At 59.2% G+C, this 53,687-nt stretch carries 60 protein-coding genes and 2 tRNA genes (1 of these 62 running past the window's edge); 33 read left to right on the top strand and 29 right to left on the bottom strand.

Annotated elements, in window-relative coordinates:
* Both BUE92_RS01390 and BUE92_RS01385 read left to right on the top strand, forming a co-directional pair.
* On the top strand, positions 1-313 hold the 3' portion of the coding sequence (locus BUE92_RS01390) for a hypothetical protein (RefSeq protein ID WP_073521644.1). It extends 86 nt beyond the left edge of the window; only the last 313 of its 399 coding nucleotides appear in the window; its start codon lies off the left edge, out of view; the stop codon is at positions 311-313.
* Entirely contained in the window at positions 310-852 is a 543-nt protein-coding gene (locus tag BUE92_RS01385) for a phosphohydrolase (RefSeq protein ID WP_073521643.1), read from the top strand. Before BUE92_RS01390 ends, BUE92_RS01385 begins: the two co-directional genes overlap by 4 nt.
* A 239-nt stretch (positions 853-1,091) precedes the next feature.
* Here the strand turns inward: BUE92_RS01385 and BUE92_RS28415 are convergent, their stop codons facing one another.
* The gene (locus tag BUE92_RS28415; protein WP_178380670.1) at positions 1,092-1,685 is read right to left on the bottom strand and encodes a hypothetical protein; all 594 of its coding nucleotides are present in this window, start codon (positions 1,683-1,685) and stop codon (positions 1,092-1,094) included.
* Positions 1,686-1,831: 146 nt separating this feature from the next.
* On the opposite strand from BUE92_RS28415, the gene xisR reads away from it, so the two are divergent.
* Together xisR and BUE92_RS01370 are read left to right on the top strand one after the other, a co-directional pair.
* Complete coding sequence (gene xisR / locus BUE92_RS01375; RefSeq protein ID WP_008036021.1) at positions 1,832-2,047, top strand: excisionase family protein; 216 nt, start codon at positions 1,832-1,834, stop codon at positions 2,045-2,047.
* Complete coding sequence (locus tag BUE92_RS01370) at positions 2,044-3,261, top strand: Arm DNA-binding domain-containing protein (RefSeq protein WP_073521642.1); 1,218 nt, start codon at positions 2,044-2,046, stop codon at positions 3,259-3,261. The genes xisR and BUE92_RS01370 overlap by 4 nt, the downstream gene beginning before the upstream one ends.
* Before the next feature lie 111 nt (positions 3,262-3,372).
* On the opposite strand, the gene BUE92_RS01365 is transcribed toward BUE92_RS01370, so the two are convergent.
* The 5 genes from BUE92_RS01365 to dapA form a co-directional block, all read right to left on the bottom strand.
* A tRNA-Ser gene (locus BUE92_RS01365) sits at positions 3,373-3,462 on the bottom strand.
* Positions 3,463-3,545: 83 nt separating this feature from the next.
* Entirely contained in the window at positions 3,546-4,259 is a 714-nt protein-coding gene (gene purC / locus BUE92_RS01360) for a phosphoribosylaminoimidazolesuccinocarboxamide synthase (RefSeq protein WP_073521641.1), read from the bottom strand.
* Positions 4,260-4,286: 27 nt separating this feature from the next.
* Positions 4,287-5,045, bottom strand: a complete 759-nt coding sequence (locus tag BUE92_RS01355; protein ID WP_073521640.1) for an MBL fold metallo-hydrolase — start codon at positions 5,043-5,045, stop codon at positions 4,287-4,289.
* Between the two features lie 4 nt (positions 5,046-5,049).
* On the bottom strand, positions 5,050-6,165 hold the full coding sequence (gene bamC / locus BUE92_RS01350; RefSeq protein ID WP_073521639.1) for an outer membrane protein assembly factor BamC: 1,116 nt from the start codon (positions 6,163-6,165) through the stop codon (positions 5,050-5,052).
* Between the two features lie 17 nt (positions 6,166-6,182).
* On the bottom strand, positions 6,183-7,061 hold the full coding sequence (gene dapA / locus BUE92_RS01345) for a 4-hydroxy-tetrahydrodipicolinate synthase (protein ID WP_073521638.1): 879 nt from the start codon (positions 7,059-7,061) through the stop codon (positions 6,183-6,185).
* A 262-nt stretch (positions 7,062-7,323) separates the two neighbouring features.
* Here dapA and BUE92_RS01340 point away from each other — a divergent pair, with 262 nt between their 5' ends.
* Entirely contained in the window at positions 7,324-7,884 is a 561-nt protein-coding gene (locus BUE92_RS01340; RefSeq protein WP_003189463.1) for a glycine cleavage system protein R, read from the top strand.
* Positions 7,885-7,894: 10 nt separating this feature from the next.
* The gene (locus BUE92_RS01335; protein WP_073521637.1) at positions 7,895-8,368 is read left to right on the top strand and encodes a peroxiredoxin; all 474 of its coding nucleotides are present in this window, start codon (positions 7,895-7,897) and stop codon (positions 8,366-8,368) included.
* A gap of 19 nt (positions 8,369-8,387) precedes the next feature.
* On the opposite strand, the gene BUE92_RS01330 is transcribed toward BUE92_RS01335, so the two are convergent.
* Positions 8,388-8,627, bottom strand: coding sequence for a sulfurtransferase TusA family protein (locus BUE92_RS01330; protein WP_073521636.1), 240 nt, complete (start codon positions 8,625-8,627; stop codon positions 8,388-8,390).
* Between the two features lie 95 nt (positions 8,628-8,722).
* On the opposite strand from BUE92_RS01330, the gene BUE92_RS01325 reads away from it, so the two are divergent.
* On the top strand, positions 8,723-10,156 hold the full coding sequence (locus BUE92_RS01325; protein ID WP_073521635.1) for a M48 family metalloprotease: 1,434 nt from the start codon (positions 8,723-8,725) through the stop codon (positions 10,154-10,156).
* A 68-nt stretch (positions 10,157-10,224) separates the two neighbouring features.
* On the opposite strand, the gene BUE92_RS01320 is transcribed toward BUE92_RS01325, so the two are convergent.
* The 4 genes from BUE92_RS01320 to rpoE all read right to left on the bottom strand — a co-directional run bounded on the left by BUE92_RS01320 (position 10,225) and on the right by rpoE (position 14,073).
* The gene (locus tag BUE92_RS01320) at positions 10,225-11,661 is read right to left on the bottom strand and encodes a DegQ family serine endoprotease (protein ID WP_014717365.1); all 1,437 of its coding nucleotides are present in this window, start codon (positions 11,659-11,661) and stop codon (positions 10,225-10,227) included.
* 234 nt (positions 11,662-11,895) lie between these two features.
* Positions 11,896-12,855, bottom strand: a complete 960-nt coding sequence (locus tag BUE92_RS01315) for a MucB/RseB C-terminal domain-containing protein (protein WP_073521634.1) — start codon at positions 12,853-12,855, stop codon at positions 11,896-11,898.
* A gap of 16 nt (positions 12,856-12,871) precedes the next feature.
* The gene (locus BUE92_RS01310) at positions 12,872-13,459 is read right to left on the bottom strand and encodes a sigma-E factor negative regulatory protein (protein WP_032892984.1); all 588 of its coding nucleotides are present in this window, start codon (positions 13,457-13,459) and stop codon (positions 12,872-12,874) included.
* A gap of 32 nt (positions 13,460-13,491) precedes the next feature.
* Positions 13,492-14,073 carry an RNA polymerase sigma factor RpoE gene (gene rpoE, locus BUE92_RS01305; protein ID WP_003172477.1) on the bottom strand — a complete coding sequence of 194 codons (582 nt, stop codon included), beginning with the start codon at positions 14,071-14,073 and terminating at the stop codon, positions 13,492-13,494.
* A 461-nt stretch (positions 14,074-14,534) separates the two neighbouring features.
* Here rpoE and nadB point away from each other — a divergent pair, with 461 nt between their 5' ends.
* Positions 14,535-16,151: an L-aspartate oxidase gene (gene nadB, locus BUE92_RS01300; RefSeq protein ID WP_073521633.1), complete on the top strand. Its 1,617-nt coding sequence runs from the start codon at positions 14,535-14,537 to the stop codon at positions 16,149-16,151.
* Here nadB and BUE92_RS01295 read toward each other — a convergent pair.
* Together BUE92_RS01295 and BUE92_RS01290 are read right to left on the bottom strand one after the other, a co-directional pair.
* On the bottom strand, positions 16,120-16,566 hold the full coding sequence (locus BUE92_RS01295; protein ID WP_073521632.1) for a protein YgfX: 447 nt from the start codon (positions 16,564-16,566) through the stop codon (positions 16,120-16,122). The genes nadB and BUE92_RS01295 overlap by 32 nt on opposite strands.
* Positions 16,550-16,804 carry an FAD assembly factor SdhE gene (locus tag BUE92_RS01290; RefSeq protein ID WP_003189444.1) on the bottom strand — a complete coding sequence of 85 codons (255 nt, stop codon included), beginning with the start codon at positions 16,802-16,804 and terminating at the stop codon, positions 16,550-16,552. The genes BUE92_RS01295 and BUE92_RS01290 overlap by 17 nt, the downstream gene beginning before the upstream one ends.
* Before the next feature lie 139 nt (positions 16,805-16,943).
* Here BUE92_RS01290 and ygfZ point away from each other — a divergent pair, with 139 nt between their 5' ends.
* Both ygfZ and BUE92_RS01280 read left to right on the top strand, forming a co-directional pair.
* Entirely contained in the window at positions 16,944-17,885 is a 942-nt protein-coding gene (ygfZ, locus tag BUE92_RS01285; RefSeq protein ID WP_073521631.1) for a CAF17-like 4Fe-4S cluster assembly/insertion protein YgfZ, read from the top strand.
* A gap of 36 nt (positions 17,886-17,921) precedes the next feature.
* Positions 17,922-18,743 (top strand): HDOD domain-containing protein, encoded by an 822-nt coding sequence (locus tag BUE92_RS01280; protein ID WP_073521630.1) that lies wholly within the window; start codon positions 17,922-17,924, stop codon positions 18,741-18,743.
* Here BUE92_RS01280 and BUE92_RS01275 read toward each other — a convergent pair whose 3' ends face one another.
* Together BUE92_RS01275 and BUE92_RS01270 are read right to left on the bottom strand one after the other, a co-directional pair.
* Entirely contained in the window at positions 18,744-20,129 is a 1,386-nt protein-coding gene (locus BUE92_RS01275; protein WP_073521629.1) for a sensor histidine kinase, read from the bottom strand. It abuts the gene before it with no gap.
* Entirely contained in the window at positions 20,122-20,793 is a 672-nt protein-coding gene (locus tag BUE92_RS01270; RefSeq protein ID WP_073521628.1) for a response regulator, read from the bottom strand. The genes BUE92_RS01275 and BUE92_RS01270 overlap by 8 nt, the downstream gene beginning before the upstream one ends.
* 236 nt (positions 20,794-21,029) lie before the next feature.
* Here BUE92_RS01270 and BUE92_RS01265 point away from each other — a divergent pair, with 236 nt between their 5' ends.
* The 5 genes from BUE92_RS01265 (at position 21,030) to BUE92_RS01245 (ending at position 26,509) form a co-directional block, all read left to right on the top strand.
* Positions 21,030-22,322 (top strand): OprD family porin, encoded by a 1,293-nt coding sequence (locus BUE92_RS01265; RefSeq protein ID WP_073521627.1) that lies wholly within the window; start codon positions 21,030-21,032, stop codon positions 22,320-22,322.
* 33 nt (positions 22,323-22,355) lie between these two features.
* Complete coding sequence (locus tag BUE92_RS01260; RefSeq protein ID WP_073521626.1) at positions 22,356-23,339, top strand: Bug family tripartite tricarboxylate transporter substrate binding protein; 984 nt, start codon at positions 22,356-22,358, stop codon at positions 23,337-23,339.
* Between the two features lie 147 nt (positions 23,340-23,486).
* Positions 23,487-23,945 (top strand): tripartite tricarboxylate transporter TctB family protein, encoded by a 459-nt coding sequence (locus tag BUE92_RS01255; protein ID WP_073521625.1) that lies wholly within the window; start codon positions 23,487-23,489, stop codon positions 23,943-23,945.
* Between the two features lies 1 nt (position 23,946).
* Entirely contained in the window at positions 23,947-25,461 is a 1,515-nt protein-coding gene (locus tag BUE92_RS01250) for a tripartite tricarboxylate transporter permease (RefSeq protein WP_014717355.1), read from the top strand.
* Complete coding sequence (locus BUE92_RS01245) at positions 25,454-26,509, top strand: AbrB family transcriptional regulator (RefSeq protein WP_073521624.1); 1,056 nt, start codon at positions 25,454-25,456, stop codon at positions 26,507-26,509. Before BUE92_RS01250 ends, BUE92_RS01245 begins: the two co-directional genes overlap by 8 nt.
* A 12-nt stretch (positions 26,510-26,521) precedes the next feature.
* Here BUE92_RS01245 and ung read toward each other — a convergent pair whose 3' ends face one another.
* A complete protein-coding gene (gene ung, locus BUE92_RS01240) occupies positions 26,522-27,214 on the bottom strand; it encodes a uracil-DNA glycosylase (protein ID WP_073521623.1) in 693 nt (230 codons plus the stop codon).
* Between the two features lie 136 nt (positions 27,215-27,350).
* On the opposite strand from ung, the gene BUE92_RS01235 reads away from it, so the two are divergent.
* Positions 27,351-28,463 (top strand): enoyl-CoA hydratase/isomerase family protein, encoded by a 1,113-nt coding sequence (locus tag BUE92_RS01235; RefSeq protein ID WP_073521622.1) that lies wholly within the window; start codon positions 27,351-27,353, stop codon positions 28,461-28,463.
* On the opposite strand, the gene BUE92_RS01230 is transcribed toward BUE92_RS01235, so the two are convergent.
* Together BUE92_RS01230 and BUE92_RS01225 are read right to left on the bottom strand one after the other, a co-directional pair.
* Positions 28,449-28,901, bottom strand: a complete 453-nt coding sequence (locus BUE92_RS01230; RefSeq protein ID WP_073521621.1) for a DUF3757 domain-containing protein — start codon at positions 28,899-28,901, stop codon at positions 28,449-28,451. The genes BUE92_RS01235 and BUE92_RS01230 overlap by 15 nt on opposite strands.
* Before the next feature lie 156 nt (positions 28,902-29,057).
* Positions 29,058-29,417 (bottom strand): hypothetical protein, encoded by a 360-nt coding sequence (locus BUE92_RS01225; protein WP_073521620.1) that lies wholly within the window; start codon positions 29,415-29,417, stop codon positions 29,058-29,060.
* A gap of 243 nt (positions 29,418-29,660) precedes the next feature.
* Between BUE92_RS01225 and BUE92_RS01220 the strand changes: the two genes are divergently transcribed.
* The 8 genes from BUE92_RS01220 to BUE92_RS01185 all read left to right on the top strand — a co-directional run bounded on the left by BUE92_RS01220 (position 29,661) and on the right by BUE92_RS01185 (position 33,858).
* On the top strand, positions 29,661-29,873 hold the full coding sequence (locus BUE92_RS01220; RefSeq protein WP_073521619.1) for a cysteine-rich CWC family protein: 213 nt from the start codon (positions 29,661-29,663) through the stop codon (positions 29,871-29,873).
* A complete protein-coding gene (locus BUE92_RS01215; protein WP_073521618.1) occupies positions 29,863-30,555 on the top strand; it encodes a 16S rRNA pseudouridine(516) synthase in 693 nt (230 codons plus the stop codon). Before BUE92_RS01220 ends, BUE92_RS01215 begins: the two co-directional genes overlap by 11 nt.
* A gap of 304 nt (positions 30,556-30,859) precedes the next feature.
* A complete protein-coding gene (locus BUE92_RS01210) occupies positions 30,860-31,744 on the top strand; it encodes an alpha/beta fold hydrolase (protein ID WP_073521617.1) in 885 nt (294 codons plus the stop codon).
* A gap of 113 nt (positions 31,745-31,857) precedes the next feature.
* A tRNA-Gly gene (locus BUE92_RS01205) sits at positions 31,858-31,931 on the top strand.
* A 295-nt stretch (positions 31,932-32,226) separates the two neighbouring features.
* Positions 32,227-32,409 (top strand): type II toxin-antitoxin system HicA family toxin, encoded by a 183-nt coding sequence (locus tag BUE92_RS01200; protein ID WP_073521616.1) that lies wholly within the window; start codon positions 32,227-32,229, stop codon positions 32,407-32,409.
* A gap of 21 nt (positions 32,410-32,430) precedes the next feature.
* Positions 32,431-32,841: a type II toxin-antitoxin system HicB family antitoxin gene (locus BUE92_RS01195; RefSeq protein ID WP_073521615.1), complete on the top strand. Its 411-nt coding sequence runs from the start codon at positions 32,431-32,433 to the stop codon at positions 32,839-32,841.
* An 85-nt stretch (positions 32,842-32,926) separates the two neighbouring features.
* Positions 32,927-33,259: a hypothetical protein gene (locus BUE92_RS01190; RefSeq protein ID WP_073521614.1), complete on the top strand. Its 333-nt coding sequence runs from the start codon at positions 32,927-32,929 to the stop codon at positions 33,257-33,259.
* Between the two features lie 98 nt (positions 33,260-33,357).
* The gene (locus BUE92_RS01185; RefSeq protein WP_073521613.1) at positions 33,358-33,858 is read left to right on the top strand and encodes a methylated-DNA--[protein]-cysteine S-methyltransferase; all 501 of its coding nucleotides are present in this window, start codon (positions 33,358-33,360) and stop codon (positions 33,856-33,858) included.
* On the opposite strand, the gene BUE92_RS01180 is transcribed toward BUE92_RS01185, so the two are convergent.
* The 5 genes from BUE92_RS01180 to BUE92_RS01160 form a co-directional block, all read right to left on the bottom strand.
* Entirely contained in the window at positions 33,859-34,641 is a 783-nt protein-coding gene (locus BUE92_RS01180) for a GNAT family N-acetyltransferase (protein ID WP_073521612.1), read from the bottom strand.
* 158 nt (positions 34,642-34,799) lie between these two features.
* Entirely contained in the window at positions 34,800-35,327 is a 528-nt protein-coding gene (locus tag BUE92_RS01175) for a DUF4142 domain-containing protein (RefSeq protein ID WP_073521611.1), read from the bottom strand.
* 119 nt (positions 35,328-35,446) lie between these two features.
* Positions 35,447-36,088 carry a LysE family translocator gene (locus BUE92_RS01170; protein ID WP_073521610.1) on the bottom strand — a complete coding sequence of 214 codons (642 nt, stop codon included), beginning with the start codon at positions 36,086-36,088 and terminating at the stop codon, positions 35,447-35,449.
* 46 nt (positions 36,089-36,134) lie between these two features.
* On the bottom strand, positions 36,135-36,551 hold the full coding sequence (fos, locus tag BUE92_RS01165) for a fosfomycin resistance glutathione transferase (protein ID WP_073521609.1): 417 nt from the start codon (positions 36,549-36,551) through the stop codon (positions 36,135-36,137).
* 15 nt (positions 36,552-36,566) lie between these two features.
* The gene (locus tag BUE92_RS01160; protein WP_443192737.1) at positions 36,567-37,484 is read right to left on the bottom strand and encodes a LysR family transcriptional regulator; all 918 of its coding nucleotides are present in this window, start codon (positions 37,482-37,484) and stop codon (positions 36,567-36,569) included.
* 77 nt (positions 37,485-37,561) lie between these two features.
* On the opposite strand from BUE92_RS01160, the gene BUE92_RS01155 reads away from it, so the two are divergent.
* A complete protein-coding gene (locus tag BUE92_RS01155) occupies positions 37,562-38,038 on the top strand; it encodes a DMT family transporter (RefSeq protein ID WP_073521607.1) in 477 nt (158 codons plus the stop codon).
* Here the strand turns inward: BUE92_RS01155 and BUE92_RS01150 are convergent.
* Positions 38,010-38,684: an NAD(P)H-binding protein gene (locus BUE92_RS01150; protein WP_073521606.1), complete on the bottom strand. Its 675-nt coding sequence runs from the start codon at positions 38,682-38,684 to the stop codon at positions 38,010-38,012. The two genes, BUE92_RS01155 and BUE92_RS01150, sit on opposite strands and share 29 nt — an antisense overlap.
* Positions 38,685-39,010: 326 nt before the next feature.
* Here BUE92_RS01150 and BUE92_RS01145 point away from each other — a divergent pair, with 326 nt between their 5' ends.
* Together BUE92_RS01145 and BUE92_RS01140 are read left to right on the top strand one after the other, a co-directional pair.
* Positions 39,011-40,264, top strand: coding sequence for an aminotransferase class I/II-fold pyridoxal phosphate-dependent enzyme (locus BUE92_RS01145; RefSeq protein ID WP_073521605.1), 1,254 nt, complete (start codon positions 39,011-39,013; stop codon positions 40,262-40,264).
* A gap of 105 nt (positions 40,265-40,369) precedes the next feature.
* On the top strand, positions 40,370-41,554 hold the full coding sequence (locus BUE92_RS01140) for an MFS transporter (RefSeq protein WP_073521604.1): 1,185 nt from the start codon (positions 40,370-40,372) through the stop codon (positions 41,552-41,554).
* On the opposite strand, the gene yiaY is transcribed toward BUE92_RS01140, so the two are convergent.
* Positions 41,521-42,669: an L-threonine dehydrogenase gene (yiaY, locus tag BUE92_RS01135; protein WP_032893080.1), complete on the bottom strand. Its 1,149-nt coding sequence runs from the start codon at positions 42,667-42,669 to the stop codon at positions 41,521-41,523. The two genes, BUE92_RS01140 and yiaY, sit on opposite strands and share 34 nt — an antisense overlap.
* A 123-nt stretch (positions 42,670-42,792) precedes the next feature.
* Here yiaY and BUE92_RS01130 point away from each other — a divergent pair, with 123 nt between their 5' ends.
* Positions 42,793-43,809 carry a DUF4917 family protein gene (locus tag BUE92_RS01130; RefSeq protein ID WP_073521603.1) on the top strand — a complete coding sequence of 339 codons (1,017 nt, stop codon included), beginning with the start codon at positions 42,793-42,795 and terminating at the stop codon, positions 43,807-43,809.
* Between the two features lie 122 nt (positions 43,810-43,931).
* Here BUE92_RS01130 and BUE92_RS01125 read toward each other — a convergent pair whose 3' ends face one another.
* A complete protein-coding gene (locus BUE92_RS01125) occupies positions 43,932-44,459 on the bottom strand; it encodes a helix-turn-helix domain-containing protein (RefSeq protein WP_073521602.1) in 528 nt (175 codons plus the stop codon).
* 160 nt (positions 44,460-44,619) lie between these two features.
* Here BUE92_RS01125 and BUE92_RS01120 point away from each other — a divergent pair, with 160 nt between their 5' ends.
* Positions 44,620-45,402 carry an aldolase gene (locus tag BUE92_RS01120; RefSeq protein WP_073521601.1) on the top strand — a complete coding sequence of 261 codons (783 nt, stop codon included), beginning with the start codon at positions 44,620-44,622 and terminating at the stop codon, positions 45,400-45,402.
* Positions 45,403-45,432: 30 nt separating this feature from the next.
* Positions 45,433-46,311, top strand: coding sequence for a dihydrodipicolinate synthase family protein (locus BUE92_RS01115; RefSeq protein ID WP_073521600.1), 879 nt, complete (start codon positions 45,433-45,435; stop codon positions 46,309-46,311).
* A gap of 51 nt (positions 46,312-46,362) precedes the next feature.
* Here the strand turns inward: BUE92_RS01115 and BUE92_RS01110 are convergent, their stop codons facing one another.
* Complete coding sequence (locus tag BUE92_RS01110) at positions 46,363-46,695, bottom strand: YegP family protein (RefSeq protein ID WP_073521599.1); 333 nt, start codon at positions 46,693-46,695, stop codon at positions 46,363-46,365.
* A 168-nt stretch (positions 46,696-46,863) separates the two neighbouring features.
* Between BUE92_RS01110 and BUE92_RS01105 the strand changes: the two genes are divergently transcribed.
* From BUE92_RS01105 to BUE92_RS01095, 3 genes are all read left to right on the top strand, one after another.
* Positions 46,864-47,403 carry an RNA polymerase sigma factor gene (locus tag BUE92_RS01105; protein ID WP_073521598.1) on the top strand — a complete coding sequence of 180 codons (540 nt, stop codon included), beginning with the start codon at positions 46,864-46,866 and terminating at the stop codon, positions 47,401-47,403.
* The gene (locus BUE92_RS01100; RefSeq protein ID WP_073521597.1) at positions 47,400-48,368 is read left to right on the top strand and encodes a FecR family protein; all 969 of its coding nucleotides are present in this window, start codon (positions 47,400-47,402) and stop codon (positions 48,366-48,368) included. Before BUE92_RS01105 ends, BUE92_RS01100 begins: the two co-directional genes overlap by 4 nt.
* Positions 48,369-48,495: 127 nt before the next feature.
* Positions 48,496-51,054 carry a TonB-dependent receptor gene (locus BUE92_RS01095; protein WP_073521596.1) on the top strand — a complete coding sequence of 853 codons (2,559 nt, stop codon included), beginning with the start codon at positions 48,496-48,498 and terminating at the stop codon, positions 51,052-51,054.
* Between the two features lie 514 nt (positions 51,055-51,568).
* On the opposite strand, the gene BUE92_RS01085 is transcribed toward BUE92_RS01095, so the two are convergent.
* Entirely contained in the window at positions 51,569-52,786 is a 1,218-nt protein-coding gene (locus BUE92_RS01085) for a class I SAM-dependent methyltransferase (RefSeq protein WP_073521595.1), read from the bottom strand.
* A 218-nt stretch (positions 52,787-53,004) separates the two neighbouring features.
* Positions 53,005-53,622, bottom strand: coding sequence for a TPM domain-containing protein (locus BUE92_RS01075; protein ID WP_073521593.1), 618 nt, complete (start codon positions 53,620-53,622; stop codon positions 53,005-53,007).
* Positions 53,623-53,687 lie beyond the last annotated feature (65 nt).

Raw genomic sequence — 53,687 nt, 5'->3', positions numbered from 1 at the left:
GGATGGTCTGGCACAGGGCTATGACGAGGGCCACGCAAAAGGGTTCGTTGAAGGGATGGACGAGGGGGAGTCAGCGAGCTCCACCACTCTGGAGCAGATCTCAGAGCGGTGTCGGCGCCTGCAGCTGATATTGGACCATCAGCCACTGGATCGCCTCACCCTATTAGCCATTGCCGAAAAGCTCAAGCTAGCGGCCGACACCTTCCGAGCAGTGAGATCTGACAACCAGGCAACTCAAGCACTTGCCTTACGTGACAAGGCACTGAGCATGGCTGCCCAGCTGGACCCTTTCGAGTTAGGAGACGCAGCATGAACTGGATCCTAACCCATTCAGGCAAACACTTTGACCTGCTCGAACCCGACGCCGACATGATCGACCCACGGGACATCTCGCACGCCCTGGCCCACCTGTGCCGCTTCAACGGGCACACCCGCGAGTTCTACAGCGTGGCCCAGCACAGCTGCATCGTCGCCGAGCTGGTGCCGGAAGAACACAAACTCGCGGCCTTACTTCATGACGCACCCGAGGCGTACCTGGGCGACATGACGCGGCCACTCAAGCAATGGATCAGCGCCTATGAGCACTTCGAGGACTGTATCTGGTGGCGCATCTGTGATCGGTTCGGCATAGCACCAGAACTCCCCGCCTGCGTCCACAAGGCCAACCTGATAGCGCTGGCTACCGAACGCCGCGACCTCATGCCACCCGATCCGGCTATCTGGGATTGTTTGGTCGGTATCGCACCCATGGTTGAAACCATCCGCCCATGGTCTGCCGCAGAAGCCCGCAACACCTACCACCAGCGCCTGATGGACCAAATCGCTACCGAACACCGGAGGAAAGCGGCATGAAGAACCAACAGAACAACACCAGCGCCTTGTCCGCTTTGCTCCGCACTGCAAATAGTGGCGACACGCTAGAAACAAACAGTCTCTGCTGCGCAGCAGCAGGCATTATTGCTCCTCCAAGCGCCACTGCCGAGGCACTTATACCCCAAGAGAAGCTGCGCGGGGCAGCGCTCGCTGATGCAACGCTAAACGCTCAGGAACGCCCGCTCGCGCAGCCTGCTGTGGGGTATAAGCAACTTCAGTCAGTAGCTCGCGAACTCCATGTTTATCAAAACATTCGCAGCAATGCTGATCTTTTGGGAGCTATGGGCAAGTACAGTTGCGCACCTCATCCTGTCCACATTGGGCTCGGAGAGGAGCCGGGCCATAACTGTGGCCTTCTCCAGGGCACCAAGCATAGCCATGAACGGTTCGACCATATCCGGCAGAGGGAGATCAACCGGGTTAACAGCCCTCATAGCCATCAAATGTTCCTCGGCCTCTGTGAGCACCTCAACTCGCTTGGCTATATCGGTCTCATGCAGCGAATCGAAATTTACGAACAGCACGTGGCTGACTTCGGAGGCTCGCCTAGCTATGCCGCAGACGAGTCGAAATATAACTTCATCTCTTTGCCGGCGAGCTCGGGCGGTATCTCTCGCCTGTCTGTTCCCAATATAAAAAGCCGCGCCTACAGCCGCGATCCCTCCGAGAGCCTGAACCCACGCTGCAGCACTCTCCCTAGACCAACCAGTGAGAACCAGCGTGATTACAACTCCAAGACAAAGGGCTCCAGGAGGAGACAGGAGGACTTTGCACACCGAACTGGTGTTGAACTTGATCTCAGTGGACCACATAAATGGCTCCCAGCCACTACACAAAAAAGGAGTTTGATCACTTTCGCCACCGCAGTCCACGAGGATAAATGTCCTGCACATTCTTTCATTAGTCACGGATACCCCTCCCAATTACCCATGTCCTGCAATGGTAGGGAGATCGCCGTATGAGCGCTGCCGAGAAACTCGACTTCCACATCACGCCCGGTGCTTGGTTTCGACAAGACCTGCTTTACCCCGTGTTCGGCCTGAGCACAGAGGCCGTCCGTAAATACCGTACGCGCGGGCTGTGGCTTGAGGGCAAACACTGGCGTTACGACCCTGCCAACGTGATCGTATACAACCGTGCAGCCATAGAGCGCTGGATGGAAGGGAAGCCATGATCGACAAGATGCCGACCGGCGTAGAGATGAACGGTAAACAGTTGCGCATCTGGTTCATCTTCAACGGCCAACGATGCCGTGAGCCACTGGAGGGGATCGCGAAGGTCAACAAGTCAGCTATCGCCTATGCCGACAACAAGCGCCGTACCGTGCTCGCAGAAATCAAAGAGGGTCGCTTCGATTATGCGGCCCACTTCCCTAACTCACCCAGGGCTGCCATGTTCACGGGCACAGGAGGCCCCTCACTGAAGCGTACCGTGAAGGAAGGCATTGACCGATGGTTAGAAGTCCAGCGAGCCCTCAAAGCGTCAAGTACTGTGATCAACTACGTAAGCAAGGCTGGACACGTTGAGAAGAAGTTCGGTAAACGCCGGATCGTCGACATCAGCAAGAGCGATATCGAGTTGTTCCAGGCGCAGTTGCTCAAGCAAGGCTTAGCCCCAAAGACGGTGAATGATATTTTTACCGTGGTCCGAGGGGTTTGGGCTGACGCCTTCGGTGATGGGATCCTGAAAGCTAACGCTCTGGATAGGATCAGTAACATCGGGGCCGACGTAGACCTAGAACACGCCGACCCATTCAGCCGCACAGAGATCGAGGCAATTGGCAGAGCAGATCCCGTTCGGCGAGCTGATACCAGAATGATTGAGTTCAACTGCTGGGCAGGACTTTCTCTATCCGAACTCATTGCACTTGCGGTCGAGGATATCGACCTTGATTTAGGTTTGGTGCACGTGCGCCGGGCTCTAGTGGTAGGCGAGTTCAAGGTGCCCAAAGAAAGATCCAGGGTACGAGTCGTCGAAATGATTGATCCCGCTCTCCAACTGATGCGAGAGATAGTAGCTGACGCTAACAAAAGCCCGATATCAGAAATTGCGGTGATTCAGCGCGACAACATCACATCGAAAAAGATGAAGGTCAGATTTCTTTTCCACAGCTCAACCAGCGGCTTGCTATGGAACAGCAAGACTTTGAGCAACTGGTTCACCGCTCACCTTAAAAAGGCGGAAGTTCGACATAGAGGCGCAAACCAGTGTCGGCATACCTTCGCCAGTCAGATGTTGTCCAGTTACGTACCTGTCGAATGGGTAGCCCGCCAACTCGGTCACGCTGATACAACGATGGTAAGAAAGCACTATGGGAGGTGGATACCGAAGGACACCAAGAGCATGGCGGGTATCGTGTCAAAAATGCTGGGGTTTAGAGCGGACTAGAGCGGTGTACAGGGCAAGGTTTTTGCCCTAAAAATGCCCTAAATAATATGACCGAAACGAAAAAGCCCCTGTAATCTCTAACGATTACAGGGGCTTAGCCTTATTCAATAATGGCGGAGAGATAGGGATTCGAACCCTAGGTACCGGTGAAGGTACAACGGATTTCGAATCCGTCCCATTCGGCCACTCTGGCATCTCTCCAACGGCGCGCATCATAACAGCATGATTGATGGATGCAAAGCGCCGTAGCGATTTTTTTCCGTGCTATCAGATGCTTGCGTCGATTACAGTGGTACACCAAGGCGCTTGGCGACTTCTTCGTAGGCTTCGATCACGTCACCGAGGCCTTGGCGGAAGCGGTCTTTGTCCATCTTCTTCTTGGTGTCCTTGTCCCACAGGCGGCAACCGTCCGGGCTGAATTCGTCGCCCAGGACGATGGAGCCGTCGTGGAATACGCCGAACTCCAGCTTGAAGTCCACCAGCAACAGGCCGGCGTCGTCGAACAGCTTGCTCAGCACGTCGTTGACCTTGAGGGACAGCTCCTTCATGCGCACCAGTTGCTCAGCGGTGCCCCAGCCGAATGCCACGACGTGGGATTCGTTGATGAACGGGTCGCCCTTGGCGTCGTCCTTCAGGAACAGTTCGAAGGTGTAAGGGTTGAGCTTGAGGCCCTCCTCCACACCCAGGCGCTTGACCAGGCTGCCGGCGGCGTAGTTACGCACGACGCACTCGACCGGGATCATGTCGAGCTTCTTGACCAGGCACTCGTTGTCGCCCAGCAGTTTGTCGAATTGGGTCGGGATACCGGCCGCTTCGAGCTTCTGCATGATGAAGGCGTTGAACTTGTTGTTCACCATGCCTTTGCGGTCAAGCTGTTCGATGCGCTTGCCGTCGAACGCCGAGGTGTCGTTGCGAAACAGCAGGATCAGGCGGTTGGCGTCGTCGGTCTTGTACACCGACTTGGCTTTGCCGCGGTAGAGTTCTTCACGTTTTTCCATGATGGGCTCCGCTTTGAGTAAGGTGGGCTAGGCGATGTGTCGCCAGTCGAGCCCTGAATCTTGATCGGCCAGTTGCAGCCAGTCCGGGTCGCACCCGAGGGTGTCGACAAAACATTGCCGGGCAAGCGTCGGCAGGTTGTTCTTGCTGCTGAGGTGAGCCAGGACCAGGTGTTGCAGGTCTTGCCAGCCCAACTCATACACCAGGTACGCCGCCTGGTGATTGTTCAAATGTCCCAGCTCGCCGCCTACCCGCTGCTTGAGAAAGTAAGGGTAATGACCGCGCGCCAGCAGATCCCTGCAGTGATTGGACTCGATCATCAAGGCATCGAGGTCCCGGTAACCCTCCAGCACCTTGGCGCAGTAGGAACCCAGGTCGGTCAGCACGCCAAAACGTCGCTGGCCGTCACTGAATACGTATTGCGTGGGCTCCTGGGCATCATGAGCGACCGCAATGACATTGACGCTCAAGGCGCCGATTTGCAGCTGCTCACCACCGGCCAGGAAGCCTGCCGGCTCTATGGGTTTGCGCATCCCGCGCAGCGTGCCGCGACTCAAGTACACCGGTAAATTGTAGCGCCGAGACAGCAAACCCACGCCATGCACGTGGTCGGCATGTTCGTGGGTTACCAGAATGGCGCTCAACTGCGTGGGGTGAACCCCCAGGCGCAGCAGGCGCCGCTCGGTTTCTCTTAACGAGAAACCACAATCGACCAGCACGTACGTGTCATCGTGGGCGACCAGCGTACCGTTCCCTTGGCTACCGCTGCCGAGAACGGCAAAACGCATCGGATCAGCCCAGGTTGTCTTGAATCACGCCCAACACTTTGCGCGCCGTTTCAGCTGGCGCGACGGTGTTGATGTTCTTCTCGACGGTGACTTGCACGCTTTCGCCCACCTTGCTCAAACGAACCTGGTAACGCTCGGCGCGGGTTTCGACCTCTTCCTTGGTCGGCGCGCTGCCGAACAATTTGCCGAAGAAACCTGGCTCGTCATCCTTCTTCTCGGCCTTTTCAGCCACGTTGATGTAGTACAGGCCCAGGCTGCGGTTGATGTCTTCAACACGCCAAGGGCCCTGCTCCAACGCGCGGCCAACACTGGCCCAGGCGCGATCGAGGTCTTCACCCAGGTTCAGCACGACGTTGCCGCTGCCGTCTTCGGTGAGGCTGACACGGCTAGGGGTGTCGTAATCACGGGCGGCGAGCAGGGAAACGGAACCGCCCTTCTCGGAGATACGGCTCATGCTGGCCAGCATCTCGTCGACCAGCGCAGCATCGACGCCGGTGTTGACCGAGCGTGGCGTGAAATCGACATCTGCCGTGCTACCGGCAGGCCGCTCGGCACTGACTACATAGACTTCGCTGGTATTGCGCTGCACGCCGGGCTCGATGCGCACACGCACACGGGCTTCGCTGTCGGCGGCTACACCGCCCGCCAGCAGGCGCTGGGCCATGTTGGCGGACAGCTCGCGACCTTGCTGCCATGCGGTGGTGAACTCACCGGTCTGCGGGCGTTGCTGGTCGAGGCGAAAACCGTTGTCCTGGAAGAACTGCACCGCCACCGGCCAGACTTCGGCAGGCGGGCGCTGAGCCACGATCCAGCGGTTGTCGCCGCTTTTCTGCAGGCTGTAGTCGCTGGCATCGGCCGCGGCCATAATCGGCTGTGGGCGTGGCACTACGTACTCACCCTTGACCGTGTCGTCGGCGACGTTACGTGGAATCGGCAGCAACGGGTCAAGGCGCTTGGCGACATTGACATCAGGCGGCAGTTGCATCGGTTTGGTTGCTTGCGCTTCCAGGTAATCGCTGCCGCGGTCACGGAAGTAGCCTTCCGGGCCCCATACCCAACCGCAGCCACTGGTGCTGGAGATAATCAAGGCAAGTGCGGAAAGTCCGGCCAATCGCTTCATGCGTAGTGCTTCCTCAATTAAACCAGGACGCCGGACTGGCGCAGGGCCTGTCGCAGCGGTTCGTGACAGGCTTCGCTGAGGCGGGTGAGCGGCAGACGGATACCGTCCGGCATCAGGCCCATCTCAAACAGCGCCCACTTCACGGGAATAGGATTGGATTCGATAAACAGTGTCTTGTTGAGCGGCATCAGCTTTTCGTGGATTGCGCGAGCGGTGGCTGCATCGCCCGCGATGGCGGCGGCACACATATCGCTCATGGCGCGCGGGGCCACGTTGGCGGTCACGGAGATGTTGCCCTTGCCACCCAGCAGGATCAGCTCGACAGCGGTGGCGTCGTCACCGGAGTACACCAGAAAGTCGCTGCTCACGCCGGCCAGGATGTCCTTGGCGCGCTGCAGGTCGCCAGTGGCTTCCTTGATGCCGATGATGTTCGGCACGGTGGACAGGCGGATCACGGTCTCGGCCTTCATGTCGCACGCGGTGCGACCCGGTACGTTGTAGAGGATCTGCGGGATCTGCACGGCTTCGGCGATGGTTTTGAAGTGCTGGTACAAGCCTTCCTGGGTCGGCTTGTTGTAGTACGGGGTTACCAGCAGGCAAGCGTCGGCGCCAGCCTTCTTGGCGTTCTTGGTCAGCTCGATCGCTTCACGCGTCGAGTTGGCGCCCGTACCGGCGATCACGGCAATGCGGCCCGCAACGCGCTTGACCACGAACTCGATCACCTGGATGTGCTCTTCCACATCGAGGGTGGCCGATTCACCTGTGGTGCCGACCGCCACAATGGCGTTGGTGCCCTCTTGCAGGTGGAAGTCCACCAGTTTGCCCAGGCTGTCCCAGTCGAGACGACCTTGTGCATCCATGGGTGTGACCAGTGCCACCATACTGCCCGCAATCATGCAACCGCTCCTGCCGGAAAAAGAGAGCCGTAATGGTACTGGCGCCAAGATGCTTGTACAAGCGAAGTACCGCGTGAGGATGCGTTCTGGCGCAACTAAACGTCGGGCAATGCCATCATCGGGCCAAAGCACCGCCCGAAGCCGGCTGATCACGCAATGAAAACGCCACCTCCTAGCCCTTGGCGACGCTTTTCGCTACCCTTGATCCTTTGATCGATACAGCCCACACGGTATCGACCGCTCATCGCTTTAGGAAGGCTGCATGTCCACCCCCACAGTTCGCGAACAATTCCTTGTTATCAGTGCCCTCGGCGCCAACCCCATGGAGCTGACCAACGTCCTGTGCCGCGCCAGCCATGAGAACCGCTGCGCCGTCGTGACCTCCCGCCTGACCCGCCACGGCGAGTGCAGTGCGCTGGTCCTGCAGATTTCTGGCTCCTGGGATGCCTTGGCGCGCCTGGAAACAGGCCTGCCTGGCCTGGCCAAGAAGCATGACTTCACCGTCAACGTGGTACGTAGCGCCGCCCTGGAAAACCGCCCCCAGGCCTTGCCGTACGTAGCTTACGTCAGCTCGGCCTACCGCTCGGATATCGTCAATGAGCTGTGCCAGTTCTTTATCGACCACAACGTCGAGCTGGAAAACCTGACCTGTGACACCTACCAGGCGCCACAAACCGGCGGCACCATGCTCAATGCCACCTTTACCGTGACCTTGCCGGCCGGCGTACAGATCAGTTGGCTGCGCGACCAGTTCCTGGACTTCGCCGATGCCCTGAACCTCGACGCCTTGATCGAGCCATGGCGCCCACAGAACCCAATGTAAGGAAACACCCATGCCGGTAGCCATCGATAAACCCGTGGCCGACTTCGAGGCCCACGCCACCAGCGGCCAGACCTTCAGCCTCGCGGCCCTCAAGGGCAAGCAAGTGGTGATCTACTTTTACCCCAAGGACAGCACCCCAGGCTGCACCACCGAAGGCCAAGGCTTTCGTGACCAGTACGCCGCATTCAAGGCCGCCAATACCGAAGTGTTCGGCGTGTCGCGTGACAGCGTGAAGTCTCACGAGAACTTCAAAGCCAAGCAGGCATTTCCCTTCGAGCTGATCAGCGATAAGGACGAGGCGGTCTGCCAGCTGTTTGATGTGATCAAGTTGAAGAAGCTGTATGGCAAGGAATACCTGGGCGTGGATCGCAGCACCTTCCTGATCGACAGCCAAGGCGTACTGCGTCAGGAATGGCGCGGCGTGAAAGTGCCGGGGCATGTTGATGCCGTGTTGGCGGCAGCGCAGGCGCTGAATAAGGCCTGATGCTGCGTCGATAAGGCCATCAGGCCTTGCGCAACCAATAACGGTACACACCCTCGCTGTCTTCTTCATGCAGCAGCTTGTGGCCGGCCAGCTTGGCAAAGGTGCGAAAATCACGCTGGGAGCCGGCGTCGGTGGCAGTCACCTTGAGCACAGCACCACTGGCCATTTTATTGAGCGCAAGCTTGGCCTTGAGCAACGGCAAAGGGCAGTTAAGACCGCTGGCGTCGAGTTCGGCGTCACAGGCTACAACGTCGGTCATGGTGTTACTCCAGGCAAACATTCGGGCCGCTTAGAATATCTGGTCCCAAGCTCAGTGTCCGGCTACAGTAAGCTCTTTGTCGAAAGGCTTTGTGCATGACTTTTTTGCGCCCTACCCTGCTGACGCTGGCCTGCCTGCTGGCCTCCCCGGCCTTCGCTGACGACCTGCCGTCACTTGGTGACGCCAGTTCTGCCATTGTCTCGCCACAACAGGAATACCAACTGGGCCGCGCATGGCTGGCTTATTTGCGCGGCCAGGTCTCGCAACTCAATGACCCGCAACTCAAGGATTACGTCGAAACCAGCGTGTACAAGCTGGTAGAGACCAGCCAGGTCAATGACCGGCGCCTGGAATTCATCCTGATCAACAGCTCACAGCTCAACGCCTTTGCGGCACCGGGCGGGATCGTCGGGGTCAACGGCGGCCTGTTTCTCAATGCACAGACCGAAGGCGAATACGCGTCGGTACTGGCCCACGAACTGGCGCACTTGTCCCAGCGTCACTTCGCCCGAGGCGTGGAAGCGCAATCACGCATGCAACTGCCGATGATGGCCGCCCTGCTTGGCGGCATTATCGCCGCCGCTGCGGGTGCCGGCGATGCCGGTATCGCCGCGATTGCCGGCTCACAAGCCGCCGCGATCCAGGAGCAGCGCCGCTTCTCCCGCCAGAACGAACAAGAGGCCGACCGCATCGGCATCCTCAACCTGGAGAAAGCCGGCTACGACCCGCGCTCCATGCCCACCATGTTCGAACGCCTGATGCGTCAATACCGCTTCGATGCCAAGCCGCCGGAGTTCCTGCTGACTCACCCGGTGACCGAATCGCGTATCGCCGACACCCGCAACCGCGCTGAACAAGCCAAACCTGGCGGCAAGGAAGACAGCCTGCGCTATCAACTGATTCGCGCACGGGTGCAGCTCAAGTACGAAGACACACCAGGTCTGGCCGCCAAGCGCTTCCAGGCACAGCTGGATGAAAACCCTAAAAATGACGTGGCGCGTTATGGCCTGGCCATCGCCCAGATCAAGGGCACTCAACTCAAGGAAGCGCGGGAAAGCCTGGCGCCGCTGTTGGCCAAGGCACCCAACGACATCACCTATAACCTGGCCCAAATCGAACTGGACATCACCAGCAACCGCATGCCGGATGCGCAGCAACGTACCGACCGCATGCTCACCCAGTACCCCAGCAACTATCCGCTGAACCAGGTGCGAGTAGACCTGCTGCTTAAACAGAACCGTACCGCCGATGCAGAAAAGGCGCTGGATGGGCTGCTCAAGTCGCGGCCGGACGATCCGGACGTGTGGTATCAGGTTGCTGAAACCCGCGGTTTGTCCGGCAACATTATTGGCCTGCATCAGGCTCGCGCCGAATATTTCGCATTGGTGGGGGATTTCCAGCAAGCCATCCAGCAGCTGGACTTTGCCAAGCGGCGTGCTGGCAATAACTTCCCGCTGTCCTCGCGCATCGACGCCCGTCAGCGTGAGCTGATCGAACAGGAGCGCTTGGTAAAAGGCATGATGAGCTAGACCCGCCGCCCACAAAAAAGCCCCGCTACCGTTAACCGGCAGCGGGGCTTTTTTATGGGGCTAGCGGATTACTCAGCCAGCTTGAAGGTGATGAAGCTGGCACGGCCTTGACGCAGGACGCGCATCGACACCGAGCGATTCTTCGGCAACGCCTTGGCGATGTCGGCGAATTCCTTGGTGGTATCGATTGCCTGGTTGTTCAAGTGGGTGATCACGTCACCCGGTTGCAGGCCGATCAAGGCGGCTGGGCCGTCCTGAACTTCCTTGATCACGACACCGCTTTGCAGGTCGAAGGTTTTCTTCTGCTCGGCGGTCAGTTCAACCACGGCGATACCCAGGCGGTTACTGCTGCGCTCGGCACCTGGCTTGGCGTTGCCCAGGGCATCCAGGGTGGCGCCTTCTTCCGGGATTGCCCCTACGGTCAGTTCGACGTTCTGGCGCTTGCCGTCACGAATCACTTCCAGCTTGGCTTTGCCGCCAGCCTTGAGCGCACCGACCAAATGAGGCAGGTCCGCCGACATGATGATCGGCTGGCCGTTCATGCTCAGGATCACATCGCCCACTTTCAGGCCGCCTTTGGCCGCAGGGCCATTGTCCTGAATCTGCGCAACCAGGGCACCGGCCGGCTTGTCGAGACCGAAGGATTCAGCCAGGTCCTTGTTCACTTCCTGAATTACCACGCCCAACCAGCCGCGGCTGACCTTGCCGCCGCTTTTGAGCTGATTGGAGACGTCCATGGCCACATCGATCGGGATCGCGAAGGACACGCCCATGAAGCCACCGGAGCGGGTGTAGATCTGCGAGTTGATCCCCACCACTTCGCCGGCCAGGTTGAACAGCGGGCCACCGGAGTTGCCCGGGTTGATCGGCACGTCGGTCTGGATGAACGGCACGTAGTTTTCGTTTGGCAGGCTGCGACCGATGGCGCTGACGATGCCTTGGGTAACGGTGTGGTCAAAGCCGAACGGCGAACCGATCGCTACCACCCACTGGCCGGCCTTCAGGTCCTGGGACTTGCCCAGTTTAAGCACCGGCAAGTCCTTGCCATCGATTTTGAGCAAAGCCACGTCGGAACGTGGATCGGTACCAATCAGCTTGGCCTTGAGTTCACTGCGGTCGGCCAGGCGTACGAGAATCTCGTCGGCATCGGCAATCACGTGATTGTTGGTGAGGATGTAGCCGTCAGGCGAAATGATGAAGCCGGAGCCCAGGGACTGGGCTTCGCGCTGGCCACCGCCGCCACGGGGTGAGCGAGGTTGCGGCATCCCGCGTTCGAAGAACTCGCGCAACATGGGCGGCAAGCCTTCCAGGTCGGGCATCTGCTGGTTCGAGACTTTGCGATCCGGCAGCTTCTGCGTGGTACTGATGTTCACCACGGCAGGCGAGGCCTGCTCCACCAGTTGGGTGAAGTCAGGCAGCTCGACCGCCTGCGCAGGTAAGGCCTGGCCCAGCACCAGCACTGTGGCGACTATGGATAAGTAAGACTTCAAACGTGGTATCGACATACAGCTCCCGTTACGACGAGCAGGGTTAAGCGACAGGGTTCAATAAACGCCGGATACTGCGACCGGCATTTTTGTTCCGCGAACAAACAAGGCCAGAGCCATCAAACCCTGACCTATAAAAAACATGGGAAGTTTTTGCAAGTGAAAATGCTGATCCAGAGATTTCATACACCCAGCACCCAACGACATTCGGGCTCAGATTGAAAGAACAGGATGAACATAAGATTAACAATCTCAGGGCTTGGCGGCGGCCTTTTCACCACGCACCGACAACGCGATGCGCTCAGCAGTGCCAATGGGAATTTCGCCCACAACGGTGACCATCATTTCGCCATCTACCGTATTCAAACGCCGCGAGATTGCCACGGTCGGCCCAAGCTGAGCACGGGTTTCATTCACATCGGCGCCATTGGCTGACTCAAGAAACACCGAAAAACGTGCGAGCCCATCGTCATACATCAGGCTGTCGACGGTAGATTTCGTTTGGGGATCTTTGCGCGTAGCGCTGCTGATCTGTTGGAAACCAGGCGGTAGCCAGTCCAGATGCCACCTTTGCGTGGCAGACATGTCAGGTGCTTTAGCGGCGGAGGTTGTTACCGGCGAACAGTCGCTGCTGGGCTGCAAGTCCTGGTCAGAAGGAGTGGCCGAAGTACCCAGGCGGGTGAACTGAAAACGCTCCAACAACTGCCCCTGGTCATTTAGTAGCAAGGACTTGAGCGGCAGCGCAGTTTCACGGTCCAGGTGTAATTCAAACCCATAACGGTAGGGGTCACGCGGGCTGATCGACACAATCACCGCATGACGACCGGCCACGCGGGATTTGCCAATGACGGCCAGATCATAGAATGAAGTGAGTTTTTTTGGATCAAGAATACGCGAGGGTGCCTCAGGCGAATGACCGAGACCGGTAACCAACGTGCCGCTGACACATTGTGCCCGACCATCAACCCTGACCGCTTCCTGGGCGGAGCCGTCAAGCTGCAACAACCGTTCACGGACATGACCATCCTGGACGCGGTGCCAGATGTCATGGGTAGAAAAACTGCCGTTACGTTCGTAGACAAACGTACCTTCAAAGCTTTGCTGCTGCTCTGCACGCCCAAGTCGAGTCAGCCAATCTTGGGCTTCATCGGCATGGGCGGATAGTGCAAACCAACTACTGAGCAAAAGCGCAAGGAGCGGTATGGCGCGCATAGGGCTCCTTAGCGAATCAGCGGTTTTCCTGGCTTGCTGCACGAGCGTATGGCAGAGCGCTTTCAGTGCCTTTGGCGGCCGATTCCTGCGCATGTTGACGCAAGTAGCCTGGAAGGCGCTGATCCTGCCAGCCGGATTGCCCCTGAAGTACACCATTGGCCATCGGGCCGGTGGTATCGGTGCTTTCCTTGTAGCCAGCCAGCACGGCCGGGCCTTTGACTTGCGGACCGGCCATGACCGGTTGCTGAGTCTGTTGGGCCAGCTCGTTGCCTGCGATCTCGTCCTGGTTGTACAGGCGAACACCTGCCAATACAGCAACGGTCACCGAAGCGGCCACTGCCAGACGACCCAGGCTGCGCCATGGACCACGCGAGGCTTTTGCCGGAACGGCTTCATCAGCCAGTGCAGCAGAAACGGCCGCAGCAATATCCAGACGAGGGATTAGGAGATCCTTGTGCATCACCGCCCGAGCGACTTGGTAACGAGACCAGGTATCACGGGTTTGGGCGTCATCAAATGCGTTGAGCACTCGACGAAGTTCCAGTTCATCCGCTTCGTTATCCATCACTGCGGACAGCGATTCCTGCAGGGCATCACGACTCATGGCGGTTCCTCTCTTGGCTGTCGCCGCTGTCTTTAGTTTTCCTGCAACAAGGGTTGCAAGGCTTTGTCGATGGCTTCTCGGGCCCGGAAAATCCGTGACCTCACAGTCCCCACCGGACATTGCATGACGCTCGCAATGTCTTCGTAACTCAGACCATCGAATTCACGTAAAGTTAACGCCGTACGCAAATCTTCTGGCAGTTGCTGAATAGTGCGATGGACAGTGCCTTCGATCTCGTCGCGCAGCAACGCACGCTCCGGCGACTCGAGATCTTTGAGGCCGTGATCACCATCGTAGAATTCAGCATCTTCTGAACTGACATCACTGTCTGGTGGGCGGCGGCCGCGAGACACCAGATAGTTCTTCGCCGTGTTGATGGCGATGCGGTACAACCACGTATAAAACGCACTGTCACCGCGGAAATTTCCAAGTGCACGGTAAGCCTTGATAAAGGCTTCCTGTGCAACGTCCTGCGCTTCATGGGTGTCGTGCACAAACCGCACGATCAACCCGAGAATTTTGTGCTGGTATTTCAGCACTAGCAGATCAAATGCTCGCTTATCACCGCGCTGTACGCGCTCGACCAGCTGCTGATCCTCTTCCTGGGTTAGCATGAACACTCCTCGTTGTACTTGAAGGAGGCTTGCATAACTAAACGATCAGGCTTGCAAACATAGACTCGGGCTTTTCGCAAAAGTTCTCCCCCTTCAAGCAAGTTTCCGGCATGCACTGATTTGGCACACACGAAAAACGCAGCACGGTCGGTGCCGGCTGCGCGAATAATCTTGTCGCCGGTTTCGTGACGCGTCCAATGCTCCCGACGGGCCAATAAACTCAACGTTTTCCCAGCTTTCGGGCAACCTGCTATTGAGTCGGGGCTTATGCAAAAAGTTCCCGTCCCACCAACCGGCCGTTCCCCAAAGCTGCGCAGCATAATCTCACAATGCCACGAAGGCGTGGCTATTGTGCCGCTCCACCCCTCTATATACTAGTGGCCCGTGTGACCCTTTGATTCGCCGATCCAGGCGTCCTGTTTGCGCCCCCCCTTTGGATCGCTTTTTGCGGAATCCGTCAAATGAGCCAACAGTTTCAACACGATGTCCTCGTAATCGGCAGCGGCGCCGCCGGCTTGAGCCTGGCCCTGACCCTGCCCAGCCATTTGCGTATCGCGGTTTTGAGCAAAGGCGACCTGGCCAACGGCTCGACCTTCTGGGCCCAAGGCGGCGTTGCTGCGGTGCTGGACGACACAGACACCGTGCAATCCCACGTCGAAGACACCCTCAACGCCGGCGGTGGCCTGTGCAACGAAGACGCCGTGCGCTTCACCGTCGAGCACAGCCGGGAAGCCATCCAATGGTTGATCGACCAAGGCGTGCCCTTCACCCGTGATGAACATGCCGGCAGCGACGACGGTGGCTTTGAGTTCCACCTGACCCGCGAAGGCGGCCACAGCCATCGCCGAATCATTCACGCCGCCGATGCCACCGGAGCCGCGATTTTCAAGACCCTGCTCGACCAGGCCCGCCAACGCCCCAACATCCAATTGCTGGAGCAGCGCGTCGCCGTCGACCTGATCACCGAAAAACGCCTGGGCCTGCCGGGCGAACGCTGCCTGGGCGCCTACGTACTCAACCGCACCAGCGGTGAAGTCGATACCTATGGCGCACGCTTCACCATTCTCGCCTCGGGCGGCGCCGCCAAGGTCTACCTTTATACCAGCAACCCCGACGGTGCCTGCGGCGACGGCATTGCGATGGCCTGGCGCTCGGGCTGCCGGGTCGCCAACCTGGAGTTCAACCAATTCCACCCCACCTGCCTGTACCACCCACAGGCCAAGAGCTTCCTGATCACCGAAGCCCTGCGCGGCGAAGGTGCGCATTTGAAGCTGCCCAATGGCGAACGCTTCATGCAGCGCTTCGACCCGCGCGCCGAGCTGGCACCACGCGATATCGTCGCCCGCGCCATCGACCACGAAATGAAGCGCCTGGGTATCGACTGCGTGTACCTGGACATCAGCCACAAGCCCGAAGCCTTCATCAAGACCCATTTCCCAACCGTCTACGAACGCTGCCTGACCTTCAATATCGACATCACCAAGGGCCCGATCCCAGTGGTGCCGGCCGCGCATTACACCTGCGGGGGCGTAATGGTCGACCAGCATGGCCGCACCGACGTGCCGGGCCTGTATGCCATCGGCGAAACCAGCTTCACCGGCCTGCACGGCGCCAACCGCATGGCCAGCAATTCACTGCTCGAATGCTTCGTGTATGCGCGCTCGGCGGCAGCGGACATTCTTGAGCAACTGCCGTGTATCCCGGTACCAGCCGCCCTGCCCCGCTGGGACGCGAGCCAGGTCACCGATTCGGACGAGGATGTGATCATCGCCCACAACTGGGACGAGCTGCGGCGTTTCATGTGGGACTATGTGGGCATCGTGCGCACCAACAAGCGCCTGCAACGGGCGCAACATCGGGTGCGCTTGTTGCTGGATGAGATCGACGAGTTCTACAGCAACTATAAGGTCAGCCGCGACCTGATCGAATTGCGCAACCTGGCCCAAGTGGCCGAGCTGATGATCCGGTCGGCCATGGAGCGCAAGGAAAGCCGCGGCCTGCATTACACCCTCGACTACCCACAGATGCTGCCCGAAGCCCGGGACACTATCCTGGTGCCAACCACCTACGGCGGCTGAACTTCAGGCGCACCCGCAGGCGCCGGTGCACATCGGCGGCCTGCGCATCCTTGGGCACGCAGATTGAGCGCACTCGCCGCTCACCCTGCACCCGGTAACGCAACACCACGATCAGCGGCAACGCCAGGCTGTCGGGCCGCAGTTGCACAGGATGCCAGCCGCGCGCGGCGCTCCATAATTGCCAGCCATCGTCGTCACGGCGCAGGCCAAGAATCGACGAACGGTGAGTGAGCAGGATTTGCCGCGGTAATACCCAGGCACAATGAGCCAGGCATAAAGGGATGCCAAGGCTTGAGTAAGGCAGGTCAAGAGCCATCAGGCTGCCCAGCGCGACCATCTGGGCAAGCATGTAGGCCACCAGCAACAGCCGTGAGGCCTGCCAGCGGCATTCGAAACGATTACTTGGGCTGGACACGATCCAGGATCATCCGAACCATGCGCTGCAGCTCCGGGTCTTCGGATTCGGCTCGCTCCATGAACCAGCCAAACATGTCCTGGTCTTCGCACTCGAGCAACCTGACGTAGAGGTCGCGGTCCACCTGATTGAGCGTCGCGTACACCTCTTTGGTGAAAGGCACCAGCAACACATCCAGCTCCAGCATGCCGCGACGGCTGTGCCAGTAGAGGCGATTGATTTCTACATCTTCGACCATGGAGCCCTCCTAAAATAGAGCGCAAGTATACAGCCCGGACGCCCCCGGAACAGTCGGCTTTGGTCGCCCGAGACGAAACTATGCATTTGCCGGACGCCCCTCTATGATGCACCCATGACTTTTTGACCTGCGATGACCCATGGCTGACTCCGCTTTTTTCTGCTCCCTGTCCCACGAAGGCGTTCTCGCCGTCCGCGGCTCTGATGCTGCCAAGTTCCTGCAGGGCCAACTGACCTGCAACCTCAATTACCTGAGTGAAACCCAGGCCAGCCTGGGCGCGCGCTGCACGCAAAAAGGCCGTATGCAGTCCAGCTTCCGGATCCTGCTGCAGGGTGATGGTGTACTCCTGGCCATGGCCACCGAGTTGCTTGAACCGCAACTGGCGGACTTGAAGAAGTACGCGGTGTTCTCCAAATCCAAGCTCACCGACGAAAGTGCTGCCTGGGCGCGCTTCGGCCTGGCGAACGCAGACGCGGCCCTGAGCGCCCTGGGCCTCGCGCTGCCGGTCGAGACCGATAGCGTGGCACGCAACGAGGCGTTGATTGCCGTCCGCGTTTCCCCGGGCCGTGCCGAACTCTGGGTACCTGCCGAACACGCCGACGCCGTGCGCAGCCAATTGGCCGCGCACTTGCAACAAGCTGAATTGAATGCCTGGCTGCTTGGCCAGATCCGTGCTGGTATCGGCCAGGTGATGCCGCAGACGCGCGAGCTGTTCATCCCGCAGATGCTCAACCTGCAGGCCGTGGGTGGCGTCAGCTTCAAGAAAGGCTGCTACACCGGCCAGGAAATCGTCGCGCGCATGCAGTACCTGGGCAAACTCAAGCGGCGCCTGTATCGCCTGAGCCTTGAGGCCGACGAACTTCCCGAGCCAGGCACGCCGCTGTTTTCACCGAGCCATAACAGCGCGATCGGCGAAGTGGTCATCGCGGCAAAAGCTGACCAGTCGATTGAACTTCTCGCCGTGCTGCAAGCCGAAGCTGCCGACAGTGGCGACGTGCGCTTGGGAACCCTGGAGGGGCCGGGCTTGCACCTGCTTGACCTACCCTACCAACTGGACCGTGATCGCGAGATCCAGCGTTAATCGCCGTACTTTTTTGCAGCACCCTAGAGAGCATGAATGAACAAGCTGGCGGAAAAAGTCCAACAAGCGTTGGTAACGGCCATCGACAACGATGACCTGGTTCTGCCGACATTGCCGGAGGTGGCCCTGAAAATTCGCCAGGCCGCCGAAGACCCGGACATCAGCATCAGCGACCTGAGCAAAGTGATCAGTCGTGACACGGCCCTGTCGGCGCGCCTGATCAAAGTGGTCAACAGCCCGTTGCTACGGGCCAGCCAGGAAGTCACCGACCTGCACACCGCCATCACCCGGCTCGGCACCAACTACAGCAGCAACCTGGCTATCGGCTTGGTGATGGAGCAGATCTTTCACGCCCGCTCCGGGGTGGTCGAACAGAAAATGCGCGACGTGTGGCGTCGCAGCCTGGAAGTGGCGGGCGTGAGCTATGCCTTGTGCCGTCGCCGCAGCCAGCTCAAGCCGGACCAGGCGGCCCTGGGTGGCTTGGTGCATCAGATCGGCGTGCTGCCGATCCTCACGTATGCCGAGGATCACTATGAGCTGCTGGCCGACCCCGTCAGCCTCAACCACGTCATCGACAGCATCCACCCGGTGCTGGGGGACAAGCTGCTGCGGGTCTGGGACTTCCCCGAGATGCTGGTGAACGTGCCGGGCCAATACCTGGACCTGACACGCGACTCTGCAAGCCTGGACTACGTCGACCTGGTGCAGGTCGCCGCGCTGTACTGCCACCGCGGTACCGGTCATCCCTTGGGGACCACGCCGATCGCCACATTGCCGGCCCTCACGAAGTTGCGCATAGACCTGCACAGCGATGCCGTGCGCAGCGAACTGGACGAAGCGCGTTCGATGTTTTACTGATCAACCCGCGATAAAGCTCACGCGTACCTTAAGCCCCGCCAGCTCGCCATCATGCAGGCTGATCTGTGCCAGGTGCGCACGGCAAATCTCCCCGACAATCGCCAGCCCCAAGCCCGATCCCATGCCATGCTGGCTGCGTCGATAAAAGCGCTCGAACACCCGGTCCCGCTCATCCAGCGGGATACCGGGGCCGTCATCCTCCACCTCTAGCACCGCCGGGGCCGTCACTCGCAGAATCACATTGCCGCCGGGCGGGGTATGGGCCAAGGCGTTATCCACCAGGTTACTCAGCAGCTCATTCAACAGCGTTGGTTCGCCGCGCAGCCATACCGGCTCGTCGGCCTCCAGCGCCAGGGCTACGCCCCGCGCGTGGGCCAGCGGCGCCATGGCCATACCGAGCTCACGGGCCAATTGGCTTAAATCGAGCAGTTGCGCACCGCCTTCGGCAATGGCCCGAGCACCATTTTCGATGCGGGCCAGGGACAACAATTGATTCGCCAGGTGCGTCAGGCGGTCGGTGCCCTGGGCAGCCGTTTCCAGGGTGCTGCGCCAGGTGGCCGGTTCTTCGGCACGCAGGCCCAGTTCCAGCCTGGCCTTGAGCGCCGCCAGGGGTGTGCGCAGCTCGTGGGCAGCGTCGGCAATAAACTGCGCCTGGCGCTCGAACTGCCCGCGCAGACGTTCGGTGAAATGGTTGAGAGAGCGCACCAGTGGGCCGAACTCATCCTGAACTTCCACCAATGGCAGAGGCCGCAGGTCATCAGGCTGGCGCTCTTCCACCGCCGTACGCAGGCGTTCCAGCGGGCGCAGTGCGGCGCTTACCGCGAACCACACCAGCAATAACGCACCGATGGCGAGCATGCCCAGGCGCAACAGCGTGTCGGCCATAAGGCTACGGGCCATGGCCACCCTTGCTTCTTCCGTTTCCGCGACACGAATTTCGGCCATGCCATTCATGTTCGGCTCCGAGACAGCCTTGAGCAGGCTCACCACGCGTACATGCTGGCCCAGGTACATGGCGTTGTAAAACCGTGCCAAGGCCGGGTAATCGTCGGTGCGGGGCGTGCCAGGCGGCGGGCCGGGCAGGTTTTCGTAACCGGAAATCAGCTTCTGGTCAATATCATTGACCTGGTAATAAATACGCCCGGCACTGTCGTAGGCAAACGTGTCCAGGGCCACATAGGGCACGTTGGCGCTGAGGGTGCCGTCCACCTGGGTCAAGCCGGCGGCAATGGTGCGCGCCGAGGCCAGCAGCGTGCGGTCATAGGCGGTGTCGGCGGCTTCGCGACCGTTCCAATAGGCGCTCATGCCGCTGGCGAGCATCAACAACACCAGCAACAGCGCCAGGTTGCACAGTAAGCGCCAGCGCAGACTGCTGGGTTTATGCATCACGGGCTTCCAGCAAATAGCCAAGGCCGCGGAAGGTGACGATGGCGATGGGCTGGCCATCGAGCTTCTTGCGCAGGCGATGTACGTAGATTTCGATAGCGTCGGGGCTGGCCTCCTCGTCCAGGCCGAAAACCTGGGAAGCCAATTGTTCCTTGCTCATCACGCGGCCCGGCCGGGCAATCAAGGCTTCGAGCACCGCTTGTTCTCGGGACGTCAAGGTCATCAGTTCGCCTGCGACCGTGAAGCGCCGGGTATCGAGGTCGTACACCAACACACCGCAGGCCTGCTGGCGCTCGCCGCCCAACACGCTGCGCCGCAACAGCGCCTTGACCCGTGCTTCGAGTTCCGTGAGTTCAAACGGTTTGGCCAGGTAGTCATCGGCGCCCAGGTTCAGGCCGTGCACGCGATCTTTTACATCACTGCGCGCGGTCAGCATCAGCACTGGCAGGTTTTTTCCACGCGCTCGCAAACGCGCGAGCACCTCGAAACCATCCAGGCGCGGCAACCCTACGTCCAGGATCACCGCGGCGTATTCCTCGCTGCTCAAGGCCAGGTCCGCCGCCACGCCGTCATGCAACACATCAACGGTCAAACCCATGCTCTTGAGCGCTTGGGCGACACTTTCGGCGAGCTGCAGATGGTCTTCAACCAGAAGGACACGCATGGATTTCTACCTCGTTCAGGGGTGGTCGGCGCCACGCTTTGCCCGGCAGTTTACAGCCGCAACCTGGCCTGTGAAGCCCGAAAACATTGAAAGGCGATTGAAAGGTTAGTGAAAGCTTCGCCCTTTAGCATCCAACCTACGGTGGTCTATGCCCGCCGAGCTATCTGATCCGTAGCGACCGAAAAACGCCTCGATGCGTTTTCGTCAAAATAAGAACAATAACGGAGTACACCACGATGCTGTCGACACAGCCACAGGCTTGCCCGCCTGTTCGCTCTTCCCGCCTGACCCACACCGCCCTCGCCAGTGCCGCCGCCCTTGCCGGCTTTTCGCCGCTCAGCCAGGCTGCCTTCTTCGAAGACAGCAGCGCGACCCTGGAAACCCGCAACATGTACTTCAACCGCGACTTTCGCGACGGTACCAGTGCGCAGCAATCCAAGCGCGACGAATGGGCCCAGGGCTTCATGCTCAACGTGCAATCGGGCTACACCGACGGCACCGTCGGCTTTGGCGTGGATGCGTTGGGCATGCTCGGGGTCAAGCTCGACTCCAGCCCCGACCGCACCGGCACCGGCCTGCTGCCGACTCACGATGACGGGCGCGCCGCCAACGAGTACTCCAAGCTGGGCCTGACCGGCAAAGTGAAAATCTCGGCGACTGAGCTTAAGATCGGCTCGCTGATCCCCGAACTGCCGATCCTCAAGCCCAACGACGGGCGCATCCTGCCACAGACTTTCAACGGTGGCTTGATCACCTCCAAGGAATTCAAGAACCTGGTGTTCACCGGTGGCCGCCTGGACAAAGCCAAGGACCGTGACGACACCAACTACGAAGACATCGCGCTCAATAACAAGAACAGCCGCTTCCTCAGCGGTGCCACCGGCAAGCACTTCAACTTCGGTGGCGTCGACTACAAGTTCGCCGACAAGATCACCGGCAGCTACCACTTCGCCCAACTCGACGACGTCTACCGCCAGCACTTCCTAGGCATGGTCGCATCACGCCCGATGGGCCCTGGCACCTTCGCCGCCGACCTGCGACTGGCAATCAGCGATGACACCGGCTCGGCCCACGGCGGCAATATCGACAACAAGTCCCTCAACGGCCTGTTCAGCTATGCCCTAAATGGCCATAAGCTCAGCGCCGGCTACCAGCACATGTCCGGTGACAGCGCCTTCCCGTATGTGGATGGCAGCGACCCGTACCTGGTCAACTTCGTGCAGATCAACGATTTTGCCGGCGCCGAAGAACGCTCCTGGCAGGCACGTTACGACTACGATTTCGCCAAGCTGGGCATTCCTGGCTTGAGTTTCATGAGCCGTTACCTCTCGGGTGACAACATCAAGCTCAAGAACGGCGAGACCGGCAAGGAGTGGGAACGCAACAGCGAGATCAAGTACGTGGTGCAAAGCGGTACGTTCAAAGATGTGGCTGTGCGCCTGCGTAACGCCACCTATCGTTCCAACTACTCGGCCCGTGATGCGGATGAAATGCGCTTGCTGGTCAGCTATAGCGTCGCACTTTGGTAGTACCCCCTCATAACAAAAACGATGGAGATCGCCATGACCCCTTCACTGCGTAAATTTGCCCTCACCGCCGGCTGCATGCTGTTCGCCGGCCAACTGCTGGCTGCCGACGAACCCAAGCGTCCGGAATGCATCGCCCCGGCCTCCCCTGGCGGCGGTTTTGACCTGACCTGCAAACTGGCGCAAAGCGCGCTGGTGAACCAAAAGCTGCTGACCAAGCCGATGCGTGTGACCTACATGCCAGGCGGCGTGGGCGCGGTAGCCTACAACGCGGTCGTCGCCCAGCGCCCTGCGGATGCCGGCACGTTGGTCGCCTGGTCGAGCGGTTCGCTGCTGAACCTGGCCCAGGGCAAGTTCGGCCGTTTTGATGAAAGCGCCGTGCGCTGGTTGGCGGCAGTGGGCACCAGCTATGGCGCCATCGCGGTGAAAAGCGACTCGCCCTACAAGACCCTCGATGACCTGGTAAAAGCCCTGAAGAAAGACCCGGGCAGCGTGGTGATCGGCTCCGGCGGCACCGTCGGCAGCCAGGACTGGATGCAAACCGCGCTGATCGCCAAGGCCGCCGGGATCAACCCGCGCGAGCTGCGTTACGTGGCTCTTGAGGGGGGCGGTGAAATCGCCACGGCCCTGCTGGGCGGTCATATCCAGGTAGGCAGTACCGACATCTCCGACTCCATGCCGCATATCCAGAGCGGCGATATGCGCCTGCTGGCGGTGTTCTCCGAGAAGCGCCTGGATGAGCCGGAAATGAAGGATATTCCGACCGCCAAAGAGCAAGGCTACGACATCGTCTGGCCGGTGGTGCGTGGCTTCTACCTGGGGCCAAAAGTCAGCGATGCCGACTACGCCTGGTGGAAAGACGCCTTCGACAAACTGCTGGCTTCCGAGGAGTTCGCCAAGCTGCGTGACCAGCGCGAGCTGTTCCCGTTCGCCATGACGGGCCAGGAGCTGGACACCTACGTGAAGAAACAAGTGGCTGACTACAAAGTGCTGGCCAAAGAGTTCGGCCTGATCCAGTAATCGCCCCTCTTTTGTGTAATGCCCCTGTAGGAGCGAGCTTGCTCGCGAAGAACCCAAGGACATCCACGTGCGTCCAGAGAGCACGCGTTATCGTTGACGTTTTTCGCGAGCAAGCTCGCTCCTACAAGAGGGGCCTTGGAGTTTTCTATGCTCTTACAACGCATTTTCGCTGCCGTGCTATTGCTTGCCTGTATCGGCCTGGCACTGATGGCCTGGCCGTATCAGGCGGCCTTTTCCTACGAACCCGTAGGGCCGAGAGCCTTCCCCCTGCTGTTGCTCGGGCTGATGGGCCTGGCGCTCATCTACATGATGATTCGCCCGCAGGCGACCAAACACACCGACGATGAACCCGCGCTGGATCAACCCGCGTTGATCAAGATCGGCATCTGTGTGGCCCTGCTGCTGGTGTTTGCCGGCACATTCGAATCCTTGGGTTTCATTCTCAGCAGCATGCTGATCGGTATTCCGATGGCACGGCTGTACGGCGGCCGCTGGTTCCCCAGCGTGGTGATCATCACCTTGATGAGCGTCGGTCTTTATCTGCTGTTCGATAAAACCATGGACGTACCGTTGCCCCTCGGCCTGCTCGACGTTCTGGAGAACTGATATGGATACTTTTGGCTATTTGGGCCAGGGTTTCGGCGTTGCGCTGAGCCCCTATAACCTGGTGACCGCGTTGTGCGGCACCCTGATTGGCACCGTGGTCGGCCTGTTACCGGGCCTGGGCCCGATCAACGGCGTGGCACTGTTGATCCCCATCGCCTTCGCCCTGGGCTTGCCGCCAGAATCGGCGCTGATCCTGCTGGCAGCCGTGTACCTGGGCTGCGAATACGGCGGCCGCATCAGTTCGATTCTGCTGAACATCCCGGGCGAAGCGTCCACCGTGATGACCACCCTCGACGGCTACCCGATGGCCCGCAAAGGCCTGGCTGGCGTGGCGCTGTCGTTGTCGGCGTGGAGTTCGTTCATCGGCGCGTTTATCGCTACCTGCGGCATGGTGCTGTTCGCTCCGCTGCTGGCCAAGTGGGCGATTGCTTTCGGCCCGGCGGAATATTTCGTCCTGATGGTGTTTGCGATTGTCTGCCTGGGCGGCATGGCCGGTGACAAACCGTTGAAGACCTTTGTCGCGGCGCTGATCGGCTTGTTCCTGTCGTGTGTGGGCATCGACGCCAACAGCGGTGTGTACCGCTTTACCGGCGACAATATTCACCTGACCGACGGTATCCAGTTCGTGGTTCTGGTGCTCGGCCTGTTCTCTATCAGTGAGATTCTCTTGCTGCTGGAAAAAACCCACCGTGGCCAGGAAGCGGTGAAAGCCACAGGGCGCATGATGTTCAACGTCAAGGAAGCCTTGTCGGTGCTCACCGTGAATCTTCGTTGCGGCGTGTCGGGCTTTATCATAGGCGTATTGCCGGGCGCTGGTGCGACCATGGCCTCGGCCGTTGCCTACATGACCGAGAAACGCATCGCAGGCGCCAGCGGCAAATTTGGTCAGGGCGACATGCGCGGCCTGGCCGCCCCTGAAACCGCGATCGGCGCGTCGGTCTGCGGCGCCATGGTACCGATGCTGACTCTCGGCGTTCCTGGCTCGGGCACCACGGCGGTGATGATCGGCGCCCTGTCGCTGTACAACATCACCCCCGGCCCATTGCTGTTCCAACAGCAACCGGACATTGTCTGGGGCCTGATCGCCTCGTTGTTCATCGCCAACATCATGCTGGTCGTGCTCAACATCCCGATGATCCGTATCTTCACCCGTATCCTCGCCGTGCCGAACTGGGCGCTGGTGCCGGTGATCGCCATCATCACCGCGATTGGCGTGTACGCCGTGCATGCCACCACCTTCGATCTGTTCCTGATGATCGCCATCGGCATCTTCGGCTACATCCTGCGCAAGCTGGACTTCCCGCTGTCGCCGCTGCTGCTGGGCTTTATCCTCGGCGGTTTGATGGAGCAGAACCTGCGCCGTGCGCTGTCGATCTCCAACGGTGCGCTGGAAATCCTGTGGTCGAGCCCGATCACCTTCGGCGTCTGGGTGCTGACCGCAATCATGCTGCTTGTACCGCTGCTGCGTATCTGGCGTAAACGCGTGCAACAGCGTCGTGCCCTGGCCGATGTCTGAGGTCACCTTTAAACATTGGTGGGGAACACCGCTGGTCGGCCTGGCCGGCGGTTACCTGGCCAGCCTGGTCGGCTGGCCGTTGCCGTACATGGTCGGCTCGTTGCTGGCGATCATCCTGGTGCGCTGCCTGACGCCCTGGCAATTGGCGGAGATTCCCGGCGGGCGCAAATGCGGCCAATGGGTGGTGGGCATCGGCATTGGCCTGCACTTCACCCCACTGGTGATCGAGCAGGTGATGAGCCACTTCGGCCTGATCTTCTTCGGTGCACTGGTCACCAGCTTGTCGAGCGTGGTCGGCGTGTGGTTGATGCGCCGCAGCGGGGAAGACCGCGCCACGGCGTTTTTCTCCAGCATGCCGGGCGGTTCCGGGGAGATGGTCAACCTCGGCGCCCGCAATGGCGCAATACTTAGCCGAGTGGCGGCAGGGCAAAGCCTGCGTGTGCTGGTGGTGGTGCTGTGTGTGCCGGCGATCTTCAAGTATTTGCTCGGAGGCGGCGCGCCGCAGTTCCATCCGGCGCCGGTGGACTGGGCCTGGCTGGCCCTGCTGTTTCCGGTGGGTGCGCTGGTTGCCTGGGGCTGGCAACGCTTGCGCCAACCCAACCCTTGGCTGTTCGGGCCATTGCTGGTGAGTGCGATCGCCAGTGTGACCTGGGATTTACACATTGGCCTGCCCGACGGCGGCAGCCAGATCGGCCAATGGTTGATCGGCAGCGGTTTGGGCTGCCACTTCAATCGGCAGTTCTTCCGTCGCGCGCCCTCATTCATGGGCCGCACCTTGATTGGCACGGCATTGACCATGCTGCTGGCGACGTTAGCGGCGGTGGGCTTGAGCGCCCTCACTCACCTCGATCTGCGATCACTGACCCTGGGCATGATGCCAGGCGGTATCGCTGAGATGAGCCTGACAGCTGAAACCCTGCAGCTGTCGGTGCCCTTGGTGACGGCGATGCAGGTGATGCGCTTGTTGTTCGTGCTGTTCTTGGCCGAGCCTTTGTTTCGGCACTGGAACCGTCAGCCCGACCCCCCTCTAAAACCTCCCACATGTTGAATGTGCCAGGCCTCAGACCGGTGGCAAACGCCACTCGATGGGGGCCTCGCCATTCTGCTCGAGAAACTTGTTGGCCCGGCTGAAATGCCCGCAGCCCAGAAACCCGCGATACGCCGACAACGGCGACGGATGCACCGAGGTCAGCACCAGATGCTTGGTGGCGTCGATGAGCTTCTGCTTGCTTTGAGCATGGGCGCCCCACAGCAGGAACACCAGGTGCGGCTGATGCTCGCTGACTACCTCGATAATCCGATCGGTAAAGAACTGCCAACCCTTGCCCGCATGGGCGTTGGCGTTGGCGCGCTCCACGGTCATGGTGGTGTTGAGCATCAGCACGCCCTGGTCGGCCCAGCTTTGCAGGTAGCCGTGGTTGGGGATGTCGATGTTCAGGTCGCGCTTGAGCTCTTTATAGATATTGACCAGCGACGGCGGCGCTGGCACGCCCGGTTGCACCGAGAAGCACAGGCCGTGGGCCTGGCCCGGGCCGTGGTAGGGGTCCTGCCCGAGGATCACCACCTTGACCTTGTCCAGCGGTGTTGAATTGAGTGCGTTGAAAATCAATGGGCCGGGCGGGTAGATCTCTTTGCCAGCGGCATGCTCCTGGCACAGAAACTCGCGCAATTGCGCCATGTAAGGCTTCTCGAACTCCTCACGCAGAGCGTGCTTCCAGCTGGGTTCGAGTTTGATACGGTCGCCATCGGTCATAGTTGAATTGTCTTGTAAAAAAGAATGAGGCGAACCCTAGGAAAGCCGACCCCGCTTGTCAATTGATCTGACACAGCACCGGCACTTTCTCACGAAGGGATCATACTCATCCTTCACCTTCTCGATTGAGGTCACGATGAACCTGCATTTCGAAGAACTGACCGGCAGTGGCGGCGCTCGCATCGGTATCGCCAGCCTGGACGCGCCAAAGTCCCTTAACGCCCTCTCCCTGCCAATGATTCTGGCCCTGGATGAGCGCATGGAGGCCTGGGCCAAAGATCCGCAGATCGTCTGCGTGCTGCTACGCGGTAACGGCCCCAAAGCCTTTTGCGCCGGTGGCGAAGTTCGCAGCCTGGCCCATGCTTGCCGTGAACAGCCCGGCGAAGTTCCGGCCCTGGCCGCTGAGTTTTTTGCTGCCGAATATCGTCTTGACTACCGCCTGCACACCTACCCAAAGCCGTTGATCTGCTGGGGCCACGGTTATGTGTTGGGCGGTGGCATGGGCCTGTTGCAAAGCGCCGCCGTGCGTATCGTTACGCCAAGCAGTCGTTTGGCCATGCCCGAGATCAGCATTGGCTTGTACCCGGATGTGGGTGCCAGTTGGTTCTTGTCCCGCTTGCCAGGCAAGCTCGGCCTGTTCCTGGGCCTCACCGGCGCCCATATCAACGGTCGCGACGCGCTGGACTTGGGCCTGGCCGACCGTTTCCTGCGTGATGACCAGCAAGATGATCTGATCGATGGCCTGCTGCAGCTGAACTGGCAGGAACAGAGCGCGATGCAACTCAACAGCTTGCTCAAGGCCCTGGCGCAGGAGGCAATCAGCGATCAGCCCGAAGCGCAATGGCTACCGCGCCGCGCACAGATCGACGAATGGCTGGATGTAGGAGATGTGCGGTGTGCCTGGCGAGCCTTGAGCCTGCTGCGCGACCACAACGACCCGCTATTGAGCCGGGCCGGCAAAACCCTCAGTGAGGGCTGCCCACTGACGGCGCACCTTGTGTGGGAACAGCTCCAGCGTGCCCGTCACCTCTCATTGGCCCAGGTGTTCGAGATGGAATACACCCTGAGCCTCAACTGCTGCCGTCATCCGGAATTCGCCGAAGGGGTTCGGGCGCGCCTGATCGACAAAGACCAGACGCCTCATTGGCACTGGCCGGATATCAATGCACTCCCGGAAGCGGTGGTGCGGGCGCATTTTGACAAGGCCTGGGAAGGTAGGAACCCTCTGGCAGACTTATCTGACTACTGACAGGTCTGTACGCTTGTCGTTGACCTTGAAGGCGCAATTGTCCGGTTGGCTGTCCTTGCAGGTGTACACCGGCAATTTGAACGCATCGGGCTGCAGCTCCCAATACAAGGTGCCGGTCAACGACATGTTGATAACCTCATTACCCCTGTTTGGCCTCAACATTACCACCCCATTCCTACTGGTGCGGTAGATGCATTTGTCCATGTAGCCGCTTCCTCTCTCCTCGCCTTCGCCCGGCACAAAGACTGCGCCAATGAACCCGTCGATAACGCCACGAGACGCAACCCTCGGGCTTTGCCAGCGCAGGCCATTGTCGTTGACACGATAATGGCCGTCGGCATACGCGACCTGCGACGGATAAGGACAGCCTTGCTCCGCTCTTGCCGATGCAATGAAGCAGCTCATCAGCAGAAGCAGGCCTATTGATTGTTTGAACATAGGGGTTCCATCTGCTCAGTCTCACCACGCAAAAGCACGAGGCTTTACGTTAGTGAAGTACAGCTAGCGCCTCAAAGATAGCTGTTAAATCTGACAGTACGGACATACGGTACCCATAAAAAACGGCGCATGATGCGCCGCTTGTTTTTCAAGATATTAACGGTGACCGCCGCGGCCACCTCCATGGTCAGAACCACGTCCACGCCCGCCATTGCCCCAGCGGTCGCCCCAGCCCTGGTTTGAATAGGGTCGGTAACCGGCTCGTGGGTAATAGCGAGGTGCCGGTTGGTAGTAGCGCGGCGCCGAATAGTAACGGGGCTGTGGCGCATAGTAACGAGGCGCTGGCGCGTAATAGCTGCGCCCGGAAGGGTAATAACGCGGGCCGCCGTAGTAATAGGCTGGCGCCGGTGCGGTGTAGACCTCGGAGCGATAGTAGGTAGCGCCTCCATCGTAATAGGGCACGCAGGCTGAAAGGGTCAGGCCGAGCAAAGCGATAAGCAGCAGTCGTCGATACATGGCGGCCTCCTGGACCGCGGAAGAGCTCCTCCAGCGACGCTGGCGAGCGGCATTCAGCCTTCACTGAATGACGAAACATCTGACATCAAAAACCGAATCTGGTGCGTTCGCGACACAAGTGGAAACATCTGTTTCAGACGAAGTGAAAGCCCGCCAAAACGCCATGATGATGGAATGCCGTGCAGCCGCGCTGTATCGTGCAACAACTAACGCGCCCTACCCGATTCCCTTCTGAACCGACCCATGACCACACCGACCCTTTGCCCCGCCTGTGGTGCCCGCAACGACTGCTCCCTGGCCGATCCGCGCACTGCCGATCAAGCCTGCTGGTGCTACAGCATCATCATCGACCCGGCGGTGCTTGAAGCCCTGCCGGATGAGTTGCGTAATAAAGCCTGCCTGTGCCCACGCTGCGCGCAAGTGGACGAACAGTTGCGTAACCGCCATGCGCGTTGATCGTTTCCTCAGCAACCTGCCACAGTTCAATCGCAAGCAAGTGCGCCTGCTGCTGGTGGAACGCCGGGTGACCGTAGAGGGGGTTGCAATCAGCGATCCGCACCATGACGTACGTGAATTCAGCCAGGTCTGCGTTGACGGTGAAATCCTGCAAGCGGGCAAGCCGGCGCGCTATTTCATGCTGCACAAACCCCAGGGTTGCGTCAGCGCCACGTCGGACCCGCAACACTCCACGGTCCTGGACCTGCTGGACGAACCGGACAAAGCCGACCTGCATATCGCCGGGCGCCTGGATTTCAACACCACCGGCCTCATGCTGATCACCAACGACGGCCAATGGTCGCGGCGCCTCACGCAACCGCAGACCAAGTTGCCCAAGGTGTACCACGTGCAAACCGAGCAGGACATCGGCCCGCAGTACGCGGTGACGTTCGCGACAGGCGTGTATTTCGCTTTCGAAGATCTCACCACCCAACCTGCCGAACTTGAACGGCTGGGTCCCAGGACAGCGCGGTTGAGCATCATCGAAGGCCGGTATCACCAGGTCAAACGCATGTTCGGTCATTTTGATAACAAGGTGATCGGCCTGCACCGCGAGCGAATGGGGCCTTTAGTGCTCGATGCGTCGCTTGCGCCGGGTCAGTATCGGCCACTGACTGACGAAGAGATCTTAAAAGTCTGACGACCGTTCAGCCGATGATGGCAAAAAACCAGCCGCTCGCCTTGCGACATGTGTTCCGTATTGCTTGAATCAGGGCTTCGGCCAGATAATGACTGATGAGTCGCCTATAACCTCCAAGAAACACCTTGCCTCGCCCACGCTTGATCCACGGGCCTTCCCGGCAAACCGCCCGTCATAACAACACCCACCGGCCAGCCGTCATCGGACCGACATGGGCCCTCATTTTCCAGGCGTATGCCTACCTGTCATAAAGCTCGTGCAGAGTGATCTGCGCGCACTACCCGCTTGCCAGGAGTCTTACGACATGAGGCCAGAAATCGCTGTGCTGGATATACAGGGTCAGTATCGGGTGTACACGGAGTTCTATCGCGCGGACGCGGCGGCAAAGACCATCGTCCTGGTCAACGGCTCCATGGCGACCACGGCGTCCTTCGCTCAAACCGTGAAAAGCCTGTACCCGCAGTTCAATGTGGTGTTGTACGACCAGCCCTACGCTGGCCGTTCCAAAATCCATAACCGTCATGAGCAGATGCTGACCAAGGAAGTCGAAGGCCAGATCCTCCTGGAACTGCTCGACCACTTCGCCGCTGAACACGTGCTGTCCTTCTCCTGGGGCGGTGCCGCCACGTTGGTTGCCCTCGCACAGCGCCCCCGTCGGGTAGAAAAAGCCGTGATCAGCTCATTCTCGCCGGTGATCAATGCGCCCATGCGTGACTACCTCGAACGCGGCGTCGACTACTTGGGCAACCTCGACCGCGACCGCGTCGGCCATCTGGTCAACAGCACCATCGGCAAGCACCTGCCTTCGCTGTTCAAACGCTTCAACTACCGCCATGTCAGCAGCCTGGCCGCACACGAATACGGGCAGATGCACTTTCACATCAGCCACGTGCTCAACAGCGACCGGCAGTGCTACCTCAAGGCAGCCAGGCAGATCGATATTCCGGTGCTGTTCTTGAACGGCGAGTGGGACGAATACACCAGTGCAGACGACGCCAAGCTGTTTGGCCAGCATGTGGCCAAGAGCAGCTTCAGCACCATCCAGGCCACGGGGCACTTCCTGGACATGGAACATAAAGCGGCGTGCCGAGATAGCCGTGAGGCCGTGGTGGGCTTCTTGAAAGGGCAGCGGCCCGTCAGCCAGTTGCGGTATAGCCAGGGCCAGGCGCAGCATGCATGGGCGCTTTGAAATCAGGCCTGACACTGTGGCGAGCAAGCTCTGTCGCCACACGCAACTCTCACATTTTTCAAAGAAAAACTTCAAATCCAGCCGAACATCTGGTACAAAGTCAGCCGCTCTGAGCGGGTATAGTTTAGTGGCAAAACGAAAGCTTCCCAAGCTTTAGTTGAGGGTTCGATTCCCTCTACCCGCTCCACTCAGATTTTCACTTGCGTCAGGAGGGCTCTGGCGTAAGATGCACAAAAAACCGGTCCTTGGTGACCGGTTTTTTTATGCCTTGAATTTGGTCTTCAGCGTGCATCTGCTGCCCGGAGCCAAGCCTGAGAACGTGAAGTACTTCGTAATACCTCCAAGCGGCGCCATTTATGCGCGCCCATACACTTCATTCAACACCTATAGAAATCTCGGACATCGACCGCTGGTAGGTAGAGTGTTGATAATTTTATAACAGTGGTTATAGTCACCACCAACACACACCACAAGGAGGTGATGTGGATAGCCGGTATTTGATAGGACACATCGTTGCAGACGGTTGGTATCTGGTGCGCATCCGAGGTAGCCATCATCACTTCAAGCACCCGACAAAGCCGGGGCTCGTGACGAGCCCTCACCCCAAAAAGGACCTGCTGGATAAAACCGCCAAAAGTATTTTGAAACAGGCTCTGCTGAGCTAACCGTCCCTGGAGGGCAAGAACATGCTTTACCCCATCGCAATCTCAACGGGCGACGCGGACCACGCCTGGGGCGTGGAAGTCCCGGATATTCCTGGCTGTTATTCGGCCGGTGATGACCTGGACGATGCCATGGCCATGGCCCGCGAAGCCATCGAAGGGCACTTCGAGATCCTGGCAGAAGATGGCGCGCCGATCCCCACCGCGCAGAAAGTCACCGTACACGCCGCCAACCCTCAGTACGCCGGTTGCACGTGGGCTGTGGTGGACATCGACGTGACCAAGTATTTGGGCAAGGCCCAGAAGCTCAATATCACCCTGCCCGGCTATCTGCTCAATCGCATTGATGAATATGTGCTGAATCATCCGCAGGAAAAAAGCCGCTCGGGGTTTCTGGCGTCCGCAGCGCTCAAGGTATTACAACAGGAGCGGTAGCTACGCCTAAGCAAAGTCTTGCGGCAAGGACGGCAACACATCGCGATAATGTCGCCTCATCGCGCCAAAGATCGGAAGCACGGCAATGCGGGATACCCAACACTCCACACCCCCAACCATCCTGCGCCAAGTAGCCGGCTGGGTGCTGGTTTTGCCACTGCTGGCCTCGTTTGTAAGGCTACCCTTTCCTCTTGGCTTGCTCTTGGGTACGGGCGTGATTGTCGCGTCGGCTTACGGGGTGAAACTAGCCTGGCGTCATGCGACCCGACGCGTGGCTGTATTTGCTTTGATTATCACCCTGCTCAATATCATTTCTGCGTTCGTGCTAAGTACGGTATCAGTGCTGAAGGCGCTCTACATTATCGTCTGGCTCTACGGGTACTCTTATTATTCCAACTGGGTTTACTGGAACTTCTAGGCAGGCGAGGAATTTGACCGCAAGAAACGTAGTTTCCAAACCCATTGATGGGTCTACAGTGACGTCGTACCCATCCACGTCCCTCAAGGAGCCTGCCCATGACTTACCATTACAAGCTCATGCCTTCGCCTGTCGGTGAACTCACACTGGTGGCGCGCGATGGCAAACTCAGCGCCATTCTCTGGGAAGTGGAACGCGCCAATCGCGTACGCCTGGGTGAATTGATCGAGGCCAACGACAGCCCGGTGCTGCAAGAAACCGAACGCCAACTGAAGGAATACTTTGCCGGAACGCGTAACCAGTTCGAACTGGCACTGGACTTCACCGGCACCGACTTCCAGAAGCAGGTCTGGCAGGCACTGCTGACCATTCCCTTCGGTGAAACCCGCAGCTACAGCCAGATCGCCCAGCAAATCGGCAAACCCAAAGCCGTACGTGCCGTCGGTGCCGCGAATGGGCGCAATCCGATCTCTATCATTGCGCCGTGTCACCGGGTGGTGGGGGCTTCGGGCGGGCTGACCGGGTTCGCCGGAGGGCTTGAAGCCAAGCAGTATCTATTAACCCTTGAGGATCGCAGCCAGGCAAAAATGGCTTTTTGATTACCGGTGTGCAAGCGCTCCGCGAGTGAACGCCTGATACTCGAACAAACGCGCAAAGCCCAACTGTTGATACAGCGAGATGGCCTCCGCCGTTGCCTCGAGAAAACATCGGTGAGCCCCCAGGCTCGAGGCGTGAAGCAGGGCAGCTTGAATCAGGCAAGTGGCATAGCCTCTTCCACGAAAGCCCTTGAGCGTGCCGACATCATTCAGACGGGCCTCGCCTTCACACAGTGACAACGTCAACGAACAGCTCACCCGCCCCTCAGCGGACAAGGTGAAGTGGTAAAGGGCCTCACCAGCATCAAGCGCCCTCTGGTGCCGTGCCTGATAGCTCACAACGACCTCGGGAAGCATCGAATACGCGCTGCCAACGGGTCCCGCCCATTCGTTCAAATCCCGCGTCAGGCAGATCTGTAGAGCCTCCTCGCTCATCCTTGGAATAAAACGCGACAGCTCGAGAACCATCGCGGTTGTCTGCTCGGCAGGCTGGAAACCGAGTCCGGAGAGCTCCACGCGTAGCTCATCGACCTTTTCCTCATGAACCACAATGCGTATTGCAAGGACGGAACCATGAATCAAGCCCAACGGTGCAGCTATAGCTTCGCCCAATGGAGCGCTGCCCACGCGAATAAATAACAAGTCATACAGGCCAGTACATACGTCAACGAAATAAGCGTTGATAGCGGCGCTATAACGACGATGCAGGCCGCAGGTGGCAGAGAAATAGTGATCTTCAGTCAGGTGATAAAGTGTGCGCAGGTCGCAGGTGGCATATGCGGTCATTGGGGGCTATCCAGGTAAAAACCCAGTCTTGCGCTCGCCGCCTTGAGATACCGTAGGCTTGCTCCTAAAAGCACGGCAGAAAAACCCACAGCCCTGTTCATATGAAAAACGGCGGTTGGATCCTCTCCAACCGCCGTTTTTCATATCAGGCAGCGGCCTCAACCGTCGCCTTGATGGCCCTTGCCGTAGGTCGACGCCAAGGCCCGGGCTTTCTGCAGGCGCTCTTCTAGCTTGGGCAGCGTCTCATCCACCAGTGCCTTTATCTCTGGCACATCCGACGCCGCGCCTTCTTTCTGGAACAGGGCGATGGCGTCTTCGTTTTCCTTGACCTGCTGCGCGGTATAGGCAGCGTCAAACGAATCGCCGTCCTTGAGTTCAGGCATCAGGGTTTCGGCTTTATCAACGATCTTCTCCCGTGGAGCCACAGGCAAATCAAGCTTCTTGGCGATCGCCGCCAAGTGCTGGTTGGCCAGGGTGCGCTCGTTGATGACCTCGATGGTGTAGTCCTTGATTTCCTTGGACGAGGTCTTGGCGTGGGCCATGCGACTGGTTTCGATATCGGCCATGCCTTTGGCCGAAGCCTGCTCGATGAATTCTGCAGGCGACTGGGCGAAAGCATTGCTGGCGCCGAGGCCCAGCAGCATCGCGAAACTGGCGGTGCGTAACCGGATAGCCATGCGGCTCATGATGGGTTCCTCCAGGGCAAAAATAGGCGCGGGAGCATACACCCCGCCCTGAATTCGAATTTTCAGGGCGGTAAAGGTTTAGAAAAAACTTACCTGTGCGACGAACGGTCGTCGTCGCCTCAGGCCGGTTTGCTGCCGAACAGGCCCGGCAATGCATGCGCCAGGGCATTGAGGGCGAAGCCGATAAACATCACGCCGCAAAGCCTGGTGATGAGGATTTCATGGCGTTGATACAGCGTGCGCACCCGTTGGGCACCGACCACGCCGATCAGAATCGCGTAGGCCAGCAAGCCACCGATAAAGCTCAGCAGAATCAACGTCGGCAGCATCGACCAGGTCAACAACTCGGCCCGGCTGGACAACAACGCGGTGAACGTCGCAACGGCAACCGGATAGGCCTTGGGGTTGGTCAAGCCAAACAGAATACCGTGCCAGAACGGATGCCGCGCCGCGCCCTGAGGGGCATCGCTGTTGCGGCGTTGAGTACGGATCGCACGCCAGCCGAGCCAGAATAAATACATTCCACTGAGTACACCGAGTACGTCAAACGCACTGCTGCCGACTTCCCGCGCACCGACGATGGCAATCAGCGCCGTGCTGCACCACACCACATCGCCGAGCAAATGACCGCACAAGAATCCTGCCCCGGCACGCCGGCCACGGGCCGCACCGATGCCGAATACGGCCAGGACACCGGGGCCAGGGGTAATGCCGTAGATAAAACCCGAAGCCAGCACGGCGAACAGCAAGGATGGGGTCATGGTAGACGCTCCGACAGACGCTTGAAGGTGAACGATTCTGCATGTTTCAGCGCGATGGGTAAAACTTCATTCCAGCATAGGGCTTGGTACGACAGGCTTGCAGCCGCGAGGCCAGATCGCCGACATGCACCTCCAGCTTATGGCCGTCGGGATCGAGAAAATAAAACGATGCACCTTCGCTGCGGTTGTCTCGCCACTCCTGTACGCCGGCGGCGCGCAGACGTTCGACCAAGGCAGTGAAATCAGCAGCATCGACAGTGAAGGCATAGTGGGTGTAATCCACCGCAGGAGCAGTCGAGCGCAATGGGTCCAGCGACAGGCACAGCCAGAGCCCAGGCAGTGAGAGGTAGGCACCGTTGTCCCAGGTTGCCTCGAGCTGCAGGTGCAGCAGGTCGTGATAGAAACTGACGCTGCGCGGCACATCGGTGGTGGCCAGGGTCAGGTGGTTGAAACCGCTGAGCATGTAGGTGTTCTCCCGTTATCGCTGGTCTGCGGACAATACACCCAGCACCCTGCCAATCAACCACTGCAACCCTGCATCCCCACCCCGCCGCGTATGCCAGGCCAGCTCAAAGGCAAACGAAGGAATATGAAACGGCGGTGGCACGGCCAGCAGTTGCCCAAGGTCGATATTGAGTAAACCCCGGGACGACACCGTCAGAATCAGGTCCGTCCCCTGAATCAACTGCGGCGCCACGCCCCAGTGCGGCAGGCTGATAGCCACATGGCGGCGTTCACGAATGGCCGTCAGTGCCCGTTCGATTTCCGGCGTGCCGCTGCCGCGCATCTCCAGCAGTACATGGGGGCGCGACAGGTAGGTCGGCAGGTCCAGCGCCCCGCTGGGCGCAAGGCTGTTGCGGTCGACCAGGCAGGTGTAATGCTCTTCGAACAGCGGCGTAGTACGCAGTTCGGCCGGCATGTCGGGAAATACGCCCGCAGCCAGGTCGAGGTCGCCATTGAGCACCCCCTCGACCATGCCTTCGCGACTGGCCTGGATAATCTGCAAGTCGATGCCAGGCGCTTCCTGGCGTAGGACGCGGACCAGGCCGGGTAGAAATATCGCCGCGCTGTAGTCCGACATTGCCACGCGAAAGCGGCGCTTGGCCGAAGTGGGGTCAAAACGATTCGGCGCCAATAATGCCTGCACCTGGGCCAAAGCTTCGGCTAAGGGTGCCGCCAACTCCAGGGCGCGCGCGGTTGGCACTAACGTACCGCCCTGACGCACCAGCAGCGGGTCGCCCAGCATATCGCGCAGCCGCGCCAACGCATGGCTGACCGCCGGCTGGCTCAGGTGCAGGCGCTCGGCGGCGCGGGTGACGTGTTGCTCGCTGAGCAAAGCGTCGAGGATCACCAGCAGGTTAAGGTCGATGCGGCGCAGATCATTCATCGGCTGCATGTTCGGCATAAGAATTTGGAATTTAAATTTGCGCGACGAATAACCTAGAGTCCAGCAAAATATCTGGGAGCGTCGACATGACAGTGTTGCATTGGGTGGGTTTATTAGCGCTGGCAGTGTTCGCCGGTGCGGTGGTGCCGTTTCAAAGTGGGATCAATGCCAACCTCGGCCGTGGGCTCGGCCATCCCTTGTGGGCCACCTTGGCGTCTTTGCTGGTGAGCATCATCGTGCTGCTGCCGGTGATTGTGGCGCTGCGTTTACCCCTGCCGAGCATAGCCTTTATCAGCAAGGCACCGTTGTGGATGTGGGCCGGCGGTGCCTTTGGCGTGTGTTTTATTTCATTGGCGCTGATGCTGCTGCCCAAACTCGGCGCATCGGGCTTTATTGCGCTGGCCATGGCCGGGCAGATTCTCGCGTCGCTGCTGCTGGACCATTTCGGCCTGTTCGGCCTGGTGGAACGCCAGCTGACAACCTCCCGCGTACTGGGCGCGTTACTGCTGATCGGTGGCGTGGCGTTGATTCAGTTCAGCGGCGCTCAGCCGCCAGGCGATTGATCTGGGCCTGCTCAACCACAGGCTGCGGCGCGCCTTGACTAACCGCCTGCAACATCGCACGGCCGACGGTCTCGGTGCTCACCACCCAATCCGGTTTAAGTCGCCGCACAAACGAAAGCACCGGCCCAAGCACGCTATAGAAGGATTGGTACAACGCGGTCTTCGAACGCACACCGTGTAACGGCTGGATGATCCCCGGACGAAACAGATACACCGCCTTGAACGGCAAGCGCAGCAAGGCATTTTCGGTCTTGCCCTTGACCCGCGCCCACATCGACTTGCCGGCTTCGGAACTGTCCGTGCCAGCGCCGGACACATAGATAAAGGTCATCTGCGGATTGAGCCGCGCCAGGGTACTGGCCGCCACGAGGGTCAGGTCATAGGTGAGGTGGGTATAGCGCGCCTCCTTCATGCCCGCCGACGAAACCCCCAGGCAGAAGAAACACGCATCAAAACCTTGCAGCAGGTTTTCCAGGGGTTGGAAATCCAGCATGTCGTTGTGCAATACCTGATGCAACTTGCCGTGTTCCTGGGTCAAGGACGTGCGGCCGACGGCCACCACTTCCTGCACATCGGCCGCCAGCAGGCACTCGCGCAGCACACCCTGGCCCACCATGCCGGTGGCGCCGAATAACAGAACTCTCATCAAATATTCCTTCATCCCACTGACTTGGCGAGTCGATAGACGAGCCTCTTGAAGGCTACCGGCACATCCGCCCTGCACGCCGGCACCTTACTCACTTCACTGACGCACAGCCCCATTAAATCGCATGATATCCCCCTTCAGGTCCATTGACACACCAGGACATTGTAGGCATCTATTCGAATGACATTACTGCGCCACCCTAAAAAGTAGGAATGTGCCTACGCGAAATACTCCATCCGGACTATCGTGCATGGGAATCGTCTGACTTATCGAATCAAAATTTTCCCGATAGTGTTTTCCAGCCCCCCCCAAAGGACGCTAGAAAAATGGAAAATTCAATACACACACACAAATTCTCAAATTACAAAAAACTCATAGCATTGGCCGAACCGGACTGGCACTCGGCAAAGAGCGGGAGAATATGCGAACTCAATGTCACCGTCAAAAACAATAATTACCTGACAGATCAATATGGGCGTGACCTCCATCACTTCTGCACAACCTCATATCTTGGACTCGATCACCATCCAACCATAATAGAAGGTGCGATGCAGGGAATAAGGGAGGCCAAAACCCTGCGAATCGCAAATTCAAAGAACCGTTGCAAACTGGAAATACTCGAACGATACGAGCTAGAACTATCGGACCACTTTAACTCCATATGTTTAAGCACATTGTCTTGCAGTGCTGCTAGCTCTGGACTGCTCCCTCTGCTCGCGAGCGGAGCCTTTACTAGTAATTGCCCGCCTACGATGGTATTCGACAAGCACTCGCATTACTCGATGAATCACATTAAAGCATCCTGCGCTGATGAGACTGAAGTAGTGACCGCCCCCCATAACGATCTCTCTTTCATTGAAGATTTATGCAAAACCCGCAAATGCGTCGCGTATATAGCTGACGGCATATACAGCATGGGCGGCGTTGCGGATGTTGACGACTTACTTTACTTAAAAGCTCGTTACGGGCTATTTCTCTATATGGACGACTCGCATGCGCTGTCGGCATTCGGAGAAGGAGGACGTGGTTACATCCGGCCATTTATGCACACGCAAGACGATCAGACCTTAATAGTCACGTCCTTAGGAAAGTCTTTCGGTGCTAGCGGCGGGTTGATCATGTTTGGCAGCGAACGACAAAAAAGTTTGATGTACCGCTACGGTGGCCCAAGCAACTGGTCGCAAAGTCTGAACTCAGCAGCTATTGGAGCTGGGCTGGCCTCGCTAAAAATACACCAGTCTGAAGAGCTATACGAGCTTCAAGAAAAGCTTCAATTCAACATCAAACTATTTGACCAGCTAATACATACAGAGCAGCACGGCACACAGACGGCCATACGCTTAATTAACTGTGGAGAAGCTGAAAAAGCGAATGAGCTCGCCATCCGACTTTCGGACGCTGTTTTTTTTACATCTGCTGTATTTTTCCCGGTAGTGCCAAAAGGAAAAGCAGCCGTACGCATAACGCTTCGAGCAGATATGAGTCCTACAACGATAAAATCATTTTGCTCTCAGCTAACCCAACTAATCACACTCTCAAAGACCAGCCTCAGCTTGAACTCCCAGTCAGAAGCTACCTAATGGGGCCGTTCATTAATGGCCACGATTACTGAAACGGATTAAAAACTGTGTAAACGATACCGAGCTAGCAGTTTCTTCCTTACTTAGGATATAGGACGACTTGTATTGAAAAGCCATATCGCTCTCCCCCTCGCCTGTAGCGCGGCCTTTCTCGCTCAAGCCGGTATCAGCAGCTATCTGCCCGCAGTCCCAGCAATCGCGCAAGCTTTAGCCGTCGAAAAGCATGTCGCTCTGGCTCTAGCGGTGTACCTGGTGGGCATGGCATTGCCAATGCTGCTGTGGGGTAGCCTGGCTGAGCGATTTGGCAGAAAACCGGTGTTACTTGCAGCCCTAGCGGTGTATGCCCTGGCGAGTGCGACGATTCCATCAGCGTTCAACATTGAGTCATTTCTAGCCTTACGCCTGCTTCAGGGCTTTGGGGCTGGCGGGATGTCCGTCATGGCGCGTGTATTGATGCGCGACAACTTCAGCGGTGCACTGTTGGCCAAGGGGCTGTCGTGGCTGGGAATGACCTTCGTGGTCGCCCTTGGTATCGGCCAATTCGTGGGTTCGTTATTGCAAATGGTGTTCGGCTGGAAGGCGATTTTCTATACGTTGGCAATCGGGGCTGTCGCATTGATAGGGGTGTTGCAAGGGGTGGTATTGGCGACGCAAGCAAAGGCTAGCTCCTCGGTCCGCGCTTGGCGTGTCTACAACGCGATTGCGCGACATCCTCCCTTTCTGCACGCCGCACTGGCCGGCGGTTTGGGCTATGGGGTGATCATTGCATTCAATACCTGCGCACCGTTGATTTTTCAGGGAAGTTTTCAGTGGAGCGCAATGGAATACGGCTGGCTGGGTTGGCCGATCAGTGGGGCTTACCTGGCAGGTGCGTTGATAGTCAATCGCTTCGTTACACGCACAGGTCGTTTGAGGATGATGCGTGCAGGCGTTGCACTGATACTGCTCGGTACGGCGACCATGTTGCTTGGCAGCGTGCTTGCCAGTGGGCTCGCAGTGCTGCTGTGGTTGCCCTATTGCCTGGCGGTGCTGGGGCAGTCGATCAGTTACCCTATCAGTTTGTCTCTCGCCAATGATGAGGCTCCCACCAGCGGCTCCTACGCCATGGCCCTCAGCGGTTTTGTGCATCAATGGATGGCAGCCATGATCGGCGGTGCGGCAAGCCTACTGTTGAGCCAGCAGGCGTGGCCGCTGGCGGTGCTGTGTGTGGCGTTGGCGGGCGGCACATGCGTATGCCTTGCCCGCTGCAGCTCGGATCAAAAAGCGCTACGAAAGATCTCCTCAATCTGACGCTGGTCCGCCCGCCGTGGGTTGGTCAGCCCGCAGGCATCTTTCAACGCATTGCTGGCCAGCAAAGGAATGTCCTGCAACTTAGCGCCAAGCTCACGCAAACCAGCAGGAATTTCCACGTCCTGGGACAACCGACGAATCGCCGCGATGGCAGCCTGCGCGCCCTCTTCTACGGTGATGCCCTTGATATCCGCGCCAAGGGCACGGCCCACATCGCTCAGGCGTTTGGCGCAGACACTGGCATTGAAGCTTTGTACATGGGGCAACAGCACCGCGTTGCACACGCCGTGGGGCAGGTCGTACAAGCCACCCAATTGGTGGGCCATGGCATGCACGAAACCCAGGGACGCGTTGTTAAAGGCCATGCCAGCGAGGAACTGCGCATAGGCCATGTTTTCCCGTGCGGCCTTGTCAGTGCCGTCGCGGACCGCCAGGCGCAGATTGGCGCTGATCAACTCGATGGCCTTGATCGCGCAGGCGTCGGTGATCGGTGTCGCGGCAGTGGACACGTAGGCTTCGATGGCATGGGTCAGCGCATCCATGCCCGTGGCGGCGGTGAGTCCCTTGGGCATGCCGACCATCAGGGCCGGGTCGTTGACCGACAGCAACGGCGTGACATTGCGATCGACGATGGCCATTTTTACGTGGCGGCTTTCGTCGGTGATGATGCAAAAACGCGTCATCTCGCTGGCCGTGCCAGCCGTGGTGTTGATGGCCACCAGCGGCAGTTGCGGCTTGCTCGATTGGTCGACGCCTTCATAGTCGCCGATGCGCCCGCCGTTGGTGGCGCACAGGGCGATGCCCTTGGCGCAGTCATGGGGCGAACCGCCGCCCAGGGACACGACGAAATCGCAGGCGCTCTGTTGCAGTAACGCCAGGCCTTTTTCGACGTTTTCCACGCTGGGGTTGGGCTTGGCGCCGTCGTAGATCACCGAGTCGATATCCTGCATCGCCAGCTTCTCGGCGATCATGCCGGCCACACCGGCTTTGGCCAGGCCGACGTCGGTCACGATCAACGCCTTGCCAAAGCCGTAGTTGCGGATGGCGGTCATCGCTTCGTCGAGGCAATCGATGCCCATGATGTTGACGGCGGGGATGAAGAACGTGCTGCTCATGATCAATCCTCAAAGGCTTTATGCCGATAGAATCAACCTGTACCGCGTGGCGCATCTTGATCAGGATCAATGCCGGCTCGTGATAAAGTCAGCCCCCAGCCGATTTCGAGTAGACCCGCCGCAATGAAGGATTTCCAGGATATTGACGCCCACCTTGAAGACTGGAGCGACCTGCGCGCTGCCGTCGACTTCAGCGCGATTCTGATCGGTAACGGCGCCAGCCGCACGATCTGGGAAGACTTTGCCTACGACTCGCTGTTCGAAAACGCCCGTACCGTCGAAGAAAAACCCCTGAGTCCATCCGAACTCAGCGTATTCGACGCCTTGCAAACCCGCAGTTTCGAGCAAGCCTTGGGCGCCTTGAAAACCACCAGCCGGGTCAACAAGGCCCTGGCGGTCAGCTCGGCGGCGCCGCGTAACCGTTACTACGCGATCAAGGAAGCGCTGATCAACACCATCCATGCCGTGCACATTCCCTGGCGCCTGGTGCAGCCGTCGACGCTGGCGACGATCCACGCGGAGCTGGCCACCTACGCCACCGTCTTCACCAGTAACTACGACTTGCTCAACTACTGGGCGACCCTGCACGCACCGGGCATCGACGACCTGTTTCGCAGCGCCGACTCACGCTTCGACCTGCGCAATACGCGCACCGACATCACCCGCATCCTGTACCTGCACGGCGGCCTGCATCTGGTGCGCAACCTTGACGGCACGGCGCGTAAATTGCCGTCCACCGACAGCACCCTGCTCAGCAGTTTTGCCATTAACAACACGATCAAAACCCTCGACGATGTGCCGCTGTTTGTCAGTGAAGGCAAGGTGGAGGAGAAACTCAAAAGTATCCGCAGTTCGGATTATCTGTCGTTCTGTTATGAACAGCTGTTGAGCCATGAAGGCGCGCTGTGCATCTTCGGCCATGACTTGGGGCCGCAGGATAAACACCTGGTAGATGCTATCGGCCAGGCCAGCATCAGCACCCTGGCGATCTCGGTGTCGGGGCGCAGTGATGGGTTTATTCGTCAGCAGAAGCGGCGGTATCTGGAGTTGTTCGAGGGCTCTGCTGTGGAACTGAGGTTCTTTACAGCGCGTACACACCCACTGGGCAATCCGGCATTATCCGTCCCTGTGGAACGCTGAGCAAAATGTAGGAGCTGGCTTGCCTGCGATAGCGGTGGGTCAGTGACAGATTGGGCACATATAAACCGCTATCGCAGGCAAGCCAGCTCCCACATTGACTGCATTTCAATGAATGAAAGGGATCACTCCTCAGCGCTGTGCACCACCACTAGCAACTGCGCCTGCACCTCTCCCACCGAGCGAAGCCGGTGGGGTTTCTGTGCGTTGAAATGCAACGCGTCGCCGCGCTCCAGCAGCACGCGCTCGTTCATGAAATCCACCTCCACCTGGCCTTCATGCACGAACAAAAACTCCTCCCCCAGGTGCTCCTTGAAGGTCTTGTCGGTGAATTCCGCCGGCGGGTAGATGATGAACGGCAACAGGCTGCGCTCACTGACTTGATGGGCCAGCACCGCATAACCCGGCGAGGTGTCGGGCCGCTCGTGGCTGCGCACCAGGCTGTAGCTGTCGAGGCGGACGTTGTCCTCGCTGAAGAGTTCTTCGACCTTCACGTTCAACGCCTTGGCCAGTTTCAACGCCGCGGCGATGGAGGGCGTATTGAGCCCGCGCTCGACTTTCGACAGGTAACTCTTGGTCATCCCGGATTTTTCGGCCAGGGCCTCCAGAGTCACGCCAAGTTTTTTTCTTAATATTTTCAAGCGGATAGACATGTGCTGCGGTTAATCCATGCAGAAAGCGATGAGACAGGCTTGCCAATGACACAAAGTGTCATATAGCATCTTTAGTGTCATTTGCATTCACCCAACAACCTTGCGAGCAGCGGGCGACCAGCAAATCCGACGTCCATTGAACCACCCAAAGGACACCGATATGGCCAAGACATTAGCACTCCCAAAAGACCAACTGGTCAAGCAAGCACTGAGCCAGATGCAAAACAGCCTGGCAGATAATACGTGGACCGACCGCCAAAAGCTGGCGCTGACCTGCCGAATCCTGTTCGAGTACGGCCACGACTCCGGCCTGGCCGGGCAGATCACCGCACGTGGGCCGACGCCAGGCACCTACTACACCCAGCAACTGGGCCTGGGTTTTGATGAAATTACCGCCAGCAACCTGCTGCTGGTCAACGAAGACCTGGAGGTACTGGAAGGCCATGGCATTCCCAACCCGGCCAACCGTTTTCACACCTGGGTGTACCGCGGCCGACCGGATGTAAACTGCATCATCCACACACACCCCACGCACATTGCCGCGCTGTCGATGCTGGAAGTGCCATTGCAGGTGTCGCACATGGACCTTTGCCCGCTGTACGAAGACTGCGCGTTCCTGGAGGCCTGGCCCGGCGTGCCGGTGGGCAATGAAGAAGGGGAAATCATCACCACGGCCTTGGGCGACAAGCGCGCCATCCTGCTCTCGCACCACGGGCAGTTGTCCACCGGGGCCAGCATCGAAGAAGCCTGCGTGATTGCGCAGTTGATCGAGCGGGCTGCCAAGTTGCAGTTGCTGGCAATGTCTGCAGGTACCGTCAAACCGATCCTGCCGGAGCTGGGGCGCGAGGCCCACGACTGGATCTCCAAGCCCAAGCGCCACGGCGCCGCGTTCAACTACTACGCCCGGCAAAACCTGCGCAAGCACGCCGATTGCCTGAACTGATTGCCCCCCTTTTCGACCGGAGTTTTTCCCATGTCCAACCCAACCATTCACGGCATCATCGGCTACACCATCACGCCCTTCAGCGCCGACGGCCAGCGCGTTGACCTCGACGCCCTCGGGCGCTCCATCGACCGCTTGATCAACAGCGGCGTCCACGCCATTGCGCCCTTGGGCAGCACGGGCGAAGGCGCTTACCTGAGCGATGCCGAGTGGGATGAAGTCAGTGCCTACAGCATCAAGAAAGTCGCCAAGCGCGTGCCGACCATTGTCAGCGTGTCCGACCTGACCACCGCCAAGGCCGTGCGCCGCGCCCGCTACGCCGAAGAGCACGGCGCCGATGTGGTCATGGTGTTGCCGGCCTCGTACTGGAAACTCAGTGAAGCGGAAATCCTCGCCCATTACGCCGCGATCGGCGACAGCATCGGCGTGCCGATCATGCTCTACAACAACCCGGCCACCAGCGGTACCGACATGTCGGTGGAGCTGATCCTGCGCATCCTCAAGCAGGTCGAGAACGTGACCATGGTCAAGGAGAGCACTGGCGACATCCAGCGCATGCACCAGTTGAAACTGCAGAGTGACGTGCCGTTCTACAACGGCTGCAACCCGCTGGCGCTGGAAGCCTTCGCGGCTGGCGCCAAAGGCTGGTGCACTGCGGCGCCGAACCTGATCCCGCAACTGAACCTGAGCTTGTATCAGGCCGTGCTGGCCGATGATTTGAACAAGGCGCGGGAGCTGTTCTACCGACAGTTGCCATTGCTGCAGTTCATCCTCAAAGGCGGGTTGCCGGCGACGATCAAGGCCGGGTTGCGCTTGACCGGATTGGAAGTGGGTAATCCGCGGTTGCCGGTGTTCCCGTTGGGTGAGACGGGCATCGGACAGCTCAAAACACTGCTGTCATCGGTGTGAAAAAACGCCCCGGTTCTCGCGAGCCGGGGCGCAGGTCTTCTTGTACTGCTGTCAGGTCTTGTCCTTGATAGTGACACTGGACCCATTGGTCTTGACGCTGGCAATGCCATTGTCCCGTGCTGCTGTGGAGGTGTACTGCTCGCTGCTGCCGATCACTTGATGATTGGCCGCCTTGAGGTTGAAGAACGGTTGGCCATTGCTGGCCACTTTTTTCTCATAACGCTCATCATGTGGGCTGTTGGCCTGCACCGAAGCAATGCCGGTTTCAGCAGCACTGCGGGTGGTGTAAAGCTCGCTGGTCAATATGGTTTCTGCGTTCGCCGCTTTAAGCGCAAAACGAAACTGCCCGTTACTGCTTTTACTCAACTCATACCATCCAGCCATGACTTTCTCCTTTGAGTGGGATTTCGCTCCCAAACTTGTAGGATTAAAGGTCATGCCTCAGTTTTTTCCAGCCAAACGGCAGGGATCTATTTAGCTGGAGACAGATGACAATAATTCTCGATATCATTCACGACTTTTCCAAGTCGTGCTTCGTCAAGAAGGATATCCATGTCTCGTCCCCAGCCCGACCCGTCGTCGGCCGATGCCTGTCGCGGGTTCTATGCAGATATTCTGTATTTCCTGCGTAAACGCACGGATAACGCCAGCGACGCGGCGGACATGGCCCAGGATGTGTTTACCCAATGGCTGGGCTACCGCGACCGCGCCAAGGTCGAGCAGCCCCGGGCGTTTCTGTTCCAGATGGCGCGCAATCTGCTGCGCGATCACTGGCGCAAACAGAAAGTACGGCAAACCGTCCACCCTGATCACACCGAAATGGATGCCGAGCCGGTCACTGACGAGCACAACGACCCCATGGCCGCCGCCCTTCGCCTGCAACGCCTGGAACAGTTGAAAGAAGTCCTCGCCGAACTCTCGCCGCGCCGACGAGAAGCCCTTATGCTGCACCGCTTCGAAGGCTTGAGCCAGGCGCAGATAGCAACGCGCATGGGCATCTCCACCAGCATGGTGGAAAAGCACATTGCCTTTGCCCTGCTGCACTGCAAGCGCCGCCTTCAACCCGCCCCCGGCACGGAGCAGCCAGAATGAACCGCCCGAGCGACACAGACGCGCTGGACAGCGAAGCGAGCGATTGCATCGACGCCCAAGCCGCCAGTTGGTTTGCACGCAACCGCAACGAAGTAAGCCGCGTCGACCGCAAAGCCTTTGCCGCCTGGCAGGCGGTGCCTGCGCATGCGCGCGCCTATGCCGAATTCGAACAGCTGTGGGCCGACCTCGCCCAATTGCAACAACTGAACAAACCGCTGGCACTGCCCAAGCGCAAGCCCAGTCTCTGGCGCCCTGCCCTGGCGGTGGCCGCTGCTCTGCTCTGCGCCGTGCTGGCGACCTCTATCGGCGCACCGCGCGAGCTGTATCACAGCCAGGTTGCCACCCAAGCCAAGGGCATGCGCACGTTGAATTTGCCGGATGGCAGTACCTTGTATGTGAATGCCAACACCCATATCCGCGTGGACTTCAGCGCCCATCTACGGGTGCTGCACCTGGACAAAGGTCAGCTGTACATCGAAGTGGCCGCCGACAAGGAACGCCCCCTCTACGTGCAAGCCGGCGAGTCGAGCGTACGGGTGGTGGGCACTGCTTTCGATGTGCGCCGTGGGCAGCAGCAATTGGTGGTCAGCGTTGCCCATGGCCAGGTCGCTTTCGCGCCAAATGGCGAAAGCCCCGTCACCCTGCTCGGCGCCCAGCAACGGGCCTCATACAACTACGCCAAAGGCACCGTGCAGCCGCAAAGCCTCAGCGCCGAAGAGGTCGCCGATTGGCGCAGCGGGCATTTGTCGTTTCGCAATCGAGAGCTGGCCAGCCTGATCGACGAACTGAGCCTCTACCGTCCACAGACGCCGTTGCAGGTCAGCAAGGCCGTCGCGCACCTCAAGGTGTCGGGCAACCTTGATGTGAGCGACCCGGACGCCCTGCTCAACGCCTTGCCCGCGCTGTTGCCAGTGAAAACCGTGCTCTCGGCGGATGGCATCATGAGAATCGAGCCGAGTAAATAAACGGCAAAAACCGCACATGAGAATATTTTGCATTCGCATGTGTGGTTTTTTTTGCCTGCCCCGTCTTCCTCCTGTCTGTGTTTGATACGCACACCTTTTTGGCTATTTAGCCGCTCCGGGGGATTTCATGTTTCGCGCGCCTTGCCACGCTTCGCACCTGTTTCTTCGACCGACACTCGTGGCTACGTGCCTGGCCTTGAGCCTCAGCGCCGAAGCCGAGTCGTTCAAGCTGCACCTGCCGGCCCAGTCGCTGGCCACGTCCCTGAGCCAGGTGGCCCAGCAGGCGAAAATCCAGCTGCTGTTCGATGAAACCCTGCTCAAGAACGTGCAGGCCCCGGCGCTTGACGGTGACTACACCCCGGAAGTGGCCATTCGCTCCCTGCTCAAAAACGGTGAACTCATCCTGCTCAAGGTCGGCAGTACCTACGTGGTGCGCCCCGATGAGGGCAAAACCACCACCGGTGGCGCGATCCAGTTGGACACCTTGAGCGTGATCGGCACCGGCAACGAGGTGAACGCCAGCACCGTCAACCGCTCCACCCTGACCCAGGCCGATATCGACCGCTACCAGTCCAATAACATCCCCAGCCTGTTGCAGACCTTGCCCGGTGTCAGCCAGGGCGGCTCGCTGAAACCCGGTGGCCAGACCATCAACATCCGCGGGTTCGGCGATGCCGAAGACGTACCGCTGACCGTCGACGGCGCCACCAAGACGGGCTTTGAGCGTTACCAGCAAGGCACGGTGTTTATCGAGCCCGAGTTGATCAAGCGCATCGAAGTGGAAAAAGGCCCCAACTCGCCGTTCACCGGTAATGGCGGCTTCGGCGGCACGGTCAACATGGTCACCAAGGACGCCCCGGACCTGCTCAAGGACGGCCGTAACAGCGGTGCAATGCTCAAATATGGCTACTCCAGCAACGACCATGAGCAGGTCTACAGCAGTGCCGTTTACGGCCGTACCGACGATGGCCGTTTCGATGCGCTGGCCTACCTGACCCAACGCGACGGCGGCGATATGAAAGTGGCCGCCAAGTTGCCCAACGACAACAATGAGTACCCGATCAACCCCCAGCGCCTGCCCAACAGCGCACAGGATGTGGACGGCAAGCTGTTCAAGGTCAACGCGCATTTTACCGATGAGCACAGCGTCGGGCTGTCGTACTCGCGCTCCCACAGCAATCGCTGGACCCCGTTTTCCGCCGCCAGCTACCCCACACCGCCGACCCAGTTCAACATCGACCGCTACGGCTACGAAGGCGCGTTGAAGCGTTTTCTCGCCCACCGTGACACGGTGGACACCACCTGGTCGGGCAAGTATGAATACCAACCCTTGGACAACCCGTTGGTGGACTTGAGCATCAAGTACTCCCAGTCCAACACCGAGCAGACCGATGAGCGTGACGCCACGGCGTTTTTCCAGTTGGCCACCGGCGGGCGCAAGATGGACACCGCCTACACCGACAAGCTCCTGGATATCCGTAACGTCAGCCTGTTTGACACCGGCCCCTTGCAGCATGCCGTGACGGTCGGCGGGCAAGTGCGCAAGCACACCCGCGAAACCGAAATGTGGATGCCCGGCGCCACCTACAACACGCCGCGCTACAACTACGGGCACTTCCAGCCGGGCTTCATGCCCCACGGCAAAGTCGATACCAACAGCTTCTTTATCCAGGACGCGGTGACGTTGGGCGACGTGACGATCACGCCGTCGCTGCGCTACGACCATGTGCGCAACCGCGGCGAAGGCAACGATGCGCCCTACTACAACAACCCCAACCCGGCAGTGGGTCACGACTACAGCGACCGCACCTACACTGGCTGGTCACCACGCCTGGCGCTGTTCTGGACCGTGACGCCGAATGTGGGGCTGTTCGCCAACTGGAGCCAGACCTGGCGCGCCCCGGTGATCGACGAACAATACGAAGTGCAGGGCGTGGGCAGTCGCACCGCCACCAGCGTCGACCTGGACCCGGAGCGCATCACCTCGATCACCCTTGGCAACATCACCAGCTTCGACAACCTGATCGCCCAGGACGACAACCTGCAACTGCGCACCACCCTGTTCCACAACAAAGTCGAAGACGAGATCTTCAAGGCCACCGGCGTGGGCTGCCAGAACCAGGCTGTCAATGGCGGCAGCATCGCTTCAGCTTGCCCGCCAGGGCCGATGTCCAACTACCGCAATATCGGCAGCCTGACCATCAAGGGTGTGGAACTCGAATCGGTCTACAACTCCACCTACCTGTTTGGCTCGGTGTCGTTCGCCTATGCCAAGGGCCAGCACCAAGGCGCCTACACCAATCCCTGGGGCCCGGACGTAGCCGCGCGGGATATTCCGCCGACCAAATGGGTGCTGGTACTGGGTACCCACATCCCGGCCTGGGATGCCCAGGTGGGCTGGATGGGCCAATTCATCGGCGCCACCGACCGCCTGCCCAGCGACAAATACTCTGGCGGCCCGGGCTCCAGCATCGGCGATGTGTTCTACGACCAGTACGGCAACAAGCGCTACAACACCCAGGGCCTGTTCGCCAAATGGGCACCGCAGCAGGCATACCTCAAAGGCACCGAGGTGAACTTCACGGTGGACAACCTGTTCAACAAAAACTTCCGCCCAGCCTTGAGCGGTGACCGGGCGTACACCAAAGGGCGTGATGCGAAGATCAGCGTGACGCGGTTCTTCTAACCACGCACGTATTCCAACTGTGGGAGCTTGCCTGCGATAGCCATAGGTATCTACACAACTGCGCAGTTCGCCGCAGCCACCGGTAACCACGATGCGAAGCGAGCCGCTCTTGATCTTGATCTGCTTGTGATCTTGATCTCAGGCGCCCCGTTAAACCACGCTGGCCGGAATTCGACAGGGATTTGGGGGGTAAACCGGCAGGGATGCCGGTTTAGCCGCCCCGCGCCATGGATGGCGCGTGGCGGCGGCCCCCCAAATCACTGGCGGATTTCGGGCACACCGAGCCTAAGCGAGGTGCCGAGTGGTGGGGCGAGGACCTTTTGGTTACTTTTGGGTCCTTCCAAAAGTGACCCGCTGTAAAAGCGGAACCCTAAGTGGCCGTTACCGCAGGAATGGATATGTACACAATCCAACTGTGTTGACTGTCAGGCCGCTATCGCGGGGCGTCAGGTAGATATGCGCGGGCCGCCGGGGCCATCACGGGAGCAAGCTCCCACAGGGAACCGCGCCCATTTCAGGCCAGGTAGCCATCCCCGCGCAACAGGGTTTCCAGGCAGTGTTCGGTGATGTGATAGAACGCCTTGAGCTCCTGGATTTTTGCCAATAGCTGCGCGTTGTCCACAGGCTCGGCACGTTTGACCGCCAGGATCATCTTGTTCTTGTTGGTGTGTTCCAGCGAGATGAACTCGAACACCTTGGTCTCATAGCCACAGGCTTCAAGGAACAATGCGCGCAGGCTGTCGGTGACCATTTCCGCCTGCTGGCCCAGGTGCAGGCCGTATTGCAGCATCGGCTTGAGCAACGCCGGGCTCTGGATCTGCAGCCGGATCTGTTTGTGGCAGCAAGGCGAGCACATGATGATCGACGCACCGGAACGGATGCCGGTGTGGATCGCGTAGTCGGTGGCGATGTCGCAGGCGTGCAAGGCAATCATCACGTCCAGCTCACTGGGCGCCACGCTGCGCACATCGCCGCATTTGAACACCAGCCCCGGGTGCTCCAGGCGTGCGGCGGCGCTGTTGCAGAGGGTGACCATGTCTTCACGCAACTCGACACCGGTGACCTCGCCCTCGGCCTTGAGGGTATTGCGCAGGTAATCGTGAATGGCGAAGGTCAGGTAGCCCTTGCCCGAGCCGAAATCGGCGACACGCACCGGGCGGTCGAGCTGCAACGGCGACGACGTCAACGCATGGCTGAACACTTCGATGAACTTGTTGATCTGCTTCCACTTGCGCGACATCGAGGGGATCAGCGCCTGCTTGGCGTCGGTCACGCCCAGGTCGGCGAGGAACGGCCGGCTCAGGTCGAGGAAGCGATTTTTTTCACGGTTATGCTCGGCCGACGGCGCTTCGCGCAGTTGCTGCGGTTTGCTTTTGAACAGCGAACTTTTGTTCTTCTTGCTGTATTCCAACTGGGCTTCGTCGGTCAGCGCCAGCAAATGCGCGTTCTTGAACGAGCTGGGCAACAGCTCGCCGATCGCCGCCACGCCGTCGGCCAAAGGGAAGTTCTTGGTGATGTCGCGGGTCTTGTAGCGATAGACGAACGACAGGCAAGGCTGCTCCTTGACCACCACCGGCTTGATGATCAGCCGCTGCAGCTCGGCTTCCTCACCGACGTACTTGGCCAGCACCAGCTTGATAAAAGCGTTCTGGGCCAAGCTTGCGCTCAACAGTTCGATGAACTGGGCATGATGATCCGGCGCAGGGCGGGCAGGTTGAGCGGTGACGGACATGAACAAAAACGCCTCGGGTAAAGAATGCCGGGCATTTTAGGCGGGATGGGGGCTCAGGGCACGGGGTTATTTGATCAACGGTCAATCAACCCGGAGCTGGCTTGCCCTGTGTAGGAGCGAGCTTGCTCGCGAAAAACGTCAACGATAACGCGGGTTTCCTGAATGAACGCGGCGCCTGAGAGTTTTTCGCGAGCAAGCTCGCTCCTACAAAAAAGCAGTTATTCGAGTACGACCAGGCGATTGGGCAGTTCGTTGCGGGCTTGGGTAACGGGCACATGCACCTTGAGCAACTCGCCACAGGCTTCAACGCAGGCGATGAACCCGGCCAGCGTCTGCCCCTGTTTAACTTGCTGGGTAAACGCCTGGACAATGGCATCCCAATTGCTGTCATCCAGGCGCTTGGAAATCCCGTCATCCACCAGGATCTCCACATAACGCTCGGCCTCGCTGACAAAAATCAGCACCCCGGTGCTGCCCACTGTGTGGTGCAGGTTCTGCTCCAGGAACTGCCGCCGCGCCAGGTTGGAGGCACGCCAGTGGCGTACCGAACGCGGGATCAGCCGGGTGGTGACCTTGGGCAAGCGAAACACCAGGCACAACACAATGAACGTCGCCCACTGCGCCACCAGCAAGGTGTACATAGTCAGGTACCCCGACAGGTAATGCACCACGCCCGGCACCACCAACGCGATCAAGCTCGCCCACAGCAACGGAATATAGGCGTAGTCGTCGGCGCGCGCCGCCAGCACGGTGACCAGCTCCGCGTCGGTGGTTTTCTCGACCCGGGCGATCGCTTCGGCGACTTGGCGCTGCTCGTGTTCAGTCAGTAATGCCATGGTTGTAGATGCTCTATTCTCGTTATTGTCATTACCAACTGCCCGAAGCCCCGCCACCGCCAAAA

The sequence above is a fragment of the Pseudomonas fluorescens genome (assembly GCF_001902145.1).
Lineage (GTDB): Bacteria > Pseudomonadota > Gammaproteobacteria > Pseudomonadales > Pseudomonadaceae > Aquipseudomonas > Aquipseudomonas fluorescens_BV.
This window is presented reverse-complemented; position numbering and strand designations above follow the sequence as displayed.

What these genes read in the sequence shown, in the direction of transcription:
- BUE92_RS01330 (WP_073521636.1), bottom strand. Translation starts at nt 8,627, where the DNA reads ATGACCGACGTTGTAGCCTGTGACGCCGAACTCGACGCCAGCGGTCTT.
- BUE92_RS01170 (WP_073521610.1), bottom strand. Translation starts at nt 36,088, where the DNA reads ATGACCCCATCCTTGCTGTTCGCCGTGCTGGCTTCGGGTTTTATCTAC.
- nadB (WP_073521633.1), top strand. Translation starts at nt 14,535, where the DNA reads ATGAGCCAACAGTTTCAACACGATGTCCTCGTAATCGGCAGCGGCGCC.
- BUE92_RS01270 (WP_073521628.1), bottom strand. Translation starts at nt 20,793, where the DNA reads ATGCGTGTCCTTCTGGTTGAAGACCATCTGCAGCTCGCCGAAAGTGTC.
- BUE92_RS01215 (WP_073521618.1), top strand. Translation starts at nt 29,863, where the DNA reads ATGCGCGTTGATCGTTTCCTCAGCAACCTGCCACAGTTCAATCGCAAG.
- BUE92_RS01335 (WP_073521637.1), top strand. Translation starts at nt 7,895, where the DNA reads ATGCCGGTAGCCATCGATAAACCCGTGGCCGACTTCGAGGCCCACGCC.
- BUE92_RS01245 (WP_073521624.1), top strand. Translation starts at nt 25,454, where the DNA reads ATGTCTGAGGTCACCTTTAAACATTGGTGGGGAACACCGCTGGTCGGC.
- BUE92_RS01280 (WP_073521630.1), top strand. Translation starts at nt 17,922, where the DNA reads ATGAACAAGCTGGCGGAAAAAGTCCAACAAGCGTTGGTAACGGCCATC.
- BUE92_RS01340 (WP_003189463.1), top strand. Translation starts at nt 7,324, where the DNA reads ATGTCCACCCCCACAGTTCGCGAACAATTCCTTGTTATCAGTGCCCTC.
- BUE92_RS01150 (WP_073521606.1), bottom strand. Translation starts at nt 38,684, where the DNA reads ATGAGAGTTCTGTTATTCGGCGCCACCGGCATGGTGGGCCAGGGTGTG.
- BUE92_RS01315 (WP_073521634.1), bottom strand. Translation starts at nt 12,855, where the DNA reads ATGCGCGCCATACCGCTCCTTGCGCTTTTGCTCAGTAGTTGGTTTGCA.
- BUE92_RS01275 (WP_073521629.1), bottom strand. Translation starts at nt 20,129, where the DNA reads ATGCATAAACCCAGCAGTCTGCGCTGGCGCTTACTGTGCAACCTGGCG.
- fos (WP_073521609.1), bottom strand. Translation starts at nt 36,551, where the DNA reads ATGCTCAGCGGTTTCAACCACCTGACCCTGGCCACCACCGATGTGCCG.
- BUE92_RS01370 (WP_073521642.1), top strand. Translation starts at nt 2,044, where the DNA reads ATGATCGACAAGATGCCGACCGGCGTAGAGATGAACGGTAAACAGTTG.
- bamC (WP_073521639.1), bottom strand. Translation starts at nt 6,165, where the DNA reads ATGAAGCGATTGGCCGGACTTTCCGCACTTGCCTTGATTATCTCCAGC.
- rpoE (WP_003172477.1), bottom strand. Translation starts at nt 14,073, where the DNA reads ATGCTAACCCAGGAAGAGGATCAGCAGCTGGTCGAGCGCGTACAGCGC.
- BUE92_RS01260 (WP_073521626.1), top strand. Translation starts at nt 22,356, where the DNA reads ATGACCCCTTCACTGCGTAAATTTGCCCTCACCGCCGGCTGCATGCTG.
- BUE92_RS01185 (WP_073521613.1), top strand. Translation starts at nt 33,358, where the DNA reads ATGACTTACCATTACAAGCTCATGCCTTCGCCTGTCGGTGAACTCACA.
- BUE92_RS01120 (WP_073521601.1), top strand. Translation starts at nt 44,620, where the DNA reads ATGGCCAAGACATTAGCACTCCCAAAAGACCAACTGGTCAAGCAAGCA.
- yiaY (WP_032893080.1), bottom strand. Translation starts at nt 42,669, where the DNA reads ATGAGCAGCACGTTCTTCATCCCCGCCGTCAACATCATGGGCATCGAT.
- BUE92_RS01095 (WP_073521596.1), top strand. Translation starts at nt 48,496, where the DNA reads ATGTTTCGCGCGCCTTGCCACGCTTCGCACCTGTTTCTTCGACCGACA.
- BUE92_RS01190 (WP_073521614.1), top strand. Translation starts at nt 32,927, where the DNA reads ATGCGGGATACCCAACACTCCACACCCCCAACCATCCTGCGCCAAGTA.
- BUE92_RS01290 (WP_003189444.1), bottom strand. Translation starts at nt 16,804, where the DNA reads ATGGTCGAAGATGTAGAAATCAATCGCCTCTACTGGCACAGCCGTCGC.
- BUE92_RS01075 (WP_073521593.1), bottom strand. Translation starts at nt 53,622, where the DNA reads ATGGCATTACTGACTGAACACGAGCAGCGCCAAGTCGCCGAAGCGATC.
- BUE92_RS01230 (WP_073521621.1), bottom strand. Translation starts at nt 28,901, where the DNA reads ATGTTCAAACAATCAATAGGCCTGCTTCTGCTGATGAGCTGCTTCATT.
- BUE92_RS01105 (WP_073521598.1), top strand. Translation starts at nt 46,864, where the DNA reads ATGTCTCGTCCCCAGCCCGACCCGTCGTCGGCCGATGCCTGTCGCGGG.
- dapA (WP_073521638.1), bottom strand. Translation starts at nt 7,061, where the DNA reads ATGATTGCGGGCAGTATGGTGGCACTGGTCACACCCATGGATGCACAA.
- xisR (WP_008036021.1), top strand. Translation starts at nt 1,832, where the DNA reads ATGAGCGCTGCCGAGAAACTCGACTTCCACATCACGCCCGGTGCTTGG.
- BUE92_RS01175 (WP_073521611.1), bottom strand. Translation starts at nt 35,327, where the DNA reads ATGAGCCGCATGGCTATCCGGTTACGCACCGCCAGTTTCGCGATGCTG.
- BUE92_RS01250 (WP_014717355.1), top strand. Translation starts at nt 23,947, where the DNA reads ATGGATACTTTTGGCTATTTGGGCCAGGGTTTCGGCGTTGCGCTGAGC.
- BUE92_RS01160 (WP_443192737.1), bottom strand. Translation starts at nt 37,484, where the DNA reads ATGCAGCCGATGAATGATCTGCGCCGCATCGACCTTAACCTGCTGGTG.
- BUE92_RS01265 (WP_073521627.1), top strand. Translation starts at nt 21,030, where the DNA reads ATGCTGTCGACACAGCCACAGGCTTGCCCGCCTGTTCGCTCTTCCCGC.
- BUE92_RS01195 (WP_073521615.1), top strand. Translation starts at nt 32,431, where the DNA reads ATGCTTTACCCCATCGCAATCTCAACGGGCGACGCGGACCACGCCTGG.
- BUE92_RS01130 (WP_073521603.1), top strand. Translation starts at nt 42,793, where the DNA reads ATGAAGGATTTCCAGGATATTGACGCCCACCTTGAAGACTGGAGCGAC.
- BUE92_RS01385 (WP_073521643.1), top strand. Translation starts at nt 310, where the DNA reads ATGAACTGGATCCTAACCCATTCAGGCAAACACTTTGACCTGCTCGAA.
- BUE92_RS01125 (WP_073521602.1), bottom strand. Translation starts at nt 44,459, where the DNA reads ATGTCTATCCGCTTGAAAATATTAAGAAAAAAACTTGGCGTGACTCTG.
- ygfZ (WP_073521631.1), top strand. Translation starts at nt 16,944, where the DNA reads ATGGCTGACTCCGCTTTTTTCTGCTCCCTGTCCCACGAAGGCGTTCTC.
- BUE92_RS28415 (WP_178380670.1), bottom strand. Translation starts at nt 1,685, where the DNA reads ATGTGGTCCACTGAGATCAAGTTCAACACCAGTTCGGTGTGCAAAGTC.
- BUE92_RS01180 (WP_073521612.1), bottom strand. Translation starts at nt 34,641, where the DNA reads ATGACCGCATATGCCACCTGCGACCTGCGCACACTTTATCACCTGACT.
- BUE92_RS01145 (WP_073521605.1), top strand. Translation starts at nt 39,011, where the DNA reads ATGGAAAATTCAATACACACACACAAATTCTCAAATTACAAAAAACTC.
- BUE92_RS01325 (WP_073521635.1), top strand. Translation starts at nt 8,723, where the DNA reads ATGACTTTTTTGCGCCCTACCCTGCTGACGCTGGCCTGCCTGCTGGCC.
- BUE92_RS01110 (WP_073521599.1), bottom strand. Translation starts at nt 46,695, where the DNA reads ATGGCTGGATGGTATGAGTTGAGTAAAAGCAGTAACGGGCAGTTTCGT.
- BUE92_RS01115 (WP_073521600.1), top strand. Translation starts at nt 45,433, where the DNA reads ATGTCCAACCCAACCATTCACGGCATCATCGGCTACACCATCACGCCC.
- BUE92_RS01225 (WP_073521620.1), bottom strand. Translation starts at nt 29,417, where the DNA reads ATGTATCGACGACTGCTGCTTATCGCTTTGCTCGGCCTGACCCTTTCA.
- BUE92_RS01355 (WP_073521640.1), bottom strand. Translation starts at nt 5,045, where the DNA reads ATGCGTTTTGCCGTTCTCGGCAGCGGTAGCCAAGGGAACGGTACGCTG.
- BUE92_RS01155 (WP_073521607.1), top strand. Translation starts at nt 37,562, where the DNA reads ATGACAGTGTTGCATTGGGTGGGTTTATTAGCGCTGGCAGTGTTCGCC.
- ung (WP_073521623.1), bottom strand. Translation starts at nt 27,214, where the DNA reads ATGACCGATGGCGACCGTATCAAACTCGAACCCAGCTGGAAGCACGCT.
- BUE92_RS01100 (WP_073521597.1), top strand. Translation starts at nt 47,400, where the DNA reads ATGAACCGCCCGAGCGACACAGACGCGCTGGACAGCGAAGCGAGCGAT.
- BUE92_RS01210 (WP_073521617.1), top strand. Translation starts at nt 30,860, where the DNA reads ATGAGGCCAGAAATCGCTGTGCTGGATATACAGGGTCAGTATCGGGTG.
- BUE92_RS01310 (WP_032892984.1), bottom strand. Translation starts at nt 13,459, where the DNA reads ATGAGTCGTGATGCCCTGCAGGAATCGCTGTCCGCAGTGATGGATAAC.
- purC (WP_073521641.1), bottom strand. Translation starts at nt 4,259, where the DNA reads ATGGAAAAACGTGAAGAACTCTACCGCGGCAAAGCCAAGTCGGTGTAC.
- BUE92_RS01220 (WP_073521619.1), top strand. Translation starts at nt 29,661, where the DNA reads ATGACCACACCGACCCTTTGCCCCGCCTGTGGTGCCCGCAACGACTGC.
- BUE92_RS01320 (WP_014717365.1), bottom strand. Translation starts at nt 11,661, where the DNA reads ATGTCGATACCACGTTTGAAGTCTTACTTATCCATAGTCGCCACAGTG.
- BUE92_RS01085 (WP_073521595.1), bottom strand. Translation starts at nt 52,786, where the DNA reads ATGTCCGTCACCGCTCAACCTGCCCGCCCTGCGCCGGATCATCATGCC.
- BUE92_RS01255 (WP_073521625.1), top strand. Translation starts at nt 23,487, where the DNA reads ATGCTCTTACAACGCATTTTCGCTGCCGTGCTATTGCTTGCCTGTATC.
- BUE92_RS01235 (WP_073521622.1), top strand. Translation starts at nt 27,351, where the DNA reads ATGAACCTGCATTTCGAAGAACTGACCGGCAGTGGCGGCGCTCGCATC.